The sequence below is a fragment of the Cupriavidus taiwanensis genome, from assembly GCF_900249755.1.
Taxonomy (GTDB): Bacteria; Pseudomonadota; Gammaproteobacteria; order Burkholderiales; family Burkholderiaceae; genus Cupriavidus; species Cupriavidus taiwanensis_D.
On the sequence record NZ_LT976853.1, the window covers coordinates 1,644,575 to 1,701,117 of the forward strand.

Here is a 56,543-nt window from a genome sequence, read left to right on the forward strand (position 1 = left end):
GGCGGCAACTGTCAGAGCAGCTTGCCGGGGTTCATGATCCCGGCGGGATCGAACACCGCCTTGATCTCGCGCATCAGCCGCAGTTCCAGCGGATCCTTCACCGCCAGGAAGGCATGGCGCTTGAGCTGGCCGATGCCATGCTCGGCGCTGATGCTGCCGCCGTAGCGCATCACCTCGTCCAGCACCGCATCGGTCACGGCATCGCCCTGCGTGGCTGCCCAGTCTTTGGCTGCGCCGGCCGGACGCGACAGGTTGTAGTGCAGGTTGCCGTCGCCGAAGTGTCCGAACACAAAGGGCCGGATCGCCGCATCGAGCGCGCGCAGCCGCGCTGCCATCGATTCCATGAAAGCCGGGATCTGCTCGATCGGCAGCGACACGTCGTGCTTGAGGTGCGGACCGTCGGCGCGCTGCGCTTCGGAGATTTCCTCGCGCAGCTTCCACAGCGCCTGCAGTTGTGCCAGCGACGCGGAGACCGCGGCATCGAGGCAAAGCTCGCGCTCCAGCGCCTCGCCGATGACGCGTTCCAGCAGTGCGTTCAGCGCCGCCTCATCGGTGGTATCGGCCAGCTCCACCAGCACATAGGCCGGATAGCGCTGCGCGAACGGTTCCTGCACGCCTTCCGCATGCGCGAGCACCAGGTCCAGGCAATCGCCGGTAAAGAATTCGAAGGCCTGCAAACGTGCGCCGCATTGCTCGAACAGCAGTTCATAGAGCGCCAGCGACTGCGCCGGCGATGCCACCGCCGCCAGCACCACGCTGCGCGTATCGGTGCGTGGGAACAGGCGCAGCGCCGCCGCGGTGATCACGCCGAGCGTGCCTTCGGAGCCGATCAGCAGCTGCTTCAGGTCGTAGCCGGTATTGTCCTTGCGCAGCGTGCGCAGCCCGTGGAAGACCTCGCCGTTGGGCAGCACGGCCTCGACCCCCAGCACCAGCTCGCGCGTCATGCCATAGCGCACCACATTGACGCCGCCGGCATTGGTGGCCAGGTTGCCGCCGATCTGGCACGAGTCTTCGGCCGCCAGCGACAGCGGCAGCAGGCGGTTGGCGTCCTGCGCCGCGCGGCGCAGGTTGCCCAGGATGCAGCCGGCCTCGGCCACCATGGTATTGGCGATGGTATCGAGCGAGCGCACCGCGTTCATGCGGTCCAGGCTCAGCACCACGTTCTGCGCGCGCGCGTCGGGCGTGGCGCCGCCGCACAGGCCGGTATTGCCGCCGCGCGGCACCACCGGCACCGCGGCCTGCTGGCACAGCGCCAGCGCGCGCGCCACCTCGTCGACGGTACGGGGCCGCAGCACCGCCTGCGCCTGGCCGCGGTAGATGCCGCGCCAGTCGGACAGCCACGGCGCGATATCGTCGGGGTGGGTCAGCGCGGTGTCGGGGCCGAGGGCTTCGGTGAGCCGCTGGGCAAAGGATCCGTTTTGCATGGTGGTGGTGTGGTCTCAGGAAAGGGATGCGGCGCTGGCGGCGCCAGTTACCGTCTCGGGGTCGGCGCGCGCGCGCAGCGACAGTCCGAGGCGGCGCGCGGCGCTTTGCAGGTGCGCCACCGCGGCCGCTCGCGCCGCGCCGGCATCGCCGCGGCGGATGGCGGCGACGATGGCCTCGTGTTCGGCGTGCACGGTTTCGGCCAGCCCCGGCTGGCGCAGCGTATTGGCGCGCGCCGTGGCGACGGCCTGGTGCAGCTGCAGGTTCAGGTACTGCAGCAACTGGCGGTAGTACGGGTTGTGCGTGGCGGCGGCGATGCCGATATGGAAGGCCGCATCGAGATCGGCGGCCGGCTGCGGGTCGTAGAGCCGGGCTTGCAGGCGCTGCAGCAGTGCCGTCAGCGCGGCGACGTCGTCATCGGTGCGGCGCACCGCGGCCAGCGCCGCGGCGGCGCCTTCCAGGTCGATGCGCAGGTCGTACAGGTCGGCCAGCTCGCCGGTATCGAGTCCGGGCTCGCGCGGCAGCTGGAAGCCGGATGCGCCGGTGCGCGAGCGCACCGTGCAGCCCACCCCCTGGCGCGATTCGACAAAGCCCTGCGAGCGCAGGTGTTCGGTGACTTCGCGGATCACGGCGGCGCTGACGCCGTATTGCTCGGCCAGTTGCCGGCCGGTCGGCAGGCGGCTGCCAACGGGGTAGGCGCCGCTTTCGATTTCGGCGCGCAGCTGGCGCGTGACTTGTTCGGTCAGGGTGACGGTGCGGGTTCGCATGGCCGTCGATTATAAGGTTTGCTGGTTATCTGAAAACAAAGGGTAAACCCTTGATTTCAGACTTTGCCTATTCCCAAGGAAAAACGCGCGGACTGCCTTGCCGGCAGCCCACGCGTTTTGCGGCAAATGCCTGAGGGCTTCAGGCCGCGGCTTCGGTCACATAGCCCATGCCGCGCGAGATCTGCAGGGCCGTGTCCTTCAGGTTCTGCAGCCAGCTGTCCTGCAACCGGTCAGCCGGTGCCGACAGCGACAAGCCCGCCACCAGCCGGCGCGAGTCGTCGTAGATGCCGGCGGCGATGCAGCGCACGCCGAGTTCCAGCTCTTCGTTGTCGCGGGCATAGCCGTTGGTGCGGACCCAGTTGAGTTCGCGCTCCAGCTTGGCCAGGTCGGTGATCGAGGTGCGGGTGTGGCCGGCCAGCCCGGTGCGGGTGGCGTAGTTGCGCACACGTGCCGACTCGTCCGCGGCCAGGAACAGCTTGCCCACCGAGGTCAGGTGCAGCGGGGCGCGGCCGCCGATGGCGCGCACCACCTGCATGCCCGAGCGTTCGCTGTAGGCGCGCTCGATATAGACGATTTCATCGCCCTGGCGCACCGACAGGTTGACGGTCTGGCCGGTGACACGGTGCAGCGCGCGCATCGGCGCCAGCGCCGCGTCGCGCACCGACAGGCGCGCCTTGACCAGGTTGCCCAGCTCCAGCAGCCGCATGCCGAGCCGGTAGCTGCCCGGGTCGGAGCGGTCGACAAAGCGGCAGGCGACCATATCGTTGAGGATGCGGTGCGCGGTGGAAGGATGCAGGCCGGTGGCCAGCGACAGCTCTTTCAGGCTGACCGGGTCGGCGTGCTGGGCGAGGGCGTCCAGCAGGGTCATCATGCGCTCGATGACCTGGATGGACGTCTTGCCGGGTGACTTGTCTGCGTCGGACATGGTGGAAAAAAGAGAAATGTTGCCTTGCGGCATTTTTAAGCGTCTGCCTGATTCTATCTCGCATCGTGAAAATTTCAATAGGTGAAATGACATTACGGTAAGAAAGCGCCAATGATGTTGCGGACCCAGGTGCCGTGCATGCCACGGCATTCACCACTCCGATGAACGCTTTGTGCGCCACCCGCGGCGCCGAACGCGCATAATTGCGGGGTTTCAGGGTCTGGGAGAAGTCAACAATGCGAGTCGGTCTGTTCCACACCTGCCTGGTGGACCTGATGCGCCCGGAGATCGGTTTTTCGGTGCTCAAGCTGCTGGAAGCCGCCGGCTACGAGGTCATGGTGCCCGAGGCGCAGACCTGCTGCGGCCAGCCGGCCTACAACTCGGGCGAGCGTGCGGTGTCGCGCGACCTCGCCGAGAAATTCCTGCGCGAGTTCGAGATGTTCGACTACATCGTGGTGCCGTCGGGCAGTTGCGGCGGCATGATCCGGCACCACTACGCCGATCTGCTGCGCGACGACCCGGAGCTGAACGGCCGCTACGAGCGCCTGCGCGAACGCGTGTTCGAGCTGACCGAGTTCCTGGCCAACGTGGCCCGGATCGAAACCCTGCCGTCGACGTTCACGGGCCAGGTCACGTACCACGATTCCTGCTCCGGCCTGCGCGAACTGGGCGTCAAGCAGCAGCCGCGTGCGTTGCTGTCGCGCCTGCCGGGCGTGCAGCTGACCGAGATGAAGGACTGCGAGGCCTGCTGCGGTTTCGGCGGCACGTTCTCGGTCAAGTACGGCAATATCTCCACGGCCATCGTCGACGAGAAGTGCGCCAACATCCAGGCCACCGGCGCCGATGCCGTGGTGCTGGGCGACCTGGGCTGCATGCTCAATATCGAAGGCCGCCTGCGCCGCACCGGCGACCACCGCACCCGCGTGCTGCATATTGCGCAGGTCCTGGCAGGCGACGCCTGACCGCGCCGACACCATCAGGAATTCGCCACGATGCAAGTCCACAGCATGGAATTCAAGGCGCGCGCCGGGCAGAAGCTGGCCGACCAGCGCCTGCAGCAGAACCTGAAGAAGCTTTCGACCAAATTCGTCACGGCGCGCGCCGACGCGATCCGCGATATCGATTTCGACGCCACGCGCGAGGCCCTGAAAGAGCGCCGCAACCGCGCACTGGAAAACCTCGACGTCTGGCTCGCCACCTTTGAAGAGAACGCGACCCGGCGCGGCGCCACCGTGCTGTTCGCCGAAACCACCGCCGACGCCGCGCGGCTGGTGGCAGACATCGCGCGCAAGCACGACGTGAAGAAGGTCATCAAGAGCAAGTCGATGGTGACCGAGGAAATGCGCCTGAACCAGGTGCTGGGCGAGATGGGCGTGCAGAGCATCGAGACCGACCTGGGCGAGTACATCCTGCAGATCAATGACTCGGAACCGCCGTCGCACATCATTGCGCCGGTGGTGCACAAGGACAAGGACGAGATCGCCGACCTGTTCGCCAGGGTCCACCACAAGCCGCGCCTGACCGAGATCCCGGAGATGACGCGCGAGGCGCGCGAAGTGCTGCGCCCCGAATTCCTCAGCGCCGACATGGGCGTGACCGGCGGCAACTTCATCATCGCCGAGACCGGGTCGGTGGCGGTGGTCACCAACGAAGGCAACGAAGGCATGTGCACGGTGATGCCGCGCGTGCACGTGGCCGTGACCGGCATCGAGAAGGTGCTGCCGACGCTGGAAGACCTGGCCACGGTGATGCGCCTGCTGCCGCGCTCGGCCACCGGACAGGCGATCTCCAACTACTTCTCGCTGCTGACCGGACCGCGCGCCGAAGGCGAGCGCGACGGCCCCGAGCATATGTATTTCGTGCTGGTCGATGGCGGCCGCTCGGGCCTGATCGGCGGGGAGTTCCAGGAGATGCTGCGCTGTATCCGCTGCGGCGCCTGCATGAACCACTGCCCGGTCTACCAGAAGATCGGCGGCCATGCCTATGGCTGGGTCTACCCAGGGCCGATGGGCAGCGTGCTGACGCCCAGCTACGTCGGCCTGGCCAACGCCATCGACCTGCCGCAGGCGGCCACCATGTGCGGCGAATGCAATCGCGTGTGCCCGGCGTCGATCCCGTTGTCCGACCTGCTGCGCAAGCTGCGCGAGAAGCAGATGGAACGCGGCCTGCGGCCGTGGCAGGAACGCTTTGCGCTGAAGGCGTGGGGCTATGTCGCCAGGCGTCCCGAACTCTACGCGGTGGCCGCCCGCATCGGCGCCTGGCTGCTGGGCCGCATGGGCGGCAGCAACCGGCTGATCGCCAGCCTGCCGCTGGCGGGCAAGGGCTGGACCGAAACGCGCGACATGCCGGCCCCGTCGGGCCGGACCTTCCGCGAACTCTACAAGGAAAGGAGGGCGCGTTCATGAGCGCAGCCAATACGGATACGCTGGCGCGCATGCGCGCCGCACTGGACCAGCACGTCGCCGGATCGATGCCGGCGCAGGAACTCGTGCGCGCATGGCGCGATGCCGGCAGCGGGCTGACGCTGCCGGCCGTCTATGGCCAGGCGATGGAGGAACTGCTGCGCAGGCTCGAGATGTCGGCGGTCTTTGCGCAGGACAGCTGTTCGTTCTCGAGCAGCGCGGTGACGGACCAGCTGGCGCGGTGGCTGGACAAGGCGGCCACGGCCTGACGCGTTGCATGCCGCTGGTCTGCTTCTCTTTCCCACTTATGGAAGAGGAGAGCAAGCAGGAGGCCCTTGACGCTCGTGACGCTGCAAAAAAACAGGGAGCCGAAGCTCCCCGTCTTTTTACACTAGCTCACCCCAGCAACAGCGCATCATCATCCAGCTGTTCATGCCGCGTCTGCTCAAACATCTTCAGCAGGTCGGGCACGTCCAGTCCCTTGCGCTTGTCGCCCGACACATCCAGCACCACCTGCCCCTGGTGCAGCATCACCGTGCGCTGGCCGTAGTCCAGCGCCTGGCGCATGCTGTGCGTGACCATCATCGTGGTCAGCTTGCTTTCCTCGACGATGCGCGCGGTCAGTTCCAGCACGAACGCGGCGGTCTTCGGGTCCAGCGCGGCGGTGTGTTCGTCCAGCAGCAGGATGCGCGACGGCTGCAGCGAGGCCATCAGCAGGCTCACCGCCTGGCGCTGGCCGCCGGAGAGCAGGCCGATGCGGTCGGTGAGGCGGTTTTCCAGGCCCAGGTTGAGCAGTCGCAGCTTGTCGCGGAACAGCTCGCGCGAGGCGCGGTTCAGTGCCGGGCGGAAGCCGCGGCGGCTGCCGCGGGCCATTGCCAGGGCCATGTTTTCCTCGATGGTCAGCGCTTCGCAGGTGCCGGCCATGGGGTCCTGGAACACGCGCGCCACCAGATGGGCGCGGTCCCAGGCGGGCTTGCGCGTGACGTCGGTGTCATCGATGGTGATGCGGCCCGAGTCGACCATCTGGTCGCCGCTGATCGCATTCAGGAAGGTCGACTTGCCGGCGCCGTTGGAGCCGATCACGGCGACGAACTGGCCGCTCGGGATTTCCAGGCTGAGGCCGCGCAGCGCGCGGGTCTCGATCGGGGTGCCCGGGTTGAAGGTGAGCTTCAGGTCTTGTGCGCGCAGCATCTCAGGCACCTCCGTTCTTGCGGGCAAAGAGCTTCTTGCGCGTGGCCGGCAGCACCAGCGCGATCGTCACCAGCGCGGCGGTGACCAGGTTCAGGTCCTGTGCCTTGAGGCCGATGAAGTCGCTGTTCAGTGCCAGCGCAATGAAGAAGCGGTACAGGATGGCGCCCAGCACCACCGCCAGCGTGGTCCAGATCAGCCGGCGTGCCGGCAGGATGGTTTCGCCGATGATCACCGCGGCCAGGCCGATGACGATGGTGCCGATGCCCATCGAGATATCGGAGCCGCCCTGGGTCTGCGCGAACAGCGCGCCGGCCAGTGCCACCAGCGCGTTGGACAGCGCCATGCCGGCCAGCGTGGCGCGGCCGGTGGCGATGCCCTGGGCGCGGGCCATGCGCGGGTTGGCGCCGGTGGCGCGCATCGCCAGTCCCAGCTGCGAGCTGAAGAACCAGTCCAGGCCCACCTTGGCGACCACCACCACCACGAACAGCACCAGCGGGCGCAGCACGTAGTCGGGCAGCCACTCCGGCTGCAGCACGGTGAACAGCGTCGGCTCGGTGATCAGCGGCACGTTGGGGCGGCCCATGATGCGCAGGTTGATCGAGTACAGCGCGATCATCATCAGGATACTGGCGAGCAGGTCCATGATCTTGAGGCGCACGTTGAGCCAGCCGGTGATCCAGCCGGCCAGCGCGCCGGCGGCGATGGCCACCACGGTCGCCAGGAACGGGTCCTGGCCGGCGGCGATCAGCGTCGCGGCGACGGCGCCGCCCAGCGGGAAACTGCCGTCAACGGTCAGGTCGGGGAAGTTGAGGATGCGGAAGGAAATCAGCACCCCGAGCGCTACCAGGCTGAAGATCAGGCCGATCTCCAGGGCGCCCAGAAGGGAAAAGAGGGACATGGGGGAATCCTGTTGCAGGGGCTGGCGGCTGCCTTGGCGCCGCCTTCGGGGCGGGTGGGCCGGCACGCCCGGGTGGGGCTGCCGGCCGACTCGCCCGGTTCTGTCCCGCCAGGCCGGATAGGCCCGACGGAGCACCCGCCGCGTTGCGGCGGCAGGGGGCAGTGCTTGGCTCTGGCTTACTTGATGACGGTCTTGGCTTCCTTGACCAGCTCCGGCGACAGCGTCACGCCTTGCTTGGCGGCGGCGCCGGTGTTGACGAACAGTTCCAGGTTGTCGCTGGTCTGCGAGGCGATCGCGCCCGGCTTCTCGCCCTTCAGGATGCGCACCACCACCTTGCCGGTCTGGTGGCCCAGGTCGCCGTAGTTGACGCCCAGAGCGGCGACGGCGCCGCGCTTGACGCTGTCGGTATCGGCCGCGACCAGCGGGATCTTCGATTCGTTGGCCACCTTGACCAGGGCCTCGTACGCCGACACCACGTTGTTGTCGGTGTTGGTGTAGATCACGTCGACCTTGCCGATCAGGCTCTTGGCGGCCGGGCCGATGTCGACGGTGCGCGGCGCGGCGGCTTCCTTGAGCGTCAGGCCTTCCTTGGCCAGCAGCGCGGACAGTTCCTTGACCACCACCACCGAGTTGGCCTCGCCCGGGTTGTAGACCATGCCCACGGTCTTGGCCTTGGGCACCACGCGCTTGATCAGCGCCACCTGCTTGTCCAGCGGCAGCTTGTCCGACACGCCGGTAACGTTGGTGCCCGACGCCGACCAGCTCTTGACCAGTTGCGCGGCGACCGGATCGGTCACGCCCGAGTACACCACCGGCACCGTCTTGGTGGCCGCGACCACGGCCTGCGCCGACGGCGTGGCGATGGCGACGATGGCGTTGGGGTTGTCGCCGACGAACTTGCGGGCGATCTGCGCCGCGGTGCCGGTGTTGCCCTGGGCGCTCTGGTATTCCCACTTCAGGCTCTTGTCGGCGTCATAGCCGGCTGCCTTCAGTTCTGCGCGCACGCCGTCGCGGATGGCGTCCAGCGCGGGATGGTCGACGATCGACAGCACCTTGACGGTCTGGGCCTGCACGGCGCCGCCGTACAGCAGTGCCAGCGCCACGGCGCCGCCCAGGATGGATTTGGATGCTGCGAGACCCTTGGTGGATTTCATTATGTGTGCTCCCCCGAAACTCGGTTCTGGATTGGATACGGCCGCGGATGGTTCGGTCCGCCGTCCTGGCCCGTGCGCCGGCTGGCGCACAGTGCCGGTCCGGGCGGGCGCGGCGGCTTCCTGCGGCGGGAGGGAGCGTGCGCGGACGCGTCGGATGCGACAGCGATAAGCCTGCGAGGATACCACTTCCCGCGCACGAAATGGACAGTCATCATGCGGAAGTGGGGCATCCGATGCTGTCAGATGCCCGCTATCGGCCATCGGGGCGCATTTTATTGCGCGCGAACCGGGATTTGCTTGTGGATTACCCCGATTGCGGAGGCCGTATCTTCATGCCATTGCGCGCTGCCGGGACGTCGAGGGTTTCCTCCACCCGGCCGGCGCGCTGGCAGTGTCAGCCGCGCAGCGCCGCGGCGCACTCGCGCACCAGCGCCGGGCCGCGGTAGATCAGGCCGCTGTAGACCTGCACCAGGCTCGCGCCGGCGTCGATCTTTGCGCGCGCGTCGGTGCCGCCGAAGATGCCGCCCACGCCGATGATCGGCACCGCGTCGCCGACCACGCCGCGCAACGCGCGCACCACGCGGGTCGACGCTTCGAACACCGGGCGCCCCGACAGGCCGCCGGCTTCGTCGGCATGCGGCAGGCCCTTGACGGCATCGCGCGAGATGGTGGTGTTGGTGGCGATCACGCCGTCGATCCGGTGGCGCACCAGCGCGTCGCCGATATTGCCGATCTGGTCGGCGTCGAGGTCCGGCGCGATCTTCAGCGCCAGCGGCACATAGCGCTTGTGCTGGTCGGCCAGGCGCTGCTGCGCGTCCTTCAGCGACGACAACAGGCTGTCGAGCTCGCTCGCGCCCTGCAGCTGGCGCAGGTTCTTGGTGTTGGGCGACGAGATATTCACCGTCACGTAGCTGGCGTGCGGATAGACCCGCTCCAGGCAGTACAGGTAGTCGTCGTTGGCGCGCTCGATCGGGGTATCGGCGTTCTTGCCGATATTCAGCCCCAGCACGCCGCCCTCGGCCTTCCAGCGCGAGGCCTGCACATTGGCGACGAAGGCATCGACGCCGCCGTTGTTGAAGCCCATGCGGTTGATCAGCGCATCGGCCTGCGGCAGGCGAAACATGCGCGGGCGCGGGTTGCCCGGCTGCGCGCGCGGCGTGACCGTGCCCACCTCGATAAAGCCGAAGCCGAGCGCGGCCAGGCCGTCGATATAGGCGCCGTCCTTGTCCAGCCCCGCGGCCAGGCCGACCGGGTTGGGAAAGCGCACCCCCATGACCGTGCGCGGATCGTCGGCGATGCGGTTGCCGATGCAGCCGCCCAGGCCCATGCGGTGGGCGCGCAGCAGGTTGTTCAGCGTGAAATGGTGGGCGTCCTCGGCATCCATCGAGAACAGGGCGGGGCGAAACAGGGGGTAGAGCGCGTTGAGCACGTGGGCAGGCGGCCGGCGGGGCGGCGCGGAAGTCGGGACCAGGGCGGGATTGTAGCGGCTGGCCCGCTTGCCTGGGGCCGGACCGGGCTAGGCCTGCGTGGCCGGCGGCACCGGCGCGGCGGCTGCCGTGGCTTCAGCGGCTTCGGCCGCCTCGGCTGCCACGTCCTCGAACGCATGCCAGTGGTTGCCGGTCAGCACCTGCAGCGGCCGGAAGCGCGCCTTGTACGCCATCTTGCGGCTGTCGGCGATCCAGTAGCCCAGGTACAGGTGCGGCAGGCCCAGCGCATGGGTCTGGCGAATCTGCCACAGGATGTTGTAGGTGCCGTAGCTGGCGTTGCGCTCGAGCGGGTCGTAGAAGGTGTAGACCGACGACAGCCCGTCGTCGAGCACGTCGATCATGCTGACCATGCGCAGCCGCCCGGCCTCGGGCGAGCCAGGCGGATCGCGGAATTCGACCAGGCGCGAGTTGACGCGGCTCTGCAGCAGGAACTGCTCGTACTGGTCGCGGCTGTCCTGGTCCATGCCGCCGCCGGCGTGGCGCAGCGACTGGTACAGCAGGTACAGCGAATAGTGCTCTTCGACGTAGGTCAGCGGCGCCACCAGCGCCTGCAGGTGCTGGTGGCGGTTCCACGCGCGGCGCTGCGAGCGGTCCGGCGTGAACTGGTCGACCAGCACGCGGCACGGCGTGCAGGCGTGGCAGTCGTCGCAATACGGCCGGTAGGTGAAGATGCCGCTGCGGCGAAAGCCCGCGCGCACCAGGCGCGAATAGACGTCGGCATTGATCAGGTGCGCCGGCGTGGCCACCTGGGAGCGCGCCATGCGGCCGTCGAGATAGCTGCAAGCGTAGGGCGCCGTGGCATAGAACTGCAGCGCGGACAGCGGTAGTTCCTTCAGCTTGCTCATGACTCAGGGGGCTCCGGGGCGGGACGGCTCGGTCGCGTGGGCAACGTGGAGGGTAGCGTCGGCACCCGTGCCAGGATTCAGCCTGCCGGCGCGGCGGGTGTCCCGGCCCAGCGCTCCAGCACCGATTTGTCGAACCGCCACGGACTGATCGCCGGCTGCGCCGTTGCCGCGCGCACATGGGCCACGAATTCGGCGCGGGGGATGGGGCGCGCACCCAGCGAGGCCAGGTGGTCGGTTTCCTGCTGGCAGTCTATCATCGCCACGCCGTGGTTGCCGAGGAACGCGCACAGCGCCGCCAGCGCAATCTTCGACGCGTCGGTGCGGTGCGCGAACATGGATTCGCCGAAGAACATCCGCCCCAGCGCCACGCCATACAGGCCGCCGACGCGCTCGCCGCGGTACCAGCTTTCGACGGAATGCGCCAGGCCGTTGCGGTGCAGCGTGCCGTACGCGGCGATGATGGCGTCGGTGATCCAGGTGCCGTCCTGGCCTTCGCGCGGCGCGGTCGCGCAGGCGCGCATCACGGCCAGGAAATCATGGTCGACGCGGATTTCCCAGTCGGCATCGCGCAGCACGCGCCGCAGGGTCTTGCGCAGGTTGGCCGAAACGCGCAGCGCCGGCGGCGGCAGCACCATGCGCGGATCGGTGCTCCACCACAGCACCGGCTGGCCGCTCGAATACCACGGGAAGATGCCCTGGCGATACGCCAGCAGCAGCCGCTGCGGCGACAGCTCGCGGCTGGCGGCAAGCAGCCCGGGCGCATCGGAATCAGCGCCGAGCGCGTGCTCGACCGGGGGAAACGGATCTTGCGGGTCCAGCCAGGCAATCATGCGGGCTGCGCCGGAGGGCGGTGCGCGGCGGGCCCGCCGCTCAGGGCGTGACCGTGGCCCGGCTGGTCAGCGGGCGCATGGGCTTGTCGATGTCCAGGCTGTGCAGCCGGAAGCTGCCGTCCCGCAGCCGGCCGGCGGCGCGGTCGGCAAAGAAGCAGCGCAGGGTATGGATCACGGTGGGGAAGGCCAGTTCGTCCCAGGGCACGTCGGACTCTTCTACCAGCTTCACTTCCAGGCTTTCCTCGCCGGGCGCGATGTCGAGGTCGTCGAGCGTGGCGAGATAGAACAGGTGCACCTGGTGCACATGCGGCACGTTCAGGATCGAGAACAGTTCGCCCACCTGCACGCGCGCGCCGGCTTCTTCCAGCGTTTCGCGCGAGGCCGCCTGGGCGGTGGTCTCGCCGATCTCCATGAAGCCCGCCGGCAGCGTCCAGAAGCCGTAGCGGGGCTCGATCGCGCGCTTGCACAGCAGGATCTTGTCTTCCCAGACCGGGATCGTGCCGACAACGTTGCGGGGATTGACGTAGTGGATGGTGCCGCAGTTGTCGCAAACACTGCGCGGGCGGTTGTCGCCGTCAGGCACGCGCAACACGACCGCATGACCACAGTTCGAGCAGAATTTCATGAGGGGCGTCCGGGAGAATGGCGAAAGTGTATCACCCTCGCGGAGCGCGCCGGCGGGCGGTGGGAGCGGTGGTGCACCATCGTCCGGCGTACCCGGACGGCACAAAACAAAAAACCCGCCAAGGGCGGGTTTGTCTGCATCAACGGCGTCACAGATTCGCATCTGTGCGGTTGGTTGCGGGGGCAGGACTTGAACCTGCGACCTTCGGGTTATGAGCCCGACGAGCTGCCAACTGCTCCACCCCGCGTCCGTCGAAGAAAAGATTATATGGCATCTGGTTGCGCAATGCAACACCTGTTTAACAAAACCTGCCAGCGTTGCGCATTGCCGCCTGCCATAACGATTAGATCGCCGCGGCGGGGCATAGGTTCAGCCCGGTTCGGAGGTATCGCTTGTGCGCTGCCACAGCGCGGCCTCGAACTCGAAGCTGTCGCGCTGCTGCAGGTCGTCGCGCTGCCAGATCACGCGGTCGCGGCGCACGGTCAGCATCCAGGTGGTGGTGGCGAGCGGGGTGGGGTGCGAGAACGCGCGTGGCGTCAGCACCGCGCCGCAGGGGCCATGCTGCGGATCGCGCACGGACGTGTAGCGAATCATGCCGAGCCCGGCTTCGCGCGCGATGCGGCCGAAGGCCTGGCAAGGCTCGTGGTGGTCGGGGTCGGTCCAGGCGGCGCGGTCGCGGTCGAACGGCGGCTGGTCCAGCGCCACGCCGGAGGTCTCGACGCGCACTTCGAACAGCGTCTGCGCGCGCGCGTCGATGCGTGGCAGCGCCGGGCTGTCGTTGAGGAAGCGCCAGCGCCAGTAGCCCAGTTCGGCACAGGCGGTGCGGATCTCGTTGGCGCCATAGAACACGCCCGGGTCCTGGCTGGCGCGAAAGCGCGAGCCCCATGGCGAGGGCGGGTAGCGGAACGGGGTGAACAGCAGGTAGTGCAGATGGCGCGCCTCGACCGGCACGGCGGGCTTGCCGGCGTCGAGCACGGCCTCCAGCACGGCCTGTTCTTCGAGGCTGTCGACCAGCGGCATGGTCGAGACCACATGCTGGGCTTCCACCGCCCGCCACAGCGTGAGCGCGAACTGCCGGCGCTCAGATGCGACCGCGGGTGGCGTCCAGGTAGTGAACGACACGGACCAGGCCTTCGGTTGTACGGATCAGTTCGAGCGGCTTGCCGCCCAGCGCGAGGTTGTCGTGGGTCAGCCATAGCCGGGCCTGGTCGCCGTGGCCCAGGATGGCGTCGAGCGAGCGGAACAGGCGCACGAACAAGACGCCGAACTCCCACTCCTTGCGGTGCGCGTCGAGCACATAGCCGCCCGACGCCATGCGCGAGACCGACGCCGTGCTGATGCCCAGCACGCTTGCCACCATGGCCTGGCTGATGCCCAGGAAGCCGGCGGCGCGCATGACCGCCTTGGTCAGCGTGGTGCCGGGGTCGGGGCCGCCGGCGGGATCGGTTTCCGGAATCCGCCTCGATTGCATCGCCTATGCTCCTGTTTCTTCAGAAAGATTATAGGCGATGTATTTCAGAAGGGAAGGGGCGGCTCAAGGATTCGAGCCTGGACGCGGCTAATAGGTTTCGATATGCAGCCGTCCTTCGGCCTTCATGGTGGTTTCCAGCGCCTTCCAGTTAAGACCGGCGCTGGCGCAGACCGTTTCAAATGCGGCCAGCACGCCTTCCTCCATCCCTTTCAGGCCGCAGATATAGACATGGCCGTTGGCGTCGCCCAGCAGCGCGGCGACGCTGTCCGCGGCATCGCGGATCGCGTCCTGGACATAGCGGCGCGGCGTGTCCGGGTCGCGCGAGAAGGCGAAGTGGATATCGAGGAAATCCCCGGGCAGCTTCAGCAGCGGGCCGAAGTAGGGCAGTTCCCTGGCATTGCGCGCGCCGAAGAACAGCATCCGGCGCCCGCTGAAGTGCGCCAGGTTGCGGCGCATGCGCTCGGTCATGGCGCGCATCGGTGCCGAGCCGGTGCCGGTGCAGATCATCATCACGCTGGCCTCGGCGTGGTTCGGCATCAGGAAGGTCGAGCCGAACGGGCCCACCACCTGCACCGTGTCGCCCTTGGCGAGGTCGCACAGGTAGTTGGATGCCACCCCACGCACCGGCTTGCCGTCGTGGTCCTGCTCGACCCGCTTCACCGTCAGCGCGAGGTTGTTGTACCCCGGGCGCTCGCCGTCGCGCGGGCTGGCGACCGAATACATGCGGATGTAGTGGGGCTTCCCCGCCGCGTCCGTGCCGGGCGGGACGATACCGATCGACTGGCCTTCCAGGATCGGGAAGAAGTGGGTGCCGAGGTCCAGCACGATATGGTGGATATCGCTGGACGCGTCCGCGGCGGTGAGCCGGTAGTTGCCGGCCACGGTGGCGCTCACCGGCGCGCGCACGCCATGCAGGTTCACATAGGGATGGGCGGCTGACCACGGCGCGCGCGGCGAGGTATGGCGGCTGGTTTCGACGGACTGGATCGCGGCGTCGCCCGCCGCGGCCGTGCCGGCGCCGGCGGTGGCCGGCGCGGTGTCGTCCGCGCTGTCCAGCTCCGGCAGCGGCACCTCGGCCGGCAGCTCATCCCACAGCAGCTGCGCCTCGATCGGGTAGGCCTGGCCGCGCAACATCGTGCGCCAGTTGTCGATGGCGCCGGTCGGGCACGGCGACAGGCAGGCATTGCAGCCGTTGCACACGTCGGCGCGGACCACGTAGTTGCGGTCGTCATGGGTGATGGCGTCGATCGGGCAGGTGTCTTCGCAGGTGTTGCAGCGAATGCAGATTTCCGGATCGATCAGGTGCTGCTTGATGATGTCGGGGGCGCCCATGGCGTTGTCGGTTTCAGTTGAAGCGCACGTATTCAAAGTCCATCGGCTGGCGGTTGATGCCCACCGCTGGCGGCGCGATCCAGTTGGCATACTTGCCCGGCTCCACCACGCGGCCCATCAGCGACGCAACAAAGGCGCGGTCTTCGTCGGTGGCCAGCCACTCGCGTTCGTTGGCCTTCCATTCGGCTTCGGAAATCAGCTGGCCCTCAGGCGAGACGTGCACATTGGCCAGCGTGCCGATCCTGCGGTGGAAGGCCTTGTGCGGCACGGTCAGCCGGAACGCGATGCCGGCCTTCTCGATGACCTTGTTCCAGCGCGCCACGCCGCCCATGCTGTCCTTGATGTAGTCGTCGCGCAGCACTTCATTGAGCGCGTTGAGCATCGGCACCTCGCGCTCGCCGAGGCGGCCGTCGCGCACTTCCGGCACGCGGTAGACCTCGCCCTTCAGCATATGGTCGTCGGCGCGCTTGCCTTCCTCGAAGCGGCCCTTCAGGCCCGCGCTGTAGAAGGTGGCCGCGTTCGACGACTGGTCGGCGCCGAACAGGTCGATGGTGACGCTGTAGTGGAAGTTCAGGTAGCGCTGGATGGTCGGCAGGTCGATCACGCCGGTGGCGCGCACCTCGGCCGGGTCTTCGATGCCGCGCTCGCGCATGACCTCGCAGGTGCGCTGGATCACGCGCGACACGCCCGATTCACCCACGAACATGTGGTGCGCTTCCTCGGTCAGCATGAAGCGCGTGGTGCGCGCCAGCGGATCGAAGCCCGACTCGGCCAGCGCGCACAGCTGGAACTTGCCGTCGCGGTCGGTGAAGTAGGTGAACATGAAGAACGACAGCCAGTCCGGCGTGCGCTCGTTGAAGGCGCCGAGGATGCGCGGGTTGTCCTGGTCGCCGGAGCGGCGCTCCAGCAGTGCCTCGGCTTCCTCGCGGCCGTCGCGGCCGAAATAGCGGTGCAGCAGGTACACCATCGCCCACAGGTGGCGGCCTTCTTCCACGTTGACCTGGAACAGGTTGCGCAGGTCGTACAGGCTGGGGGCGGTCAGCCCCAGGTGGCGCTGCTGCTCGACCGAGGCGGGTTCGGTGTCGCCCTGGGTCACGATGATGCGGCGCAGGTTGGCGCGATGCTCGCCCGGCACCTCCTGCCACGCGGCCTCGCCCTTGTGCTCGCCGAAGTGGATGCGGCGCTCGGGGTCGGCCGGCTGCAAGAAGATGCCCCATCGATAGTCGGGCATCCTGACGTGGTCGAAGTGCGCCCAGCCCGAGGGATCGACCGACACCGCGGTGCGCAGGTAGACCTCGAAGCCGTGCGAGCCGTCGGGCCCCATGTCGCGCCACCAGTCGAGGAACGCCGGTTGCCAGTGTTCCAGCGCGCGCTGCAGCGCGCGGTCGTCGGACAGGTTGACGTTGTTGGGGATCTTCTGGCTGTAGTCGATGCTCACGGCTTTGTCTCCTGTGTCTTGCGGGCGCGCTAGATGCGGTCCCAGTCGAAGCGGGCCTTGTTGCCGCTGCCGAAGACCTTGAGCGCGCCGTTTTCGCCGACGGCGTTGGGGCGCTGGAAGATCCAGTTCTGCCAGGCGGTCAGCCGGCCGAAGATGCGGGTCTCCATGGTCTCGGCGCCGCCGAAGCGCAGGTTGGCTTCCATCCCGGTCAGCGCATCCGGCGACAGGCTGGCGCGCTCTTCCAGCGCGATGCGGATCTCGTCTTCCCAGTCGATATCGTCCGGCGCCGCGGTGATCAGGCCGAGCGAATCGGCGCTGAGCGCGTCCAGCGGCGCGCCGATGTGCTCGCGCACCGGGCCCAGCGCGGCCTCGTCGCCATAGAAGCGCGCCGCCAGCCGGGTCTGGCCGTTGGGCATGGGGTAGGCGCCGAAGTTGAGCGGCGAGACGAACACGCGCGGCGCGTCGTCCGGTGCGTCGGGCAGGTGCAGCATGTAGCTGCGGTCGGCGGCCAGCGCCAGTTCCAGCAGCGTGCCGGCAAAGCAGGAATCGGGCTCGATCAGCGCGATCAGGCTGCGCGACGACACGTCCAGCCGCGCCAGCGTGCGGCGCAGCATGCCCACGGTCTCGCGCACGAACCAGTGGCCGGCGTGCGCCTGCAGCAGCGCGTCGGCCGCCATCACCGCGGCCGGGTCGCCATCGGTCTTCAGCACCCAGATGCCGATGTCGAGATGGTTGGTGCGCAGCGTCAGGATGGCATCGTCGAGTTCGCGCGCCATCTTCAGCGGCCACCATTGCGCGCCCGCGGCTACCACGCCGGCAAGATCGGCGGGCTGATGCTTGTCCGGGCCGAACACGGTCAGCGTGGCCTTGCGCGCGCCGGCATCGAGGTGCACGCGCACGGTCTCGTAGCGATAGCCGTCCGCCTCCACCGCGCGCGACAGCGGCGTCAGCGTGATGCCGTGGTGGCCCTGCGGGCGATCGCTGGTGGCCGCCAGCGCGGCCGCGCGCTCGGCCACGTATTCGGCGAAGCGCGCCGGCTTGACCACCTCGTCGACCAGCTTCCAGTCCTTGGCGCGCTGGCCGCGCACGCCTTCGGTGGTGGTGCAGAAGATGTCGGCATGGTCGCGGCGCACGCGGCGCTTGTCGGTCACGCGGGTGAGGCCGCCGGTGCCGGGCAGCACGCCCAGCAGCGGCACCTCGGGCAGGCTCACCGCCGACGAGCGGTCGTCGACCAGCACGATCTCGTCGCACGCCAGCGCCAGCTCATAGCCGCCGCCGGCAGTGGTGCCGTTGCAGGCGGCGATGAACTTCAGCCCCGAGTGCCGGCTGGCGTCCTCGATGGCATTGCGGGTCTCGTTGGTGAACTTGCAGAAGTTGACCTTCCACGCATGCGACGACTGCCCCAGCATGAAGATATTGGCGCCGGAGCAGAAGATGCGCTCGCGCGCGCTGGTGAGCACCACGGTGCGGACCTCCGGATGCTCGAAGCGGATGCGCTGCAGCGCGTCGTGCAGCTCGATGTCGACGCCGAGGTCGTAGGAATTGAGCTTCAGCGCATAGCCCGGACGCAGGCCGCCTTCCTCATCGACATCCATCGCCAGCGTGGCGATGGGGCCGTTGAAGCTCAGCTTCCAGTGGCGGTACTGGTCGGGATGGCGCTCGAACGTGACCGGCGCGGGCGCGTCTGCCTGGCCGGGGTGTTGCGGGGCGATTGCCGGCGTGGACATGGCTGTCTCCTGAGTGCACTATCGTGCCTTGCGGCTTTTGATGAAATATAGTGCATGGAGACGGGCGGCGCAACGTCTTTGTCGGCCGCGGTGTCCGGCTCAGGCGTCGGCCGCCGTTCCGGCTCAGGCGCCGGCGGCCTGCAGCCGGGCGCGCAGTTGCTGCAGCGAGGTCGCGGCGTCCTGGCCGCTGGTGTCGATGGAGAGGTCGGCGCGGTCATACAGCGGCGCGCGCGCCTCCAGGATGCGGCGCAGGTCGGCCATGGCCTCGCGGTTGCCTTCCATCGGCCGCATGTCGCCCTGGGCCACCACGCGCGCCATGTGCTCTTCGGGCGAGGTGCGGACCCATATGGTGTAGCACTGGGCCAGCAGCAGGTTGAAGGTGGCGGGTTCCGAGACCAGGCTGCCGGGCGTGGCCAGCACCATGCGGTCGTGTTCGCGCAGGGTCCGCTCGAGCGCGCGCATTTCATAGCGGCGATAGGCGGCCTGCCCGTACAGCGAATGGATTTCGGACAGGCTGGCGCCCGCTTCCTGCTCGATCACGGCATTCAGCTCGACGAAGGGCACGTCGCGCACTGCCGCGAGCGCGCGCCCCAGCGTCGATTTGCCGGCGCCGCGCAGGCCGATCAGCGCGATGCGCCGGTGGCGCGCATCGCCGGCCGGTTCCGGTGCCAGCGCGTGGCGGCAGGCTTCGCGCACGCGCGCCAGGTCGCCGGCGGGCAGTTGCGCCAGCCACTGCACCATCTGCGCGAACTCGGACGCCTGCTGGCCGTTGAGCGTGTCCACTTCCGCCAGCACCACCGGCAGCGGCACGTCGAGTGCGCGCGCCACCTGCCGCAGCAGCAGCACCGAGGCATTGCCGGTGCCGGTTTCCAGGTTGGCAAGATAACGTTCGGAGACCGCCGCGCCGCGCGCCAGGTCCTTGCGCGACATGCCGCGCGAGGCGCGCAGCGAGCGGATGCGCTCGCCCAGTTGCGTCAGGTAGGGGTCGCGTTCGGCGTTGGCAGCGGGCGCGGCAGGTGTATCAGCCTCGGCGGCGCTGGCGGCGGGCAGCGGAGCGGAATCGCGGCGCATGGTGTCGGTCGGGTTGGATGCGGCCAAAGCAGGCCACGGGCGAAAGCAGGGGCGCATTATACGGCGAGCGGTGTCGGGCCAAGTGGTGCGGGAGGCGGCTGCGACCGCGAACCCTGTCCTATAGTGCATTCCCTTGGTTGCATAATAGTTGATGTGAAATAAAATGCATCAACAAGCGGCTCCCGGCTGCAGCATCGCCGGCCCCCGACAACAGCGACTGGCCTGGCGCCGTCGCGGCCAGCCGGCCAGCGGCGGCCGCGGTGCGCGACGCCAAGGAGTGCAGACATGACGCCCCCGAACCCCGCCGCGGCCGCGGACGGCACCGCCAGTGCCATTGCGGTGCTGCCGTCCCGCTATAACGCCGCCGACGACCTGTTGTCGCGCAACCTCGCGGCGGGCCGTGGCGGCAAGACCGCGTATCGCGACGACACCGCCGCGCTGAGCTACGCCGAACTCGACGACCGTGCCCGCCGCTTTGCCGGCGCGCTGCGCGCGGCCGGCCTGCGCCAGGAAGAGCGCTTGCTGCTGTGCGCGCTCGACACGGTCGATTTTCCGGTGGTGTTCCTCGGCTGCCTGCTGGCGGGGGTGGTGCCGGTGGCGGTCAATACGCTGCTGACCGCGGACGACTACGCCTACATGCTGGGCCACAGCGGCGCCCGCGCGGTGGTGGTGTCCGAGCCGCTGCTGCCGGTGATGCAGGCCGCGATCGGCCAGAGCGGGCTGTCCCCGACCGTGATCCAGGCCGCGCCGCATGCCGGCGCCGCGCCGTCGTGCAGCGTCGGCGCGATGCTGGCGCGCACGCGCGCACCGGCGCCTGCGGCCGGCACCGGGCCCGACGACATGGCGTTCTGGCTGTACTCGTCCGGCTCCACCGGCCGGCCCAAGGGCACCGTGCATACCCACGCCAACCTGTTCCATACCGCCGACCTCTATGCGCGGCAAGTGCTGGGCATCCGCGAGGGCGACGTGGTGTTCTCCGCCGCCAAGCTGTACTTTGCCTACGGGCTGGGCAACGCGCTGACCTTCCCGATGTCGGTCGGCGCGACCACCGTGCTGATGGCCGAGCGCCCCACGCCCGCTGCCGTATTCAAGCGCCTGCGCGAACAGAAGCCGACGGTGTTCTGCGGCGTGCCGACGCTGTTCGCCGGCATGCTGGCCGCCCCCGACCTGCCGCCGCGCGCGGAAGTGGCGTTGCGCGTGTGCACCTCCGCCGGCGAGGCGCTGCCGCGCGATATCGGCGAACGCTTCCTGGCGCACTTCGGCTGCGACATCCTCGACGGCATCGGCTCCACCGAGATGCTGCATATCTTCCTGTCGAACCGGCCGGGCGCGGTGCGCTACGGCACCACCGGCGTGCCGGTCCCCGGCTACGACATCAAGCTGCTCGACGAGCAGGGCCAGCCGTGCGCCGCCGGCGAGATCGGCGAGCTCTACATCAAGGGCCCGAGCGCCGCGCTGATGTACTGGTGCAACCGCGACAAGAGCCGCGAGACCTTTGTCGGCGACTGGACGCGCAGCGGCGACAAGTACCTGCGCGATGCGGACGGCTACTACACCTATGCCGGCCGCAGCGACGACATGCTGAAGGTAGGGGGCATCTATGTGTCGCCGTTCGAGGTCGAGGCCGCGCTGGCCCAGCATCCGGCCGTGCTGGAAGCGGCGGTGATCGGCGTGACCGATGCCGACGAACTGGTCAAGCCCAAGGCCTTCGTGGTGCTGCGCCCCGGCCAGCCATGGCACGACGGCATGGCGGCGGAGCTGCAGGCCTTTGTCAAGTCGCGGCTGGCACCGTACAAATACCCGCGCCAGATCGAATGCGTGCCCGAATTGCCCAAGACCGCGACCGGCAAGATCCAGCGCTTCCGGCTGCGCCAGCGCGAGCAGGCCGCGCGCGGCTGAATCGTCCTTCCTGAACCGATGCAACCAGACAAGGTGTCCATGCCCAGCAGCCTGGTCGAGATCCCGTTCGACAACCGCCGTATCCAGATCGAATACCAGTGGCTGCGCCCGCAGCGCGCGCAGCGGCCGCTGGTGGTGTTCCTGCACGAGGGCCTTGGCTCGGTCAGCATGTGGCGCGACTTTCCGCTGGCCTTTTGCGAGGCCGGCGATTACCGCGGGCTGGTGTTCTCGCGCTACGGCTATGGCCGCTCCACGCCGCGCCCGCACGATGAGAAGTGGCGCCCTGATTTCATGCACCGGCAGGCGCGCGAGGCACTGCCGGCGCTGTTCGAAGCGCTCGGCATCGGCCCCGGCCGCGCGCACGGCGCGCCCTGGCTGCTTGGCCATAGCGACGGCGGCTCGATCGCGCTGATCCACGCCGCGAGCTTTCCGCGCGACGTGGCCGGCATCACCGTGCTGGCGCCGCATATCGTGGTCGAAGACCTGTCGGTGCGCAGCATCGCGGCGACGCGCCAGGCCTACCTGGAAACCGACCTGCGCGAGCGGCTGGCGCGCCACCACGCGGACGTCGATTCGGCGTTCTGGGGCTGGAACGATATCTGGCTCGACCCGGAATTCCGCCACTGGGACCTGCGCCCGCTGCTGTCCGGCCTGCAATGCCCGGTGCTGGCGGTGCAGGGCGAGGACGACGAGTACGGCACCATGGCGCAGATCGAGGGTATCCATCGATATGCCCCCCAGACCACCTTGCTTAAACTCGCGCGATGCGGACATTCGCCCCATCGCGACCAAAAAGATCCGTTGACGATGGCCGCGGTTCGGCATATAAACGCATATACTTCAAACCTAAAATAATTCGGCTTCCCGCCGCTTGCGCAGGGGTTCCCGGTGCCAGATGTGCCGGCGGCCCGTGGCAAGGGCAGGGGTGACCGGCAACGGTCCAGCGAGCCATCCGGCTTGACCACCAGGAGACACCATGCGTCGCTTCCCCTCGCGCAGGCTTGCGCCTGCCTGCCTTGCCGTCGCCACCGTCTTTGCCATGGCGGGCGCGTCCGCGCAGCCCGCTGCGCCCGCGGCCGGTGCCCCCGCCGGCGGCAAGATCAAGGTCGGTTTCATGCTGCCGTACACCGGCACCTATGCCGCGCTGGGCAACGCCATCGAGAACGGCTTCCGCATGTACGTGCAGCAGCAGGGCGGCAAGCTGGCCGGGCGCGAGATCGAGTACTTCAAGGTCGACGACGAATCCGATCCGGCCAAGGCGCCGGAGAATGCCACCAAGCTGGTCAAGCGCGACCAGGTCGACGTGGTGGTCGGCACGGTGCATTCCGGCGTGCAGATGGGCATCGTCAAGGTGGCCAAGGAAAACAACACGCTGCTGATCATTCCCAATGCCGGCGTCGACGAAGCCACCGGGCCGCTATGCGGGCCCAATATCTTCCGCACCTCGTTCTCGAACTGGCAGCCGGGCTATGCGATGGGCCAGGTGCTGGGCGAGCGCGGCCTGAAGAAGGTGGTGACGCTGACCTGGAAGTACGCCGCCGGCGAGCAGTCGGTCAAGGGCTTCAAGGAGGCGTTCGAGGCCAAGGGCGGCAAGGTGGTGAAGGAGCTGAGCCTGCCGTTCCCCAATGTCGAGTTCCAGGCGCTGATCACCGAAGTGGCATCGCTCAAGCCCGACGCCGTGTTCGTGTTCTTTGCCGGCGGCGGCGCGGTCAAGTTCGTCAAGGACTGGGCCGCGGCCGGGCTGAAGGACAAGATCCCGCTGTACGGATCGGGCTTCCTGACCGACGGCACGCTCGACGCGCAGGGCAACGCCGCGCAGGGGCTGGAGACCACGCTGCACTACGCCGACGGCCTGACCAACGCGCGCGACAAGAACTTCCGCCTGGACTACGCCAAGACCTACAAGCTGCAGCCGGACGTGTACGCGGTGCAGGGCTACGACGCCGCCCAGCTGCTGGCCGCCGGCGCCACCGCGGTGAAGGGCGACATGACGCGCAAGGCCGAGCTCTACAAGGCCATGGGCGGCGCCAGGATCGACAGCCCGCGCGGGACCTTCACGCTGTCCAGGGCGCACAACCCGGTGCAGGATTTCTACCTGCGCAAGGTCGACGGGCGCGAGAACAAGGTCAGCGCGGTGGCGGTGAAGGCGCTGGCCGATCCGGCGCGCGGGTGCAAGCTTTAACCGCGTCAATACCCGCGTGTTTGCTCCCCTCTCCCGCTCGCGGGAGAGGGGCAGGGGGTGAGGGCAGGCGCGTCAAAGGCTGAGGCCGCAGGTTTAAAGAACCATCGGCCCCGCCTGGTGTGGTTCCTCGCTAGCCCACCGCTCACCCCAACCCTCTCCCGATGAGGGGAGGGGAGAACACCTTGCATAGGCAAGTCCGGGCGGCTTGGGCGCACCCAACACCGTCATCCTGTCGTAGTCTGCAGAAGTGCCCGCATGGACATCGTCTCCTTCCTCATCCAGTGCCTGAACAGCGTCCAGTACGGCCTGCTGCTGTTCCTGGTCGCCAGCGGCCTGACGCTGATCTTCGGCATCATGGGCGTGATCAACCTGGCCCACGGCAGCTTCTACATGCTGGGCGCCTACCTGGCGTTCACGCTGGCCGGCCTGACCGGCAACCTGTTCATCGCCATTCCGCTCGGCATCGTGCTGGCGGTGGCGTTCGGCTACGTGCTCGAGTGGGCCTTCTTCAGCTACCTGTATGAGCGCGACCACCTGCAGCAGGTGCTGATGACCTATGGCCTGATCCTGGTGTTCGAAGAGCTGCGCAGCATCCTGGTCGGCGACGACGTGCACGGCGTGCAGGTGCCGGCGCTGCTCGACGGTGCGCTGCCGATCGGCAACGACATGACGTATCCGGTGTACCGGCTGTTTATCTCGGCCATCTGCCTGGTGGTGGCGCTGGCGATGTACTACGTGATCCGCCGCACGCGGCTGGGCATGATGATCCGCGCCGGCGCCACCAACCGCGAGATGGTGCAGTCGCTCGGCATCAATATCACGGTGCTGTACCGCTTCGTGTTTGCGCTGGGCGTGGCGCTGGCGGTGCTGGCCGGCATGATCGCCGCGCCGGTGTCGTCGGTCTATCCGGGCATGGGCGCGCAGGTGCTGATCGTCTGCTTCGTGGTGGTGGTGATCGGCGGCATCGGCTCGGTCAAGGGCGCGCTGGTGGCATCGCTGCTGCTGGGTTTTGTCGATACCTTCGGCAAGGTGTTCTGGCAGGAGGCGGCCGGCGTGCTGATCTACCTGCTGATGGCGGTGATCCTGCTGTGGAAGCCGCAGGGGCTGTTCAAGGCGGGCTGATATGAATCCGACGACATTGCCGGCGCGCCGGCACGCTGCGCGCAACGCCACGCTGGCCACCGCGCTGGGCTGGGTGGTGGCGTTCGCGGTGCTGGCCGGGCTGCCGCTGCTGCTGACCGCGGACAGCCACAAGTTCTATATCGAGCTGCTCAGCAAGGTGATGATCATGGCGATCTTCGCGCTGTCGCTGCAGCTGCTGATCGGCTACACCGGGCTGGTCAGCCTGGGCCATGCCGCCTACTTCGCCATGGCGGCCTATGCCACGGCGATGCTGGCGCCGCAGAGCGGCCCCGGCAACGGCTGGGTGCTGCTGGCCGGCGCGCTGGCGGCATCGGCCGCGCTGGCGCTGTTGGTGGGCGCGCTGGTGCTGCGCACGCGCGGCGTGTATTTCATCATGGTGACGCTGGCGTTCGCGCAGATGGTGTACTTCGTGTTCCATGACACCAAGGTCGCCGGCGGCAGCGACGGCACCTATATCTACTTCCGCCCGGAATTCCCCGTGCCCGGCGAGCACCTGCTGACGGTGAACGACCCCATGCACTTCTACTGGCTGGTGTGGCTGGGGCTGGCGGCGACGGTGGCGGTGCTGATGCTGGTGCTGCGCTCGCGCTTCGGCCACGCGCTGGTCGGCATCCGCCACAACGAGCAGCGCATGCGCGCGGCCGGCTATGCCACCTACCGCTACCAGCTTGGCGCCTTCGTCGCGGGCGGGCTGCTGGCGGGGCTGGCGGGGTTCCTGTATGCGATCCAGTTCGGCTTCGTCAATCCGGAGATCGCGTCGTGGCACCAGTCGGGCAACGCCATGCTGATGGTGATCCTCGGCGGCGTCGGCAGCCTGGCCGGCGCGGTGCTGGGCGCGTTTTCGTTCGTGCTGCTGGCGGAGTGGTTCAGTACCCTGACCAAGCACTGGCAACTGCTGATGGGCGGCTTCATCATCGTCGCGGTGGCGCTGCTGCCGCGCGGGCTGGTCAGCCTGCCGTCGGTGCTGCGGCACGGGCGCCGGCGCCGCAACGGCGATGCCGGTCCGGGCACGGACGAGGCCGCCAGCGCGGAGCGCCGCAGCCATACGGAGGCCGCATGAGCACGCCCGCCAACACCATCCTCGAGGCGCAGCAGCTGACCCGGCGCTTCGGCGGCCTGACCGCCGTGGCCAGCGTCGACCTGACGCTGGCGCTGCATGAGATCCACGCCGTGATCGGCACCAACGGCGCGGGCAAGTCGACCCTGATCAATATGCTGTCCGGCGAATTGCCGCCATCGTCCGGCCGCCTGCGCCTGAAGGGCGAGGACGTGACCGGCTGGTCGCAGCCCCGGCTGGCGCGCCACGGGGTAGGGCGCAGCTACCAGCGCAACAACATCTTCCTGCCGCTGACGGTGCGCGAGAACTGCCGGCTGGCGGCGCAGTCGCGCGCGCAGCGCGCCTGGCGCCTGTGGGAAAGCGCCCAGGGCTGCCGCACCAGCGCGACGCTGGCCGACGAGGCCATGGAGCGCGCCGGGCTGGAGCACCTGGCCGGGCGGCGCGCCAGCGACCTCGCGCACGGGCAGAAGCGCCAGCTGGAGGTGGCGATGTGCCTGGCGACGCAGCCGGTCGCGCTGCTGCTGGACGAGCCGCTGGCGGGCATGGGCGCGGAAGAATCGGCGCGCATGCTGGCGTTGCTGCGCGGCCTGCGCGAAGGCCATGCCATCCTGCTGGTCGAGCATGACATGGACGCGGTGTTCTCGGTCGCCGACCGCATCACCGTGATGGTCAACGGCGCCGTGATCGCCACCGGCAGCCCCGACGCGATCCGCACCAACCACGAAGTCCAGGTGGCCTACCTGGGCGAGGAAGAGGACGAGGCCGCATGAACCTGCCGAACCCTGCAGCGGCGCCCGCCACGCCGATGATCGAGGCCACCGGCATCAACGCCTGGTATGGCTCGAGCCACGTGCTGCGCGATATCGACTTCACCGTGGGCGTGGGCGAGACGGTCGGGCTGCTGGGTCGCAACGGCATGGGCAAGAGCACGCTGTTGCGCACGCTGCTGGGCCACGTGCGCCAGCGCCAGGGCCGGATCCTGGTGGCCGGCCGCGACGTGTCGCGCGCGCAGCCGTTCGAGGTGGCGCGGCTGGGGGTGGCCTACGTGCCCGAGGGGCGCGGCATCTTCCCCAGCCTGTCGGTGCGCGAAAACCTGCTGATGGCCGCGCGCAAGGGCTGCAACGGCCGCAGCGACTGGGACGAGGCGCGCGTGCTCGACCTGTTCCCGCGCCTGAAGGAACGCCTGTCCCATGGCGGCCAGCAGCTGTCCGGCGGCGAGCAGCAGATGCTGTCGATCGGCCGCGCGCTGATGACCAATCCCGACTGCCTGGTGCTGGACGAAGCCACCGAGGGACTGGCGCCGCGCATCGTGCGCGAGATCTGGTCGGTGATCGCCACCGTGCGCGCCACCGGCATCGCCTCGGTCGTGGTTGACCGCAATTTCCGCTCGGTGCTGGCGCACGCCGATCGTGCGGTGGTGCTGGAAAAGGGGCGGGTGGTGCTGTCCGGTCCCGCGTCGGACCTGGCCGGGAAGCCCGAAGCGCTGGACCGCTACCTTGGCGTCTGATTCATAGAAAGTGCCGAATGCGGCGCTATTGTTGCCGTGCCGCAACGGCACTTGCGGGCGCAAGATATCGCGGTTTTGCTCCGGCGGGGCTTGACCATCCGCCACTTCCCTCCCATTCTTGCGAAGTCACGAAAGCGGCATCCCTTTTTGCCGCAGTGGTCGATAGTCGACAGTTCAACTAGAATTGCGCGCGTTTGTGCAATGCAATAAGAACCGAACCAGCACCGCAACCAGCACCGGCCCCGGGCGCAGCCAACTGTCGCGCCGGCCTGGCCCGGCCCGCTGCAGAGCCAACAAACCTGCCCGCGCTCCGGTCGAGCAGACCCAATTTCATGACCCAATCCACCACCAGCCACTATTTTGTCGAGAGCCCCACTACGCGCGCCCTGGTGCTCGGCGCGGTAGGCGTCGTCTTCGGCGACATCGGCACCAGCCCGCTCTACGCCCTCAAGGAATGCTTCAGCAAGGAGCACGGCATCGCCTTCAGCCCTGACGCCGTGCTGGGCGTGATCTCCATGCTGTTCTGGGCCATGATCATCGTGGTCTCGATCAAGTACGTGGTGTTCGTGATGCGGGCCGACAACGACGGCGAGGGCGGGGTGCTGGCGCTGATGGCGCTGGTGCTGCGCACCGTGGCGCCGCGCTCGGGCAAGGCCAGGGTGCTGATGATGCTGGGCATCTTCGGCGCCTGCATGTTCTACGGCGACGCGGTGATCACGCCGGCGATCTCGGTGCTGTCGGCGGTGGAGGGGCTGGAGATCGCCGCGCCGCAGCTGTCGCAATTCGTGATACCGATCACGCTGGTGATCCTGGCGGCGCTGTTTCTGATCCAGCGCCACGGCACCGCGGCGGTGGGCAAGCTGTTCGGGCCGGTGATGACGGCGTGGTTCCTGGCACTGGGCGCATTGGGCATCTACAACCTGGTGCAGGCGCCGGAGATCCTGAAGGCGGTGAATCCCTACTACGGCATCACCTTCCTGGTCGAGCACGCGCTGCAGGCGTTCATCGTGCTGGGCTCGGTGTTCCTGGTGCTGACCGGGGCCGAGGCGCTGTATGTCGACATGGGCCACTTCGGCGCGCGCCCGATCCGCATCGGCTGGTTCATCCTGGTGATGCCGTGCCTGATGCTGAACTACTTTGGCCAGGGCGCGATGCTGCTGAACAATCCGGCCGGCGCCGAAAACCCGTTCTACCTGATGGTGCCCGAGCTGCTGCTGATCCCGATGGTGCTGCTGGCCACCTGCGCCACCGTGATCGCCTCGCAGGCGGTGATCTCGGGCGCGTACTCGCTGACCAGCCAGGCGATCCAGCTGGGCTTCCTGCCGCGCATGCGGGTGCGCTACACCTCGGCGGCGGAGATCGGCCAGATCTACCTGCCGGTGGTCAACTGGCTGCTGCTGGTGCTGGTGTTCGCCGTCGTGATCTCGTTCAAGAAGTCCGAGAACCTGGCCGCCGCCTATGGCATTGCCGTGACCACCACCATGGTCATCACCACCATCCTGGCGACGGTGTGCATGCGCAATGTCTGGAAATGGAACCCCGCGCTGGTCGCGGTGCTGGGCGCGGCCTTCCTGGTGGTGGATCTGTCTTTCTTCGCCGCCAACCTGCTCAAGGTCGCCGAGGGCGGCTGGTTCCCGCTGCTTCTGGGCGGCAGTGCGTTCTTCCTGCTGATGACGTGGTACAGCGGCCGCAAGCTGCTGCGCGCGCGCAGCCTGGAAGACGGCATCCCGCTCGAGCCGTTCATCGCCGGCCTGCTGGCGCACCCGCCGCACCGGGTCGAGGGCACCGCGGTGTTCCTGACCGGCAACACCGATTCGGTGCCGGTATCGCTGCTGCACAACCTGAAGCACAACCGCGTGCTGCATGAGCGCGTGGTGTTCCTGAACTTCATCACGCGCGACGTGCCGTACGTCGACGACGACCATCGCCTGAGCTGCAAGGATCTGGGCGGCGGCGTGTTTATCCTGAAGTCCGAGTACGGCTTCAAGGAAACGCCGGACGTGCAGAAGGTGCTGGACCTGGCCGATCGCAAGCTGGACATGCATTTCGAACTGATGGAGACCTCGTTCTTCATCGCGCGCGAATCGGTGATCCCGTCCAAGCTGCCGGGCATGCCGATGTGGCGCGAAAGCCTGTTCGCGTGGATGCACCAGAACGGCGCCAAACCGTCGGACTTCTTCCAGATCCCGGCCAACCGGGTCGTCGAACTGGGCACCAAGGTCGAGATCTGAGCGCGCGGGCACCCGCCGCCCGCTCTGCCACCGCCAGCCCCCGGGCCTGCGCCGCCAGGCGCCCCGGGGGCTTTTCATTTGACTGCGCCCGGGCCGCGACACCAGGCGGGGCACAGGTCCCGGGAAACGGACCACCAAGCGGCCCGAACCGGGACCGTGGCCTCATGCGGCCAGCCGGCCCGGCTCCGACAATACGTTCCTCAGCTTGTCTTCGCCCCGCGCCTGGCGGCAGTTCCCTCATCGGCGCGGCGGCATCCAGACTGCCCCAGCACACCCCCGGGACCCGGGAGCCCGGCGCTATGCCGCTGCCTTGATGGGAGGGCAGCCGGCCCGCGCCAGGCCATGGCTTGCACGGCACGGGCGATCCCGTGCAGCCGCGCTGTCTTGTCGTCGATCGCCTGAATGACGGAACTGCCCGGGCAGACCTGCCTGCGGCAACCGCAGTTGGAGATTGCAATGCATAGGAATCTTGCCCAGACCCTCGTTGCCGCTGCCGTAATCGCCGCGGGCTTCAGCCAGCCGGCCCACGCCGGCGCCTATGGCGAAGCCCTGGCCGCCGCCGTGCCGCGCCACACTGCCCAGCGCGACACTTTTACCGAGGGCGCGCGCAGTCCGGCCGCAGAGACTGCGCTGCTGCCCGTGGTGGCGCGCGGCAATCTTTCCGTGTGCCGTGTCCGGGGCTTCGACGCGGGCCAGGACGGCATGCGCAAGCCGGATCCTTATACCGACGGCGCGCGCACGGGCCGCTTCGATGTCTTCACCGAGGGCGCCCGTACCGGCACTCGCGACCCCTATGCCGACGGCGCGCGCAGCGATGCCCGCGGCAGCGGGGAATGCCTGTCCTGATGCCACGGCGGCGCTTTTGCGCCGCCCATCCTTTGCCTAAGCTAGGGGAGTCACGCGGCGCGCCCGCATGGCAGCCGCGGCCCGCGGCTGCCGACCGGCAGTTCCAGCCCGCGCGGCCCCGACATGCCGATGTTCAAGCAGCAGATCCACCTGTGCACCAGCCGCGATGGCGTGCGGCTGGCCTACGCCATCACCGGCAGCGGCGCGCCACTGGTCAAGGCGGCCAACTGGATGAGCCATCTCGAGTTCGACGTCGGCAGCCCCGTGTGGAGCCACATGATCACGGCGCTGTCCGACACGCATACGCTGATCCGCTATGACGAGCGCGGCTGCGGCCTCTCCGACCGCGACATCGAGGACTTGTCCTTCGACGCCTGGCTGCGCGATCTGGAAACCATCGTCGACGCCACCGGCGTGGACCATTTCCCGCTGCTGGGTATCTCGCAGGGCGCATCGATCGCCGTGGCCTACGCGGTCGCGCATCCGCACCGGGTCAGCCACCTCGTGCTGCACGGCGGCTACGCGCGCGGGCGCCTGAAGCGCGACCACCTTAGCCAGCGCCTGCTGGAGGAGGCCGAGCTGATGAACAAGCTGGCCGAACTCGGCTGGGGCCAGGAGAACCCCGCCTTCCGCCAGTTTTTCACGACCCAGTTCATTCCCGGCGGCACCGCCGAGCAGCATGCCTGGTTCAACGAACTGGAGCGGGTGTCGACGTCTCCGCTGAATGCCGCGCGCTTCATGCGCGTGTTCAACGACATCGACGTGGTGGCGCTGCTGCCGCGCGTGTCGTGCCCGACGCTGGTGCTGCACGCGGTGCGCGATGCGCGCGTGCCGTTCGATGAGGGCCGCCTGATCGCCAGCGAGATTCCCGGCGCGCGCTTCGTGCCGCTGGAAAGCGGCAACCACCTGCTGCTGGAAACCGAGCCCGCCTGGCGCCGCTGGCTGGAAGAGGTGCGTGCGTTCCTGCCGTCGGCGCAGCCGGCGCGCTCCCCCGGATTCACCGCGTTCACCGCGCTCACGCGCCGCGAGCGCGATATCGTCGAGCTGATCGCGCAGGGGCGCGACAACGCCCAGATCGCGGCCCATCTGGACCTGTGCGAGAAGACCGTGCGCAACCATATCACCAGCATTTTCGCCAAGCTCGAAGTGGAAAACCGCGGGCAGGCCATCGTGCTGGCGCGCAAGGCCGGCTTCGATCGCGCCGGTGCCTGAGCCCCGGCAAGGGCCGGCACGGACCGGCACACTCACCCCTTGAAATCCTCCGCGCCGGGCACTAATTAAGGATTGCCCAGCCGCTGCAGCAACGTGCTGTGGGCTTCCCGGCTACCGGCGCCATTGGCGCCACCGGTGCCGGGAACCAAGGCGTCCGTGCGCCTCCCCGCTGCACAGAAGGAGGATCCAACCATGAGTGACTTCATTTTCGGGACTGATCTGTTCAGTGAATTCGACCGGATGCAACGGCAGATGGCCGGCCTGTTCGGCGGCTTTCCGTCGAGCCTGCGCTCCGGGCGTTTCGGTGCGTTTCCGCCGCTCAATATCGGCACCACCGACGACTCCATCGAGATCGTGGTGTTTGCCCCGGGCCTGAAGGCGGAGCAGTTCGATGTCTCGGTCGACAAGGGCCTGCTGACCATCAGCGGCGAACGCGCCGCGACCCAGCCCGAGGGCGAGGCCGAAGCGCGGCCCTACGCGCAGGAGCGCTTTGCCGGCAGCTTCCGCCGTGTGATCGAGTTGCCGCAGGCGGCCGACCCCGACAAGGTGCAGGCGCGCTATGCCAACGGCTGCCTGTCGATCAGCGTCGGCAAGCGCGAGGCGTCGCGCCCGCGTGCCATCACCGTCAGTTAATGTGAGGAGGTAGCCATGAACGATTCGAACCAGGTCGTCCAGCGCGACCAGAACCAAACGGGCGGGCAGGGCGGCGCCGTGGCACAGCGCCGCGAGGACGCGCCGGCGATGACGCTGATCCCCGCCGTCGACATCTTCGAGACCGCCGCCGGCGTCACGCTGTGGGCGGACCTGCCGGGGGTGCCGCGCGACAAGCTCGAGGTCAACGTCCACGACAGCAGCCTGCGCATCGAGGGCGAGGCGGTGCTGCCGATGCCGGCCGGCCTGCGCGTGCAGCATGCCGAGGTGCGGCAGCCGCGTTATGCGCGTACGTTTACGCTCAGCCCGGATCTCGACGCGTCGGGGATCGAAGCCAACCTGCAGGATGGCGTGCTCAAGCTGACCATCCCGCGCAGGGAAGAGGCGCGGCCACGCCGGATCGAGGTGTCGGCGGGCTAAGGCTGAGGCTAAGGCTGCGGGTGTGCTCCCCTCTCCCGCTTGCGGGAGAGGGGCTTGGGGGTGAGGGCAGGCGCTGGCATACCGACCCGCGTCGCTTCGTCGATACGCCTGGCCCTCACCCCGGCCCTCTCCCGCAAGCGGGAGAGGGAGTACCCAGGCGCCAAATCAATGCCAGCAGGCTTCGGCACGTGCCTTGAGCTTGCCCTCAGCCCTGGTTGACCAGCACGCGCGCATCGCTGACATGCCCGCGGTACGCCTCGAAGATCCGGCGCAGCGACGCCTCCATCCCTATCCTCGGCTCCCACTCCAGCTCTTCGATGGTGTTGTCGATCTTCGGCACGCGGTGCTGCACGTCCTGGTAGCCCTTGCCGTAGAACTCGCCCGACGAGGTCTCGACGATGCGGGTGTGGCGCGCCTGCTGCGCGTATTCCGGGTAGTCGGCGGCCATCTCCAGCATCATCTCCGCCAGCTCGCGCACCGAGTGGATATTGCCCGGGTTGCCGATGTTGTAGATCTTGCCGCTGGCCACGCCGCCCGGATTCTCGATGATGCGCATCAGCGCGCTGATGCCGTCGGCGATGTCGGCGAAGGCCCGCTGCTGCGCGCCGCCGTCGACCAGCCGGATCGGCTCGCCGCGCACGATATGGCCGAGGAACTGCGTGACCACCCGCGACGAGCCTTCCTTCGATTCGAAGATCGAGTCCAGCCCCGCGCCGATCCAGTTGAACGGGCGGAACAGCGTGTAGTTCAACCCTTGCTCCATGCCGTAGGCGTGGATCACGCGGTCCATCAGCTGCTTGGAGCAGGCGTAGATCCAGCGCGGCTTGTTGATCGGGCCGTAGACCAGCGGCGACGCGTCGGGGTCGAATTCCCCGTCGCCGCACATGCCGTAGACCTCGGAGGTCGACGGGAACACCAGGTGCTTGCGGTACTTGACCGCGGCGCGCACGATCGGCAGGTTGGCCTCGAAGTCCAGCTCGAACACGCGCAGCGGCTGGCGCACGTAGGTGGCGGGGGTGGCGATGGCGACCAGCGGCAGCACCACGTCGCACTTGCGGATGTTGTACTCGATCCACTCCTTGTTGATGGTGATGTCACCCTCAAAGAAGTGCATGCGCGGGTGGTCGACGAGGTCGCCCAGGCGGTCCGTGTTCATGTCCATGCCGTAGACCTCCCACGGCGTGGTTTCCAGGATGCGGCGCGTCAGGTGGTGGCCGATGAAGCCGTTGACGCCAAGGATCAGTACTTTCTTCACTTGCATGCGTTAGGGAATGGCAGGGGAGTCGGGAACGCGCCGGCGCGCCTGAAGCTCGCCGGCGAAGGGAAAGTTGGACACCGCGACGCGGCGCCAGTCGTGTGCGATGACATGCATCGGCACGCGCGCGCCCAGTTCGGCAAACGCTTGCGGCGATAGCAGCGCGACCGCGCGCGGGCCATGCTGCCACGCGTCGACGAAGGCATCGATGGTCGGCAGCCACTTGCGCGGCTCCTGCGCGGCGCCGAAGGCCAGTTCGTCGGCCTGCGCCACCATGGTCAGCGGATGGCGCAGGTAGAACGGCAGCGTATGGTCGAGCATGCCGACACCGTACAGCGGCATGCCGGGGCGCAGCACGCGCTCGATCGGCGCGGCCAGGTCGATGCCGGAGGCGGAACGGCCGATGGCTTCGTGGCCGAGCAGCGCGATGGAAAACGCCAGCAGCATGCCGAAGGCATAGCCCGTGACACTGGCCATGCGGCCCTGGCGCCGAAGCAGCCACAACGCCGCGGCGGCACTTGCCATCACCAGCGCGAAGGCCAGTGCCGCCCATATCGCATAGCCGCGGTACAGCGCATTGGGCGTATTGTTGGCATCCAGGGTGGCCACCACCGGGCTGGCCAGCAGGCCGATGGCGCCGACCACCAGCATGGCGCGCAATTGCCGGGTCCAGGCACGCGAGCTGGCCTGCGTCAGTGCCACGCCGGCCAGCATGCCGAGCGCGGGAAATATCGGCACGATGTAGCCCGGCAGCTTCGAGCCCGACAGGCTGAAAAACCCGAAGATCGACACCGCCCACAAGGCCGCCATCAGCGCGGGCTGGAACGGCGGGCGGGTGCCGGTTGCGTGCGCCACGCCGGCGCGCTGCGTGACCGCGCGGACCATGCCCGGCAGCAACCCCAGCCACGGCAGGAAGCCTCCGACCAGCAGCGGCACGAAGTACCAAGGCGCGCCGGTGCGCGCGTGCACGGTCGAGGTATAGCGCTGCCAGTGCTCATGGACAAAGAAGAAGCGCAGGAATTCCGGGTTGCGCCGCGCCACCAGCCAGTACCACGGCACCGCCACCAGCAGCATCAGCGCGATCCCGGCCGGCGCATGCAGTCGCCGCCACAGGGCCAGGTCGCGCGTCGCGGCGGTGTAGAGCACCAGCACCAGTCCCGGCAGCGCCACGCCGACCAGCCCCTTGGTCAGCACCGCGACGCCCATCGCGGCCCAGCACGCCAGCATCCAGCGGCGGCGCGCGGCCGCTGTCGCCGCCGGATGCTGCGCCAGCAGCAGGCTCGCCAGTACGCAGGCCATGGCGCCGGACAGCGTCATGTCGAGCGTGTTGAAATGCGCGGCGACGTTCCACATCGGCGCGCTGGCCAGCACCAGCCCGGCCATCAGCCCGGCCCGCGCGCCGAACCAGCGTGCCGCCGCCAGCATCGACATCCCTGTCCCCACCGCGCCAGCCAGCGCCACGCATAGCCGCGCCTGCCAGTCGCCGATGCCGAACAGCGTGTACGCGACCGCCGTCATCCACATGTGGAAAGGTGGTTTCTCGAAGTACTTCAGGCCGTCGTAGCGGATCGTGACCCAGTCGCCGCTGCTCAGCATCTCGCGCGCGATCTCGGCATAGCGGCCTTCGTCGGGGCCCAGCAGGTGGCGCACGCCGAGCGTGCCGAACCATAGCAGCGCAAAGCCGATCGCGACCAGCGACAGCGTCAGCGCCGGAACGCCGGCCACGCGCGCGGCGTGCCAGGGCGCGGCCGGCTGCGCGAGGCCAAGCGCGGGCTCGGCGGCAAGGCGATCGGAACGGTGCGGCATGCGGGAGAGGCTCGGTGGGCGGAACAATGTGGCGCGGCAGGCGGCGATGGGCCGGCGCGGGCTGGCCCGGCCATGTCCACGCCGGCGAGGCGCGCCGCGTTGTAAGGGCAGGCGCCTGAAAAGTCATCGCAGAATAATCCGCGAACCTTAATGGCACATTAAGCCGGCGCGCGCACAATGCGGTGATACCTCCGCGCCACTCGAGAACATGAAACTCCTTATCGTTGAAGACGACCCGATGCTGGGCGACGGCCTGCGGCGCGGCCTGCAGCTGCTCGACTACGCGGTCGACTGGTTCCGCAATGGCACGGAAGCCGACCACGCACTCGGCCTGGCCCACTACGATGCCGTGGTGCTGGACCTGGGCCTGCCGGGCGAAGACGGCATGACGCTGCTGGCGCGCTGGCGCGCGCGCGGCAGCCGCATCCCGGTGATCGTGCTGACCGCGCGCGACGCCATCGACAGCCGCATCGGCGGGCTCGATGCCGGCGCCGACGACTACCTGGTCAAGCCGGTCGCGCTCGATGAACTGGCCGCGCGGCTGCGCGCGGTCACGCGCCGCGCGGCGGGAATGTCCGCGCCGGTGTGGCAGCACGGCGCGCTGGCGTTCCACCCGGCGGCGCGCCAGGCGTACTGGCACGGCAAGCCGGTCGAACTGACCAGCCGCGAAGCCATGCTGCTGGAGCTGCTGCTGGCGCACCCCAACCGGCTGCTGACGCGCGAGGTGCTGCGCGACAAGCTCTATGACTGGCAGGGCGGGACCGAGAGCAACGCGCTCGAGGTCCACATCCACCACCTGCGCCGCAAGATCCATCCCAAGATCGTGCGCACCTTCCGCGGCGCCGGCTACACGCTGGGCGCGGCCGAGGATTGCACATGACGCTGCAGCGCAGGCTGGTGCTGGCGGTGCTGGTTGCCGCGCCGGTGGTATGGCTGCTGACCATCGGCATGACCTACGTGCGCGCCCGGCACGAGATCAACGAACTCTACGACACCGACATGGTGCGCATGGCGCTGCAGATGCAGTCGGTGGTGCCGCTGGTCGACATCGCCGCCGGCATGTCGCGCGCGCGCGTGCCGCGGCTCGACCAGGGCGACCTGGGCGACGCCGGACTGGGCGACCTGGCCATCGCCGCGTGGCTGCCCGACGGCAAGCCGCTGCATATCGATCCCGACGGCGACAAGCTGCCGCGCGCCGAGGGCGTCAAGGGCTTTACCGACGTCACGCTCGGGCGCCAGCGCTGGCGGCTCTATTACCTCGACGATGACGACACCGGCTGGCGCGTGTGCGTGGGCCAGCAACTGGGCGAGCGCAACGAGCTGATCCTGTCCTACATCGCCGCGCAGGTGTTGCCGTGGGCCGTGGGCCTGCCGCTGCTGATCGGCCTGCTGATCTGGTTCATGCGCCGCGCCATGGCGCCGGTGCGGACGTTGTCCACGGATATCGAAGCGCGCGCTCCTGACGATCCCCGTCCGCTCAGCCTCGCTGCCGTGCCCGGCGAACTGGTGCCGCTGGTGCACGCGATGAACCGCCTGCTGGCGCGCGTCTCCGATTCGATCGAGCATGAGCGGCGCCTGACGGCCGATGCCGCGCACGAGATGCGCACGCCGCTGGCCGCGCTCAAGGCGCAGTGGGAGATCGCCGAGCGCTCGCCCGACCATGACGAGCGCGCGCTGGCGCGGGCCAATGTCGCGGCCGGCATCGACCGGATCAGTCGGCTGGTGTCGCAGTTGCTGACGCTGAGCCGGCTCGAGGACGCCGCCGCGCTGCCGGCGCGCCAGCCGGTCAACTGGGTGCCGGTGGCACAGCAGGCGCTGTCAGACTGCCTGGCGCTGGCGCAGCAGAAGCAGGTCGACGTGGAACTGGCGTGGCCGCCGCCCGGCCAGGCGCCCTTGCCGGTCGCGGGCGACCCCGCGCTGCTGTCGCTGCTGCTGCGCAACCTGCTCGACAACGCGATCCGCTACAGCCCGCCGGGCGCGCTGGTGCGGGTCGATTTCCGGCCCGACGGCATCACCGTGCGCGACCAGGGTCCTGGGGTCGCGCCGGAGCTGCTGGCGCGGCTCGGCGACCGTTTCTTCCGTGGCGGCGCCGGGCAGCGCGAACAGGGCCACGGCCTGGGCATTTCCATCGCGCGGCGCGTGGCGCGGCTGCATGGGCTGGAGATGGTGTTTGCGAACGGGGCAGACCGGGCCAACGGGACCGACGATGGCGCGGACACCGGTACCGGCAACGGCCTGGCCGTGCGCATCTTCCACGGCGGCTGAAAAGACAACGCCCCGCACGGTTTCCCGTGCGGGGCGTGGTGCCTGGGCAGTTGCGCTCAGCGCTTGAGCTTGGCGAACGCCGCGGCCATGGCGCCGGCCGGCTCCGGCTCGCGGCGGCCGCCATTGAAGCCCTTGCCGCCGCCATTGCGCTGGCCGCCACGGTCGCCACCACCGGCGCGCGGCGCGGCCTGGCCGGGCTCGTCATCGAGCCGCATCGACAGGCCGATGCGGTTGCGCTTGACGTCCACCTCCATCACCTTGACCTTGACGATCTGGCCGGCCTTGACCACTTCGTGCGCGTCCTTGACGAACTTGTTCGACAGCGCCGAGATATGGACCAGGCCGTCCTGGTGCACGCCGATATCGACAAAGGCGCCGAACGCCGCCACGTTGGTGACCACGCCTTCGAGCACCATGCCGGGCTGCAGGTCCTTCACGTCCTCGACGCCCTCCTGGAAGGTCGCGGTCTTGAACTCCGGACGCGGGTCGCGGCCCGGCTTTTCCAGTTCGGACAGGATGTCGCGCACGGTGGGCAGGCCGAACGACTCGTCGGTGAATGTTTCCGGCGACAGGCCGCGCAGCGCCTCGCGGTTGCCCATCACATCGCGCAGCCCCTTCTTGACGTGGTCCAGGATGCGCTGCACCACCGGGTACGCTTCCGGGTGCACCGACGAGCGGTCGAGCGGGTTGTCGCCGTCATTGATGCGCAGGAAGCCGGCGGCCTGCTCGAAGGTCTTGTCGCCCAGGCGCGGCACCTGCTTCAGCGCATTCCGGTTGGAGAAGGCGCCGTTGGCGTCGCGGAACTCGACGATATTGCGCGCCAGCACCGAGTTCAGCCCCGACACACGCGCCAGCAGCGGCGCCGAGGCGGTGTTGACGTCGACGCCCACGGCGTTGACGCAATCTTCGACCACCGCGTCGAGCGCGCGCGCCAGTTCGCGCTGGTTGACATCGTGCTGGTACTGGCCCACGCCGATCGACTTGGGATCGATCTTGACCAGCTCGGCCAGCGGATCCTGCAGCCGCCGCGCGATCGACACCGCGCCGCGCAGCGACACATCCAGGTCCGGGAATTCCTTGGCGGCCAGCTCGGAGGCCGAGTAGACCGACGCGCCGGCTTCGCTGACCACGATCTTGGTCAGCTTCAGCTCGGGCATCTGCTTCATCAGGTCCTGCACCAGCTTGTCGGTCTCGCGGCTGGCGGTGCCGTTGCCGATCGATACCAGTGCCACATTGTGTTGTTTTGCCAGCCGTGCCAGCGTGGCGAGCGAGCCGTTCCAGTCGCGGCGCGGCTCGTGCGGGTAGATGGTGGCGGTGTCCAGCAGCTTGCCGGTGCTGTCGACCACGGCGATCTTGCAGCCGGTGCGGATGCCGGGGTCGACGCCCATCACTGACTTGGGACCGGCGGGCGCGGCCAGCAGCAGCTCATGCAGGTTGCGGCCGAACACCTTGATGGCCTCGCTCTCGGCGGTTTCGCGCAGCTGCGTCAGCAGTTCGGTCTCCAGGTGCGGCTGCACCTTGACGCGCCAGCACCAGCGGCACACGTCGCCCAGCCACTTGTCGGCGGGGCGGCCCAGCTGCTGGATGCCGACATGGCGCGCGATCATGCCTTCGCACGGGTGCGGCACCATCGCGTCCTGTTCTTCGCCCAGGCCCAGCTTGACCATCAGCACGCCGGCATTGCGGCCGCGGAACAGCGCCAGTGCGCGATGCGACGGCACCGTGCGGATGGTTTCGCTGTAGGCGTAATAGTCGCGGAACTTCTCTTCCTCGGCGGTTTCCTTGCCCTCCATCACGGTGGAAGACACCACGCCGTTGGTCCACAGGTGCTCGCGCAGCTTGCCCAGCAGCTCGGCGGTCTCGCCGAACTGCTCGGACAGGATGTCGCGGGCGCCGTCCAGCGCGGCCTTCACATCGGGCACGCCGCCTTCGGCAGTGGGATTGCCGTTGACGTACTTCGCGGCCTCGGTTTGCGGGTCGAGCGTGGGATCGGCCAGCAGCGCCAGCGCCAGCGGCTCCAGCCCGCATTCGCGCGCGATCTGGGCGCGGGTGCGGCGCTTGGGCTTGTAGGGCAGGTAGAGGTCTTCCAGCGCCTGCTTGGTTTCGGCGGCTTCGATCGCGGCCTGCAGCTCGGGCGTGAGCTTGCCTTGCTCTTCGATCGACGCCAGGATCGCGGCGCGGCGGTCTTCCATGTCGCGCAGGTACAGCAGCCGCTCTTCCAGGTTGCGCAGCTGCGTGTCGTCGAGGTTGCCGGTCACTTCCTTGCGGTAGCGGGCGATGAAGGGGACGGTGGCGCCTTCATCGAGCAGCGCCACGGCCGCGGCCACCTGGCGGGGCTGCACGGACAGTTCGGCCGCGATGAGCGAGACGATCTTTTGCGAGACGGATGCGGGCAGGTTGGACATCGTGGAACGCAGCGTGAGACGCGGTCAGTCGAAAGCGGGGCATTTTGCCACAAGCGCGCGGGCGTCCGGCGGGCGCGGCGGCCTGGCTGCCGCGGGAGGCGTTGCGCGCACGTGCGCGGGGGCTGGCGGGCAGGCCGCGGTACGGCCCGGATGCTAGAATCCGGACATGATCGTCAAGTCCCGCCCGGCCGCCGCCAAGGCCATCCTCCCGGCCATGCCAATCTTCGCCAACGTGCCCGAATCTTTCCTGATCCGCCGCGGCGCCCTGGCCGCCGTGGCCGTGGCGGCCTGCGCCGTGCTGATGCCGCTGCGCGCGGCGCAGGCGCAGGCGTCGGCGCCCGCCGCCAGTGCTGCACCCGCTGCCGCACGCGACTTTGCCGCCGAGCGCAAGGCCATCGGCGATTCGCGCGCATGGACCAACTACCGCTTTGCCGCCGCCGAGCGCGAGTGCTACAGCAAGTTCTTCGTCACCCACTGCATCAACAACGCCAAGGAAATCCAGCGCGAAGAGCTGCAGGTGCTGCGCAAGCGCGAGCTGGAAGTGGGCGAGGCCGAGCGCGCCCACCGCGCCGCCGAGCGCGACCGCGAACAGGCCCTGCGCCGCGCCGAGTTCGAGGCCAGCCAGCCGCAGCGTGCCGCCAGCGAGCAGTCCAGCCGCGAGGCGTTCGAGAAAAAGCAGCAGGAACAGCAGCTGCGCGACGCCCAGCGCCAGGCCGATGCCCCGCAGCGCGCCGCCAACGCCCAGGCCTATGAAAAGAAGCAATCCGACTTCGATGCGCGCATGCAGGAGGCGCAGCAGAAGGGCGCGGAACAGGCCCGCCAGCGCGAGGAGAACGTGAAGGCATACGAAGCCAAGCAGCGCGACCTCGAACAGCGCCAGAAGGCGCTGGAAGAGCGGCGCGCCAAGGCCCGGGAGCAGCAACAGGCCCCGGCGTCGGCGCCGCGTCCGTTCGGCTTCTGAGCCCCGGCACGGTGATGGCAGCGGAGGCATAGATGGACAGCAACCTGAACACCCTGGAACGGCGCATCATGGAGTTGCAGATCGAGCACCGCGATCTCGACTTCCTGATCGACCGGCTGGCCGGCGATGCGGTCCATGACGAACTGCAGCTGCGCCGGCTGAAGAAGCGCCGGCTCAAGCTGAAGGACGCCATCACGCTGCTGCAGCTGCAGCTCGAACCCGACGTGCCGGCCTGAGCGCCCCTGGCGCTTCTTTCCCGGGCCCCGCCGATCGCCGCCGGCCTGACTGGCGGCTCATACAACATTCCCCCTCACTTGTCCGATCTTCCCGATTCCCCCGAGTTGTCCCTGGACGACGCCCCCGACGCCACCGACGCTACCGATGCCGCGGCGCCCGCCCATGCCGCGCAGGCAGACGCTGGCGCCAGCCGCGGCGCCGAGCTGGCCACCATCTTCGCCGACACCGGCACGCTGGCGCAGGCCATTCCCGGCTACCGGCCGCGCGCGTCGCAGCACAAGATGGCCGAGGCCGTCGCCGACGCGATCGCGCAGAATGATTCCGTCATCGTCGAGGCGGGCACCGGCACCGGCAAGACCTACGCCTACCTGGTGCCGGCCATGCTGTGGGGCGGCAAGGTAATCCTGTCGACCGGCACCAAGAACCTGCAGGACCAGCTGTTCCTGCGCGACATCCCCACCGTGCGCCACGCGCTCAACGTGCCGGTCTCGGTGGCGCTGCTCAAGGGGCGCGCCAATTACGTCTGCCACTATCACCTGGAGCGCGCGCAGGCCGGCGGCCGCCTGGCCTCGCGCCAGGATGCGGCGTGGCTGCGCGAGATCGGGCGCTTTATCAAGGAAACCGCCACCGGCGACAAGGCCGAGCTGGCGTCGGTGCCGGAGAACGCGCCCGTGTGGCAGATGGTGACCTCCACGCGCGACAACTGCCTCGGCTCGGAATGCCCGCATTACAAGGACTGCTTCGTGATGCGCGCGCGCAAGGAAGCGCAGCAGGCCGACGTGGTGGTGGTCAACCACCACCTGTTCTTTGCCGATGTGGTGCTGCGCGACACCGGCATGGCCGAGCTGCTGCCAACGGCCAACACCGTGATCTTCGACGAAGCGCACCAGCTGCCCGAGACCGCCACGCTGTTCTTCGGCGAGACCCTGTCGACCAGCCAGTTGCTGGAGATCGCGCGCGATACCGTGGCCGAGGGGCTGTCGCACGCGCGCGATGCGGTCGACTGGGTGGCGCTGGCCGCGCCGCTGGAACGCGCCACGCGCGACCTGCGCCTGGCCTTCAACAAGGACAACGCGCGCCTGGCGCTGGGACAGATCGAGGCCGACCGCCGCATCGCCGAGCCCTTCAACGAGACCCTCGATGCGCTCGACGCGGCGCTGTCGGACTTCGTCGAAATGCTCGAAAGCCAGGCCGAGCGCGCCGAATCGCTGCAGCAATGCCACCGCCGCGCGCTCGAGTTGGCCAACAAGCTGGCCGCCTGGCGCACCGATGCGGCGGCCGCGCCGGCACCGCAAGCGGCGGGCGAGGGGAAGGACGAGGCTGAGGCCGCGCCCGCCCCGTCCACCGGCCCGGAGACCGTGCGCTGGGTCGAGGTGTTCTCGCACACCGTGCAGCTGCACCGCACGCCGCTGTCGATCGCGCCGATCTTCACGCGCCAGCGCGACGGCCAGCCGCGCGCGTGGGTCTTCACCTCGGCGACGCTGTCGGTGAAGGGCAATTTCACCCACTACGCCGCGCAGCTGGGGCTAGACAAGGACCGCTCGCTGACGCTGCCCAGCCCGTTCGATTACGCCAAGCAGGGCCTGCTGTACGTGCCGCGCGACATGCCCGCGCCACAGTCGCCGCAGTTCACCGATGCCGTGGTGGAGGCGGCGCTGCCGCTGATCGAGGCGGCCGGCGGGCGCACCTTCCTGCTGTGCACCACGCTGCGCGCCGTGCAGCGGGCCTCGGACCTGCTCTACGATGCCTTTGCCGAGCGCGGCCTGAATCTGCCGCTGCTGGTGCAGGGCCAGGCCAGCCGCACCGAGCTGCTGGACCGCTTCCGCGAGCTGGGCAATGCGGTGCTGGTCGGCAGCCAGAGCTTCTGGGAAGGCGTCGACGTGCGCGGCGAGGCGCTGTCGCTGGTGATCATCGACAAGCTGCCGTTCGCGCCGCCCGACGATCCGGTGCTGGCCGCGCGCATGGAAGTGCTGCAGAAAAAGGGGCTGAGCCCGTTTGCCGTGCACCAGCTGCCGCATGCGGTGATCACGCTCAAGCAGGGCGCGGGGCGGCTGATCCGCTCGGAATCGGACCGCGGCGTGCTGGCGATCTTCGACACGCGCCTGGTGGAGAAACCCTACGGGCGCCAGATCTGGCAGAGCCTGCCGCCGTTCACGCGCACGCGCGAGGCGGCCACGGTGGTGCGCTTCCTGGAGTCGCTGCGCGGCCCGGACAAGGCGCCCGCCGATACCGCCGATACCGCCGAGGGCGACGCCGGGGATCCGGCCGTCGACTGATCACTGCGAACCGCAGGCAAAGAAAAACGGGACGGTCATCCGACACGTCCCGTTTTTTTCATGCCCGCTGCAAGGCCGGCGTCAGAACACTTCCCACCAGGACTTGTCCTTGCGGCGTGCGCCGTACTTGATGAAGTCGCTCTCCGGGAAGTTCTTCTCCATCACGCGCGCGGTGTCGTCGCGCAGGTCTTTCATGCCCATCGCGTCGTACGAGCGGATCATGATGTACAGCGCTTCTTCGTTGGCCGGTGCGCCGTCGTAGTCCTTCAGCGACTGCTGGGCGCGATTGACGGCGGCCAGGTAGGCGCCGCGCCGGAAGTAGTAGCGCGCGGCATGCACTTCATGCTGGGCCAGCGAGTTGACGATGTACTGCATGCGCAGCGTGGCGTCGGGCGTGTACTTGCTTTCCGGGTAGCGCGTGATCAGCGTATGGAAGGCGTCGTAGGCGGCGCGCGCGGCCTTGGGGTCGCGCTCGCTCAGGTCCTGCCCGGAGAAGCGGCCGAGCCAGCCGAGGTTGTCGTTGAAGTTGATCAGCCCCTTCAGGTAGTAGGCGTAATCGATGTTGGGGTGGTTCGGGTGCAGCTGGATGAAGCGGTCCACCGCTGCCAGCGCCGCCGCGGTTTCGCCATCCTTGTAGTTGGCGTAGGCGGTGTCGATCTGCGCCTGCTGCGCATAGCGGCCGAACGGATAGCGGCCTTCGAGCTTTTCATACAGCTTGACGGCGCGGGTGTAGTCGCCGCCATCCAGGGCATCCTTGGCTTCCGAATATAATTTGTTGGCCGACCAGCCAGCGGTCTCGTCGGGCTGGTCCGCGAGCAGGCCGCATGCAGACAGCATGACGCAGCCGCCTGCGAGCAGAACCGCTCCTATTGTCGTGCGCCAGCGCGCGCGTTTCATGCTCTGCAATTGCATGGGCAATCGTATCCCGGATGAAGAAAAATAGCGTCAAGCATTATAGCCCAAGCCCCCAGCCCAACCCGGAAGCCGGAGATGGCGTGGGAGGACTGCCACCCGAACGGGTGCGCGCCGCCGCGGCAGTGGCCGATTTCGAGGCCGGCGCGGAGGAATTCGACGAGGCGGCCGAGGCCTCGCCCGTCGGTGCCGAGCCGGCCGTGACCCTGTCGCTGGAGGTCGACAGCGCCGCGCATGGGGAGCGTCTCGATAAATTGCTGGCGCGTCACTTCAGCGAGTTTTCGCGCAGCCGCCTGCAGCAATGGATCGAAAGCGGCGCGGTGCGCGTCGACGGCCAGGTGCGCCGTCCGCGCGATGCGGTGCAGATGGGCAACCGCATCGAGATCCAGCCGCAGGCCGCTCCCGAATCATCGGCCTTCGCGCCGGAAGACGTGCCGCTGGACGTGGTCTACGAAGACGACACCCTGCTGGTGATCGACAAGCCCGCCGGGCTGGTGGTGCATCCGGCTGCCGGCAACTGGAGCGGCACCGTGCTCAACGGCCTGCTGCACCGCTACCCGGGCGCCGCGTCGCTGCCGCGCGCGGGCATCGTGCACCGGCTCGACAAGGAAACCTCGGGGCTGATGGTGGTGGCGCGCACGCTGACCGCGCAGACCGACCTGGTGCGGCAGCTGCAGGCGCGCACCGTCAAGCGCACGTATATCGCGCTGGTGTGGGGCCGCACCTATGACGAAGGCACCATCGACGCGCCGATCGGCCGCGATCCGCGCGAGCGCACGCGCATGGCGGTCGTGCATACCGCCAGCGGCAAGCCGTCGCGCACGCATTTCCGCACGCTGGCCACGGTGCCGCTGGGGCGGGGCTTCGTGTCGATGGTGATGTGCAAGCTCGAGACCGGCCGCACCCACCAGATCCGCGTGCATTTCGAATCGATCGGCCATCCGCTGGTGGGCGATCCGGTTTACTTCCGTGCCACCCAGCGCGGCCAGCGTCCCGCGATCCGCGTGCCGCTGCCGGTGCCCTACGCGCGCCAGGCGCTGCATGCGTACCAGCTCGGCCTGGTGCATCCGGCCACCGGCAAGCACATGTCATGGACCGCGCAGCCGCCCGCAGACCTGCAGGCGCTGATCGATGCGCTGGACTTTGAAAGCGCGCAGGCCGATGACGAGGACGAGGCCTGGGACGAAGTGTGGGAGGGCGGCGAAGCGCAATGGGAATACGCCGGCGAGGTTGACGACGACGATGACGATGACGACGGTGACGCCGATGCGCGCGGCGCCTGATCCCGCCTGGCTGGTCCCCGACTGGCCGGCGCCGGCGCGCGTGCGCGCGCTGTCGACCACGCGCCAGGGCGGGGTCAGCCAGGGGCCTTACGGGCTGGCCGGCGGCATGCCGGGCGGCCTGAACCTGGGCACCCACGTCGGCGATGATCCGGCCGACGTGGCGCGCAACCGCGCACGGCTGGCCGCATGCCTGCCGTCGATGCCGCAATGGCTGGAGCAGGTGCATGGCTGCGCGGTCGCCACCGCCGACCATGTCGCGGCAGCGAGCGGCAACGTGCCGCAGGCCGATGCCAGCCTGGCGATTGCGCCGGGCCACGTCTGCGCAGTGATGACGGCCGATTGCCTGCCGGTATTGCTGTGCGATGCGCAGGGGACGGTGGTGGGTGCCGCGCATGCGGGCTGGCGCGGCCTGTGCAACGGCGTGATCGAGGCCACGCTGGCACGGATGCAGGCAGCCGCCGGCGGCGCTGCGATGCGCTGGCTGGCCTGGCTGGGACCGGCGATCGGCCCCGATGCCTTCGAGGTGGGCGCCGAGGTGCGCGAAGCCTTTCTGGCGCAGGCACGTCCCGGCGAACAGGCCGCGGTTGCCGCGGCGTTCCGCGCCGGCGCCCCGGGCAAGTACCTTGCCGACATTTATGCGCTGGCGCGTACGCGGCTGGCGCGCGCGGGCTGCGTCGACATCCATGGCGGCGATGCCTGCACCGTGGCCGATGCCGACCGCTTCTACTCCTACCGGCGCGACGGCGTGACCGGGCGCATGGCCAGCCTGGTCTGGCTGGCCGACTGAGCGGCGCGGATTTACTTGTCCGTTAATCGTCCGGTTACTCGTCCGTTACTCGTCCGCGCGCTTTGCCGGCTCGCTGGCCGCGGCAGCCGTCGCCGCCCGTTCGGCTTCGGCCCTGCGCCGGCGCCGGCCGGGCGTGCCCATGATGTAGAGCACCAGCGCGACCGGCGCTACCCCATACATCAGGAAGGTGGCAACGCCCGCCACCACGTTGTGCTCGGTGATCGCCATCATCAGCGCCACGTAGAGCCAGCCTATGGCCACGATGTACATCAGAATTTCATCCTTCTCGACTATGCTCGGCGGCCTCGGCAGCTGCGTGCGTGGCATACCGTCCGGTAGGTCGGGCGGCGCGCGGCGCCGGGGCGGATATCCGCATTGACAGCGCGCGCGTTGCAAGGCAACAATGGCCTCGAATGTCTCGGAATCGCTGACGATTCCCAGGTTTTTCCGGCAAGCATAACGCATGGCGCTGGCGGTCGGGCACGCGTGCCCGATCGTATTCGCCGGGTAGGCCGCCGGATAATAGGGAGCCGCTATCGGAATGGATGCAAGCCCGGCCCGCGCGTTGTGCGGCGCGGGTTCCAGGCCAGTTCCAGGGCAGATGTGCCGGCTGACCCTCCCGCTTCGGGTAGGGCGGCAGCCGGGTCCATTCGGATAGCATCTCCCCATGCAAAGTGCCGGCCAGGGCAATGCCCCGGAGCCGGTTCGAATAGTGACGGCAGAGAGACAAACTGATCATGGCGACCGGCAAAGGTGCGGCAGCTTCCACGCAGGAAGGCAAGTCCCAACCACCCAAGTTCACGCCGGGGCCATTCGATCCAGCCACCTGGCTGGAATGGTCCCGCCAGTGGCAGGGCACTGAAGGCGACGGTCACGCGGCCGCATCCGGCATGATGGCCGGCATCCCGGGCCTCGATTCCTTGGCAGGCGTCAAGATCGCGCCGGCGCAGCTGGCCGATATCCAGCAGCGCTACATGAAGGACTTCGCCGCGCTGTGGCAGGCGCTGGCCGAGGGCAAGCCCGACGGCACCGGCCCGCTGCACGACCGCCGTTTTGCCGGCGACGCCTGGCGCAACAACGTGCCGTACCGTTATGCCGCCGCCTTCTACCTGCTCAACGCACGCGCACTGACCGAGCTTGCCGACGCCGTCGAGGCCGACGCCAAGACCCGCCAGCGCATCCGCTTTGCGATCTCGCAGTGGGTCGATGCGATGTCGCCCGCCAACTTCCTCGCCACCAATCCAGAAGCGCAGCGCCTGCTGATCGAATCGGGCGGCGAATCGCTGCGTGCCGGCGTGCGCAACATGATGGAAGACCTGACGCGCGGCAAGATTTCTCAAACCGACGAGACCGCTTTCGAAGTGGGCCGCAATGTCGCGGTGACCGAAGGCGCGGTGGTCTACGAGAACGAGTACTTCCAGCTGCTGCAGTACAAGCCGCTGACCGCCAAGGTCCATGCGCGCCCGCTGCTGATGGTGCCGCCCTGCATCAACAAGTACTACATCCTCGACCTGCAGCCGGAAAGCTCGCTGGTGCGGCATACGGTGGAGCAGGGCCATACGGTATTCCTGGTGTCGTGGCGCAACCCTGACGCCAGCATGGCGTCGCGCACCTGGGACGACTACATCGAGCACGCCGCCATCCGCGCCATCGAAGTCGCGCGCGACATCAGCGGCCAGGACCAGATCAACGTGCTCGGCTTCTGCGTCGGCGGCACCATCATTTCCACCGCGCTCGCGGTGCTGGCCGCACGCGGGCAGCATCCCGCGGCCAGCCTGACGCTGCTGACCACGCTGCTGGACTTTACCGACACCGGCATCCTCGATGTCTTCGTCGACGAGGGCCACGTGCAGTTGCGCGAAGCCACGCTGGGCGGCGGTGCCGGTGCGCCGTGCGCGCTGCTGCGCGGGCTGGAGCTGGCGAACACGTTCTCGTTCCTGCGCCCGAACGACCTGGTGTGGAACTACGTGGTCGACAACTACCTGAAGGGCAATACCCCGGTGCCGTTCGACCTGCTGTTCTGGAACGGCGACGCGACCAACCTGCCGGGCCCGTGGTACTGCTGGTACCTGCGCCACACCTACCTGCAGAACGACCTGAAGGTGCCCGGCAAGCTCACCGTATGCAATGTGCCGGTGGACCTGGGCAGCATCGACGTGCCGACCTATCTCTACGGCTCGCGCGAGGACCATATCGTGCCGTGGACCGCGGCCTATGCCTCGACCGCGCTGCTGAAGAACCAGCTGCGCTTCGTGCTGGGCGCGTCCGGCCATATCGCCGGCGTGATCAATCCGCCGGCGAAGAAAAAGCGCAGCCACTGGACCAACGACGCCTTGCCGGCGTCGCCGCAGCAATGGCTGGCCGGCGCCACCGAACACCCCGGCAGCTGGTGGCCGGACTGGTCGGCATGGCTGGCCAGCCATGCCGGCGCCAGGCGCGCCGCGCCAGCCGAGTACGGCAACGCGCGCTACCCTGCGATCGAACCCGCGCCTGGGCGATACGTCAAAGCCAAGGCCTGATGCCCGCGCGCCCGCCGGCGTGCGCCCCGCGCGGGCGCCGGCGGGCTTGCGGGTCCCCGTTTCCATTGAGTGAGAGGACTACACCATGACTGACGTTGTCATCGTATCCGCGGCCCGTACCGCGGTTGGCAAATTTGGCGGCTCGCTGGCGAAGATTCCGGCGCCGGAACTGGGTGCCGTGGTCATCAAGGCCGCGCTCGAGCGTGCCGGCATCCAGCCGGACCAGGTCAGCGAAGTGATCATGGGCCAGGTGCTGACCGCCGGCTCGGGCCAGAACCCGGCGCGCCAGGCGTCGATCAAGGCCGGGCTGCCGGCCATGGTGCCGGCCATGACCATCAACAAGGTGTGCGGCTCGGGCCTGAAGGCGGTGATGCTGGCCGCCAACGCCATCATGGCGGGCGAGGCCGAGATCGTCGTGGCCGGCGGCCAGGAGAACATGAGCGCCGCGCCGCACGTGCTGCCGGGCTCGCGCGACGGCTTCCGCATGGGCGATGCCAAGCTGGTCGACACCATGATCGTCGACGGCCTGTGGGACGTGTACAACCAGTACCACATGGGCATCACCGCCGAGAACGTGGCCAAGGAGTACGGCATCACGCGTGAAGCGCAGGACGAATTCGCGGTGGGCTCGCAGAACAAGGCTGAAGCCGCGCAGAAGGCCGGCAAGTTCGATGAAGAAATCGTGCCGGTGCTGATCCCGCAGCGCAAGGGCGACCCGGTGGCGTTCAAGACCGACGAATTCGTGCGCCATGGCGCCACGCTGGACAGCATGGCCGGCCTCAAGCCCGCCTTCGACAAGGCCGGCACGGTGACCGCGGCCAACGCTTCGGGCCTGAACGACGGCGCCGCCGCGGTGGTGGTGATGTCGGCCGCCAAGGCCAAGGAGCTGGGCCTGACCCCGCTGGCCACCATCAAGAGCTACGCCAACGCCGGCGTGGACCCGAAGGTGATGGGCATGGGCCCGGTGCCGGCTTCCAAGCGCGCGCTGTCGCGCGCGGGCTGGACGCCGCAGGACCTGGACCTGATGGAAATCAACGAAGCCTTCGCCGCGCAGGCGCTGGCCGTGCACCAGCAGATGGGCTGGGATACCTCCAAGGTCAACGTCAACGGTGGCGCCATCGCCATCGGCCATCCGATCGGCGCGTCGGGCTGCCGTATCCTGGTGACGCTGCTGCATGAAATGAAGCGCCGCGATGCCCGCAAGGGCCTGGCGTCGCTGTGCATCGGCGGCGGCATGGGCGTGGCGCTGGCGGTCGAGCGCAGCTAAGAAGGTGTGTGCCGGGCGCGCGCATGGCGCGCTCCCGGCGGCAAATAACGAAAAGCCAATCAAGGAGTGGACATGACTCAGCGCATTGCGTATGTGACCGGCGGCATGGGTGGCATCGGCACCGCCATTTGCCAGCGGCTGGCCAAGGATGGCTTTCGCGTGGTGGCCGGCTGCGGCCCCAACTCGCCGCGCCGTGAGAAGTGGCTGGAGCAGCAGAAGGCCCTGGGCTTCGACTTCGTCGCCTCGGAAGGCAACGTCGCCGACTGGGACTCGACCAAGGCGGCCTTCGACAAGGTCAAGGCCGAGGTCGGCGAGGTCGATGTGCTGATCAACAATGCCGGCATCACGCGCGACGTGGTGTTCCGCAAGATGACCCGCGCCGACTGGGATGCGGTGATCGACACCAACCTGACCTCGCTGTTCAACGTCACCAAGCAGGTGATCGACGGCATGGCCGACCGCGGCTGGGGCCGCATCGTCAATATCTCGTCGGTGAACGGGCAGAAGGGCCAGTTCGGCCAGACCAACTACTCCACCGCCAAGGCCGGGCTGCACGGCTTTACCATGGCGCTGGCGCAGGAAGTGGCAACCAAGGGCGTAACGGTGAACACGGTGTCGCCGGGCTATATCGCCACCGACATGGTCAAGGCCATCCGCCAGGACGTGCTCGACAAGATCGTCGCCACGATCCCGGTGAAGCGCCTGGGCGAGCCGGAAGAGATCGCCTCGATCTGCGCCTGGCTGGCTTCGGACGAGTCCGGCTTCTCGACCGGCGCGGACTTCTCGCTCAACGGCGGCCTGCACATGGGCTGACCTGCCGGCCCCGCGCCGGCGGCCGCGTTTTGCGGTGCAGCCAGCGCGGCGCACAAGCGGCAAATGCTGTGTTTCGCCGCCGCTTGCGCCACGGATTTCGCGGGCCGCCATGGCCCGCGAATCATTTCCAGGGGTGCGGCATTGGCATTGCGGCGCGCTGGTGTACCGGGTTTTCCTTAAGGCTCGTCGCTTTTCTTAGTGCTTTGTTGGGCATAGAATCAGGGCAGCGGCGCAGCCGGCACCATAGTCGTGCAGCATAGCCCTCGCGGGGGCGAGATGGCGGGCCGCGGCGCGCAGCCATGCGCGAACAGCCGCAAGACGGCCGGTACGATAACAGCAGATGGCGCGGGCGGTACCGATTTGCGCACTGCACCCCATGCGGTGCAGCAGCGCGCAATCAGCGACGACACAAGGACAGAGCACCGATGGCCACGACCAAAAAAGGCGCAGAGCGACTGATCAAAAAGTATCCCAATCGCAGGCTCTACGATACCCAGACCAGCACCTACATCACCCTGGCCGACGTCAAGCAGCTGGTGATGGACACCGAGGACTTCAAGGTCGTCGACGCCAAGTCCGGTGACGAACTGACGCGCAGCATCCTGCTGCAGATCATCCTCGAAGAAGAGACCGGCGGCGTGCCGATGTTCTCCAGCGCCATGCTGTCGCAGATCATCCGCTTCTACGGCCATGCCATGCAGGGCATGATGGGCACCTACCTGGAAAAGAACATCCAGGCCTTCATCGATATCCAGAACAAGCTGGCCGAGAACTCCAAGGGCCTGTATTCCGGCGAGGCGTTCAGCCCCGACATGTGGTCGCAGTTCATGAACATGCAGGGTCCGATGATGCAGGGCATGATGAGCAACTACATCGAGCAGAGCAAGAACCTGTTCGTGCAGATGCAGGAGCAGATGCAGAACCAGGCCAAGAACATGTTCGGCACGTTCCCGTTCAACCAGCCGGACAAGAAGTAACGCAGGCAGCGGCGGGCCAAGGCGCCCGCCGCGCAACAGCACCCGCGCCGGCGCTCAGCCGGCACTCGCATGCAGGCGGATGCCAAGCGCCCGCATCACCTTCCAGATCGTCCCGAATTCCGGATTGCCTTCGCCAGACAGCGAACGGTAAAGGCTTTCGCGCGACAGGCCGGTTTCTCGGGCCAGCTGCGTCATGCCGCGGGCGCGGGCGACGACGCCGAGCGCGTAGGCAATGAAGCGATCGTCGTCGCCAGCTTCGGCCAGGCAGGCGTTCAGGTAGGCAGCGATGTCCTGCTGGTTGCGCAGTTGCGCCGCCGAGTCCCACCGGCGGGTTGGTTCTTGCATCACTCACTCCGGATTCAGGCTCGTCATCGAGGTGGCATCCCCCCGTCGGTCAGTAGCGTGCTGGGTTCGCTACAGCCGCGGAATCACCGATCCCCGAAAAACCGCCCCCTGCCAAAGCAGGTAGAATGCGCGCTTCGCCCCATCCGGGGCCCATGTATCGCATCTCTTCAGCGGCGGCTCAGTTTGGGACTCGCCTGATTGCCCGGCGTCCCATGTCCTGCTTTCTCCAACCTTCCTATTCGGTGCCGCTGCCCGCGGCGCGGTGCGTGCCATGAGCCGGCTGTTCCTGGCCCCGATGGAAGGGCTTGCCGACTATGTGCTGCGCGACGTGCTGACCGATGCCGGAGGCTACGACGGCTGCGTGTCGGAATTCGTGCGGGTGACGGGCTCGCTGCTGCCGGCGCGGGTCTATGAGCGCGACACGCCCGAGATCCAGTCCGGCGGTTATACCCGCAGCGGCACGCCGATGGTGATCCAGCTGCTGGGCAGCGATCCCGAGTGGCTGGCGCGCAATGCCGCCTATGCCGCGACCTTGTCGCCGCATGGCATCGACCTGAACTTCGGCTGCCCCGCCAAGGTCGTCAACCGCCATGGCGGCGGCGCGATGCTGCTGACCAATCCGGCGCTGCTGAACCGGATCGTCGCGGCCGTGCGCGCCGCGGTGCCGGCCGGGATTCCGGTGACCGCCAAGATGCGGCTGGGCGTGTCGGATACCGCGCTGGCGATCGACTGCGCCACCGCGCTGGCCGAAGGCGGCGCGGCGTCGCTGGTGGTGCATGCGCGCACGCGCGACCACGGCTACCGGCCACCCGCGCACTGGGACTGGATCGCGCGCATTGCGGCGGCCGTCGACGTACCGGTGATTGCGAATGGCGACGTCTGGACCGTCGCGGACTGGGCGCGCTGCCGCGAGGTCAGCGGCTGCGATGACGTCATGATCGGGCGCGGCGCCGTCTCGGACCCGTTCCTGGCGTTGCGCATTCGCGGCCAGATGCCTGCCGCGCCGTCTGACGAAGAATGGCCGCTGGTGCTGCGCCAGATCGCGACGTACCTGGAAAAGCTGCATGCCCGCATCGCCTCCTGCCACGAGCACGGACGCGTCAAGCTCTGGCTCAGCTATCTCAAGCGCACCTGGCCGCAGGCGGGCGAACTGCATGATGCGATCCGGCGCATGCAGGACTCGCAAGAGATCGCGCGGGTCCTGCAAGGCTTGCCGGGGCTAGCGGCTGCGGCGGTGTGACGCGGGCGTTACCACAGCGCCTGCCCGGATGTCGGTAGTCAGGCGCCGGGAAATCCCGGCAAACGGGTAAAATGCGCGATTCGCTGTTCCGCCCGGCGGCCTGTTCCCTCTAGAACGGGCGGGTTGCCGTGCCTGCCCCACATTCGGATTCCAACGTGAAAAACCCCTCAGAAGCAACGAACCAGAAAGACCAAAGTCCGCGTGTGGGCTTCGTTTCCCTTGGCTGTCCGAAAGCGCTGGTCGACTCCGAGCAGATCATCACGCAGCTGCGCGCCGAGGGCTACGCCATCAGCGGCACCTACGACGGCGCCGACCTGGTGGTGGTCAATACCTGCGGCTTTATCGACGAAGCCGTGCAGGAAAGCCTGGACGCGATCGGCGAAGCGCTGACCGAGAACGGCAAGGTCATCGTTACCGGCTGCCTGGGCGCGAAGAAGGACGCGGCGGGGCAAGACATCGTGTCGTCGGTGCATCCCAAGGTGCTGGCCGTGACCGGACCGCACGCGCTGGGCGAGGTGATGCAGGCGGTGCACACGCACCTGCCCAAGCCGCACGACCCGTTCACCGACCTGGTGCCGGCCGCCGGCATCAAGCTGACGCCCAAGCATTACGCCTACCTGAAGATTTCCGAGGGCTGCAACCACCGCTGCTCGTTCTGCATCATCCCGTCGATGCGCGGCGACCTGGTCTCGCGCCCGGTGGCCGAGGTCATGCTGGAGGCGGAGAACCTGTTCAAGGCGGGCGTCAAGGAACTGCTGGTGATCTCGCAGGACACCAGCGCCTACGGCGTCGACGTCAAGTACCGCACCGGCTTCTGGAATGGCCGCCCGCTCAAGACCCGCATGACCGAGCTGGTGGCGGCGCTGGGCGAGCTGGCCGCGCAGTACGGCGCCTGGGTGCGCCTGCACTATGTCTATCCGTACCCGCATGTGGACGAGATCATCCCCCTGATGAACAACGGCCATGTGCTGCCGTACCTGGACGTGCCGCTGCAGCACGCCCACCCGGACGTGCTCAAGCGCATGAAGCGCCCGGCCAACGCGGAAAAGACCATGGACCGCATCCGCGCCTGGCGCGAGATCTGCCCGGAACTGACCATCCGCAGCACCTTTATCGCCGGCTTCCCGGGCGAGACCGAAGCCGAGTTCCAGACGCTGCTGGACTTCATTGCCGAGGCCGAACTGGACCGCGTCGGCTGCTTCGCCTACTCGCCGGTCGAGGGCGCCACCGCCAACGACCTGCCGGGCGCGCTGCCCGACGAAGTGCGCGAGGAGCGCCGCGCCCGCTTCATGGAAGTGGCCGAGGCCGTGTCCGCGCGCCGGCTGCAGCGCAAGGTCGGCCAGACCCTGCGCGTGCTGGTCGACGAGGTCAACCAGGACGGCGGCATCGGCCGTTCGTCGGCGGATGCGCCGGAAATCGACGGCCTGGTCTATATCGCGCCGGCGCAGCGCACCTCGCAGCGCTATCGCGCCGGGGACTTCGTCGACGTGCGCATCACCGGTGCCGACGGCCACGACCTGTGGGGCGAGGTCTGAGCTAGTCCCGCCGGACGATGCCGGGCAGGGCGCCATTAGGTAAAAGTACGATCGTTCGTTTCGGCTGCGGCACCGCTATACTGTGCGGTGCAACATAACCCACATGGAGACAGTCATGACGCGTGAAGTCGTAGTAGTGAGCGGTGTCCGTACCGCGATCGGGACCTTTGGCGGCAGCCTGAAGGACGTGGCGCCGGCCGAGCTGGGCGCGCTGGTGGTGCGCGAGGCGCTGGCGCGTGCGCAGGTGTCGGGCGACGACGTCGGCCATGTGGTGTTCGGCAACGTGATCCAGACCGAACCGCGCGACATGTACCTGGGCCGCGTCGCGGCCGTCAACGGCGGCGTGTCGGTCAACGCGCCGGCGCTGACCGTCAACCGGCTGTGCGGATCGGGCCTGCAGGCCATCGTCAGCGCCGCGCAGACCATCCTGCTGGGCGATGCCGACGTCGCCATCGGCGGCGGTGCCGAAAGCATGAGCCGCGCCCCGTACCTGGCCCCCGCGGCACGCTGGGGCGCGCGCATGGGCGATGCCGGCCTGGTCGACATGATGCTGGGCGCGCTGCACGACCCGTTCCACCGCATCCACATGGGCGTGACCGCCGAGAACGTCGCCAAAGAATACGAGATCTCGCGCGCGCAGCAGGACGAGGCCGCGCTGGAATCGCACCGCCGCGCCTCGGCCGCGATCAAGGCCGGCTACTTCAAGGACCAGATCGTCCCGGTGGTGACCAAGGGCCGCAAGGGCGAGGTCACCTTCGACACCGACGAGCATGTGCGCCATGACGCCACCATGGACGACATGACCAAGCTCAAGCCGGTCTTCGTCAAGGAAAACGGCACCGTCACCGCCGGCAACGCCTCGGGCCTGAACGACGCCGCCGCCGCGGTGGTGATGATGGAGCGCGCCGAGGCCGAGCGCCGCGGCCT

General features: G+C 68.3%; 51 protein-coding genes and 1 tRNA gene (1 of these 52 cut by a window edge). 29 read left to right on the forward strand and 23 right to left on the reverse strand.

All coding sequences use genetic code 11. The annotated features are described in order from the left end of the window. Positions 1-11 precede the first annotated feature (11 nt). The 3 genes from CBM2594_RS07560 to CBM2594_RS07570 all read right to left on the reverse strand — a co-directional run bounded on the left by CBM2594_RS07560 (position 12) and on the right by CBM2594_RS07570 (position 3,114). On the reverse strand, positions 12-1,424 hold the full coding sequence (locus tag CBM2594_RS07560) for an FAD-binding oxidoreductase (RefSeq protein ID WP_116356287.1): 1,413 nt from the start codon (positions 1,422-1,424) through the stop codon (positions 12-14). Between the two features lie 15 nt (positions 1,425-1,439). Continuing rightward, a complete protein-coding gene (locus tag CBM2594_RS07565; protein WP_116356288.1) occupies positions 1,440-2,189 on the reverse strand; it encodes a FadR/GntR family transcriptional regulator in 750 nt (249 codons plus the stop codon). A gap of 139 nt (positions 2,190-2,328) precedes the next feature. Then, positions 2,329-3,114 (reverse strand): IclR family transcriptional regulator, encoded by a 786-nt coding sequence (locus tag CBM2594_RS07570; RefSeq protein WP_012352591.1) that lies wholly within the window; start codon positions 3,112-3,114, stop codon positions 2,329-2,331. A gap of 236 nt (positions 3,115-3,350) precedes the next feature. Between CBM2594_RS07570 and CBM2594_RS07575 the strand changes: the two genes are divergently transcribed. From CBM2594_RS07575 to CBM2594_RS07585, 3 genes are read left to right on the forward strand one after another with little or no spacing between them, the layout of a single operon-like run. Then, positions 3,351-4,076 (forward strand): (Fe-S)-binding protein, encoded by a 726-nt coding sequence (locus CBM2594_RS07575; protein WP_116356289.1) that lies wholly within the window; start codon positions 3,351-3,353, stop codon positions 4,074-4,076. Positions 4,077-4,106: 30 nt separating this feature from the next. Then, on the forward strand, positions 4,107-5,519 hold the full coding sequence (locus CBM2594_RS07580) for a LutB/LldF family L-lactate oxidation iron-sulfur protein (RefSeq protein WP_116356290.1): 1,413 nt from the start codon (positions 4,107-4,109) through the stop codon (positions 5,517-5,519). Next, positions 5,516-5,785, forward strand: coding sequence for a hypothetical protein (locus CBM2594_RS07585; RefSeq protein ID WP_116356291.1), 270 nt, complete (start codon positions 5,516-5,518; stop codon positions 5,783-5,785). Before CBM2594_RS07580 ends, CBM2594_RS07585 begins: the two co-directional genes overlap by 4 nt. A gap of 127 nt (positions 5,786-5,912) precedes the next feature. On the opposite strand, the gene CBM2594_RS07590 is transcribed toward CBM2594_RS07585, so the two are convergent. The 14 genes from CBM2594_RS07590 to CBM2594_RS07655 form a co-directional block, all read right to left on the reverse strand. Further along, positions 5,913-6,707 carry an ABC transporter ATP-binding protein gene (locus CBM2594_RS07590; protein WP_116356292.1) on the reverse strand — a complete coding sequence of 265 codons (795 nt, stop codon included), beginning with the start codon at positions 6,705-6,707 and terminating at the stop codon, positions 5,913-5,915. Between the two features lies 1 nt (position 6,708). Then, positions 6,709-7,605: an ABC transporter permease gene (locus tag CBM2594_RS07595; protein WP_115706673.1), complete on the reverse strand. Its 897-nt coding sequence runs from the start codon at positions 7,603-7,605 to the stop codon at positions 6,709-6,711. 176 nt (positions 7,606-7,781) lie between these two features. Further along, positions 7,782-8,759 (reverse strand): ABC transporter substrate-binding protein, encoded by a 978-nt coding sequence (locus CBM2594_RS07600; RefSeq protein ID WP_092313453.1) that lies wholly within the window; start codon positions 8,757-8,759, stop codon positions 7,782-7,784. A gap of 394 nt (positions 8,760-9,153) precedes the next feature. After that, positions 9,154-10,188, reverse strand: coding sequence for a quinone-dependent dihydroorotate dehydrogenase (locus tag CBM2594_RS07605; RefSeq protein ID WP_116356293.1), 1,035 nt, complete (start codon positions 10,186-10,188; stop codon positions 9,154-9,156). Positions 10,189-10,275: 87 nt separating this feature from the next. Then, positions 10,276-11,091, reverse strand: coding sequence for an arginyltransferase (locus tag CBM2594_RS07610; protein WP_116356294.1), 816 nt, complete (start codon positions 11,089-11,091; stop codon positions 10,276-10,278). Positions 11,092-11,168: 77 nt separating this feature from the next. Then, a complete protein-coding gene (aat, locus tag CBM2594_RS07615) occupies positions 11,169-11,921 on the reverse strand; it encodes a leucyl/phenylalanyl-tRNA--protein transferase (RefSeq protein ID WP_116356295.1) in 753 nt (250 codons plus the stop codon). Positions 11,922-11,961: 40 nt separating this feature from the next. Then, a complete protein-coding gene (locus CBM2594_RS07620; protein WP_116356296.1) occupies positions 11,962-12,546 on the reverse strand; it encodes an NUDIX hydrolase in 585 nt (194 codons plus the stop codon). 171 nt (positions 12,547-12,717) lie between these two features. After that, positions 12,718-12,793, reverse strand: a tRNA-Met gene (locus CBM2594_RS07625). Between the two features lie 122 nt (positions 12,794-12,915). Further along, a complete protein-coding gene (locus CBM2594_RS07630) occupies positions 12,916-13,668 on the reverse strand; it encodes an RES family NAD+ phosphorylase (protein ID WP_116356297.1) in 753 nt (250 codons plus the stop codon). After that, positions 13,628-14,017 carry an MbcA/ParS/Xre antitoxin family protein gene (locus tag CBM2594_RS07635; protein ID WP_018004354.1) on the reverse strand — a complete coding sequence of 130 codons (390 nt, stop codon included), beginning with the start codon at positions 14,015-14,017 and terminating at the stop codon, positions 13,628-13,630. Before CBM2594_RS07635 ends, CBM2594_RS07630 begins: the two co-directional genes overlap by 41 nt. An 87-nt stretch (positions 14,018-14,104) precedes the next feature. Continuing rightward, the gene (boxA, locus tag CBM2594_RS07640) at positions 14,105-15,349 is read right to left on the reverse strand and encodes a benzoyl-CoA 2,3-epoxidase subunit BoxA (RefSeq protein WP_116356298.1); all 1,245 of its coding nucleotides are present in this window, start codon (positions 15,347-15,349) and stop codon (positions 14,105-14,107) included. 13 nt (positions 15,350-15,362) lie between these two features. Beyond that, positions 15,363-16,787 carry a benzoyl-CoA 2,3-epoxidase subunit BoxB gene (gene boxB / locus CBM2594_RS07645; RefSeq protein ID WP_116356299.1) on the reverse strand — a complete coding sequence of 475 codons (1,425 nt, stop codon included), beginning with the start codon at positions 16,785-16,787 and terminating at the stop codon, positions 15,363-15,365. A 29-nt stretch (positions 16,788-16,816) separates the two neighbouring features. Then, entirely contained in the window at positions 16,817-18,514 is a 1,698-nt protein-coding gene (boxC, locus tag CBM2594_RS07650) for a 2,3-epoxybenzoyl-CoA dihydrolase (protein WP_116356300.1), read from the reverse strand. A 123-nt stretch (positions 18,515-18,637) separates the two neighbouring features. Then, entirely contained in the window at positions 18,638-19,585 is a 948-nt protein-coding gene (locus tag CBM2594_RS07655) for a helix-turn-helix transcriptional regulator (RefSeq protein WP_116357730.1), read from the reverse strand. Between the two features lie 285 nt (positions 19,586-19,870). On the opposite strand from CBM2594_RS07655, the gene CBM2594_RS07660 reads away from it, so the two are divergent. From CBM2594_RS07660 to CBM2594_RS07715, 12 genes are all read left to right on the forward strand, one after another. Continuing rightward, positions 19,871-21,484, forward strand: a complete 1,614-nt coding sequence (locus CBM2594_RS07660) for a benzoate-CoA ligase family protein (protein ID WP_116356301.1) — start codon at positions 19,871-19,873, stop codon at positions 21,482-21,484. Between the two features lie 39 nt (positions 21,485-21,523). Continuing rightward, the gene (locus CBM2594_RS07665; RefSeq protein WP_232346576.1) at positions 21,524-22,339 is read left to right on the forward strand and encodes an alpha/beta fold hydrolase; all 816 of its coding nucleotides are present in this window, start codon (positions 21,524-21,526) and stop codon (positions 22,337-22,339) included. 121 nt (positions 22,340-22,460) lie between these two features. Next, complete coding sequence (locus CBM2594_RS07670) at positions 22,461-23,666, forward strand: ABC transporter substrate-binding protein (RefSeq protein WP_116356303.1); 1,206 nt, start codon at positions 22,461-22,463, stop codon at positions 23,664-23,666. Positions 23,667-23,921: 255 nt separating this feature from the next. Further along, positions 23,922-24,788, forward strand: coding sequence for a branched-chain amino acid ABC transporter permease (locus tag CBM2594_RS07675; RefSeq protein WP_025582061.1), 867 nt, complete (start codon positions 23,922-23,924; stop codon positions 24,786-24,788). A 1-nt stretch (position 24,789) separates the two neighbouring features. Further along, positions 24,790-25,869 (forward strand): branched-chain amino acid ABC transporter permease, encoded by a 1,080-nt coding sequence (locus CBM2594_RS07680; protein ID WP_116356304.1) that lies wholly within the window; start codon positions 24,790-24,792, stop codon positions 25,867-25,869. Continuing rightward, complete coding sequence (locus CBM2594_RS07685; RefSeq protein WP_116356305.1) at positions 25,866-26,636, forward strand: ABC transporter ATP-binding protein; 771 nt, start codon at positions 25,866-25,868, stop codon at positions 26,634-26,636. Before CBM2594_RS07680 ends, CBM2594_RS07685 begins: the two co-directional genes overlap by 4 nt. Further along, on the forward strand, positions 26,633-27,373 hold the full coding sequence (locus CBM2594_RS07690) for an ABC transporter ATP-binding protein (RefSeq protein WP_116356306.1): 741 nt from the start codon (positions 26,633-26,635) through the stop codon (positions 27,371-27,373). The genes CBM2594_RS07685 and CBM2594_RS07690 overlap by 4 nt, the downstream gene beginning before the upstream one ends. Before the next feature lie 332 nt (positions 27,374-27,705). Beyond that, positions 27,706-29,604, forward strand: coding sequence for a potassium transporter Kup (locus CBM2594_RS07695; RefSeq protein WP_116356307.1), 1,899 nt, complete (start codon positions 27,706-27,708; stop codon positions 29,602-29,604). Positions 29,605-30,060: 456 nt separating this feature from the next. After that, positions 30,061-30,450 (forward strand): hypothetical protein, encoded by a 390-nt coding sequence (locus CBM2594_RS07700; protein WP_116356308.1) that lies wholly within the window; start codon positions 30,061-30,063, stop codon positions 30,448-30,450. A gap of 123 nt (positions 30,451-30,573) precedes the next feature. Then, on the forward strand, positions 30,574-31,662 hold the full coding sequence (locus CBM2594_RS07705) for an alpha/beta fold hydrolase (RefSeq protein ID WP_116356309.1): 1,089 nt from the start codon (positions 30,574-30,576) through the stop codon (positions 31,660-31,662). A gap of 192 nt (positions 31,663-31,854) precedes the next feature. Further along, the gene (locus CBM2594_RS07710; protein ID WP_116356310.1) at positions 31,855-32,295 is read left to right on the forward strand and encodes an Hsp20/alpha crystallin family protein; all 441 of its coding nucleotides are present in this window, start codon (positions 31,855-31,857) and stop codon (positions 32,293-32,295) included. A gap of 15 nt (positions 32,296-32,310) precedes the next feature. Continuing rightward, a complete protein-coding gene (locus tag CBM2594_RS07715; protein ID WP_116356311.1) occupies positions 32,311-32,733 on the forward strand; it encodes an Hsp20/alpha crystallin family protein in 423 nt (140 codons plus the stop codon). A gap of 205 nt (positions 32,734-32,938) precedes the next feature. On the opposite strand, the gene CBM2594_RS07720 is transcribed toward CBM2594_RS07715, so the two are convergent. Next, entirely contained in the window at positions 32,939-33,994 is a 1,056-nt protein-coding gene (locus tag CBM2594_RS07720; RefSeq protein WP_116356312.1) for a bifunctional UDP-4-keto-pentose/UDP-xylose synthase, read from the reverse strand. A gap of 3 nt (positions 33,995-33,997) precedes the next feature. Continuing rightward, complete coding sequence (locus CBM2594_RS07725) at positions 33,998-35,794, reverse strand: ArnT family glycosyltransferase (protein WP_116356313.1); 1,797 nt, start codon at positions 35,792-35,794, stop codon at positions 33,998-34,000. Positions 35,795-36,002: 208 nt separating this feature from the next. Between CBM2594_RS07725 and CBM2594_RS07730 the strand changes: the two genes are divergently transcribed. Both CBM2594_RS07730 and CBM2594_RS07735 read left to right on the forward strand, forming a co-directional pair. After that, a complete protein-coding gene (locus CBM2594_RS07730; protein WP_116356314.1) occupies positions 36,003-36,674 on the forward strand; it encodes a response regulator in 672 nt (223 codons plus the stop codon). After that, a complete protein-coding gene (locus CBM2594_RS07735; protein ID WP_116356315.1) occupies positions 36,671-38,059 on the forward strand; it encodes an ATP-binding protein in 1,389 nt (462 codons plus the stop codon). Before CBM2594_RS07730 ends, CBM2594_RS07735 begins: the two co-directional genes overlap by 4 nt. A 56-nt stretch (positions 38,060-38,115) precedes the next feature. On the opposite strand, the gene CBM2594_RS07740 is transcribed toward CBM2594_RS07735, so the two are convergent. Continuing rightward, complete coding sequence (locus tag CBM2594_RS07740; protein WP_116356316.1) at positions 38,116-40,464, reverse strand: Tex family protein; 2,349 nt, start codon at positions 40,462-40,464, stop codon at positions 38,116-38,118. Between the two features lie 166 nt (positions 40,465-40,630). Between CBM2594_RS07740 and CBM2594_RS07745 the strand changes: the two genes are divergently transcribed. The 3 genes from CBM2594_RS07745 (at position 40,631) to CBM2594_RS07755 (ending at position 43,938) form a co-directional block, all read left to right on the forward strand. Further along, complete coding sequence (locus CBM2594_RS07745) at positions 40,631-41,425, forward strand: hypothetical protein (protein WP_116356317.1); 795 nt, start codon at positions 40,631-40,633, stop codon at positions 41,423-41,425. 32 nt (positions 41,426-41,457) lie between these two features. Further along, positions 41,458-41,661 (forward strand): DUF465 domain-containing protein, encoded by a 204-nt coding sequence (locus CBM2594_RS07750; RefSeq protein ID WP_114135277.1) that lies wholly within the window; start codon positions 41,458-41,460, stop codon positions 41,659-41,661. 78 nt (positions 41,662-41,739) lie between these two features. Continuing rightward, the gene (locus CBM2594_RS07755; protein WP_116356318.1) at positions 41,740-43,938 is read left to right on the forward strand and encodes an ATP-dependent DNA helicase; all 2,199 of its coding nucleotides are present in this window, start codon (positions 41,740-41,742) and stop codon (positions 43,936-43,938) included. An 81-nt stretch (positions 43,939-44,019) separates the two neighbouring features. Here the strand turns inward: CBM2594_RS07755 and CBM2594_RS07760 are convergent, their stop codons facing one another. After that, entirely contained in the window at positions 44,020-44,850 is an 831-nt protein-coding gene (locus tag CBM2594_RS07760; protein WP_012352628.1) for an outer membrane protein assembly factor BamD, read from the reverse strand. A gap of 17 nt (positions 44,851-44,867) precedes the next feature. Between CBM2594_RS07760 and CBM2594_RS07765 the strand changes: the two genes are divergently transcribed. Both CBM2594_RS07765 and pgeF read left to right on the forward strand, forming a co-directional pair. Continuing rightward, the gene (locus CBM2594_RS07765; RefSeq protein WP_116356319.1) at positions 44,868-46,133 is read left to right on the forward strand and encodes an RluA family pseudouridine synthase; all 1,266 of its coding nucleotides are present in this window, start codon (positions 44,868-44,870) and stop codon (positions 46,131-46,133) included. Further along, on the forward strand, positions 46,117-46,920 hold the full coding sequence (pgeF, locus tag CBM2594_RS07770) for a peptidoglycan editing factor PgeF (protein WP_116357731.1): 804 nt from the start codon (positions 46,117-46,119) through the stop codon (positions 46,918-46,920). The genes CBM2594_RS07765 and pgeF overlap by 17 nt, the downstream gene beginning before the upstream one ends. Positions 46,921-46,965: 45 nt before the next feature. On the opposite strand, the gene CBM2594_RS07775 is transcribed toward pgeF, so the two are convergent. Further along, the gene (locus CBM2594_RS07775; RefSeq protein WP_116356320.1) at positions 46,966-47,190 is read right to left on the reverse strand and encodes a hypothetical protein; all 225 of its coding nucleotides are present in this window, start codon (positions 47,188-47,190) and stop codon (positions 46,966-46,968) included. Between the two features lie 467 nt (positions 47,191-47,657). Between CBM2594_RS07775 and phaC the strand changes: the two genes are divergently transcribed. The 4 genes from phaC to phaR all read left to right on the forward strand — a co-directional run bounded on the left by phaC (position 47,658) and on the right by phaR (position 52,496). Beyond that, a complete protein-coding gene (gene phaC, locus CBM2594_RS07780) occupies positions 47,658-49,439 on the forward strand; it encodes a class I poly(R)-hydroxyalkanoic acid synthase (protein ID WP_116356321.1) in 1,782 nt (593 codons plus the stop codon). An 85-nt stretch (positions 49,440-49,524) separates the two neighbouring features. Beyond that, the gene (locus CBM2594_RS07785) at positions 49,525-50,706 is read left to right on the forward strand and encodes an acetyl-CoA C-acetyltransferase (protein ID WP_116356322.1); all 1,182 of its coding nucleotides are present in this window, start codon (positions 49,525-49,527) and stop codon (positions 50,704-50,706) included. Positions 50,707-50,778: 72 nt separating this feature from the next. After that, entirely contained in the window at positions 50,779-51,519 is a 741-nt protein-coding gene (locus CBM2594_RS07790) for a 3-ketoacyl-ACP reductase (protein WP_116356323.1), read from the forward strand. Between the two features lie 425 nt (positions 51,520-51,944). Further along, a complete protein-coding gene (phaR, locus tag CBM2594_RS07795) occupies positions 51,945-52,496 on the forward strand; it encodes a polyhydroxyalkanoate synthesis repressor PhaR (RefSeq protein ID WP_116356324.1) in 552 nt (183 codons plus the stop codon). Positions 52,497-52,550: 54 nt separating this feature from the next. On the opposite strand, the gene CBM2594_RS07800 is transcribed toward phaR, so the two are convergent. After that, positions 52,551-52,841, reverse strand: a complete 291-nt coding sequence (locus tag CBM2594_RS07800; RefSeq protein ID WP_116356325.1) for an addiction module antidote protein — start codon at positions 52,839-52,841, stop codon at positions 52,551-52,553. Positions 52,842-53,112: 271 nt separating this feature from the next. Between CBM2594_RS07800 and CBM2594_RS07805 the strand changes: the two genes are divergently transcribed. The 3 genes from CBM2594_RS07805 to bktB all read left to right on the forward strand — a co-directional run. After that, positions 53,113-54,081, forward strand: a complete 969-nt coding sequence (locus CBM2594_RS07805) for a tRNA dihydrouridine synthase (RefSeq protein ID WP_116356326.1) — start codon at positions 53,113-53,115, stop codon at positions 54,079-54,081. A gap of 155 nt (positions 54,082-54,236) precedes the next feature. Beyond that, positions 54,237-55,616, forward strand: coding sequence for a 30S ribosomal protein S12 methylthiotransferase RimO (rimO, locus tag CBM2594_RS07810; protein WP_116356327.1), 1,380 nt, complete (start codon positions 54,237-54,239; stop codon positions 55,614-55,616). Between the two features lie 115 nt (positions 55,617-55,731). Beyond that, positions 55,732-56,543, forward strand: the 5' portion of a protein-coding gene (gene bktB, locus CBM2594_RS07815) for a beta-ketothiolase BktB (RefSeq protein ID WP_018004476.1). Its footprint extends 373 nt past the window's final position; 812 of the gene's 1,185 nt are visible here — the first part of the coding sequence; the start codon lies at positions 55,732-55,734; its stop codon lies off the right edge, out of view.

Coding starts and splice junctions, on each gene's coding strand:
- CBM2594_RS07610 (WP_116356294.1), bottom strand. CDS start 11,091: ATGAGCAAGCTGAAGGAACTACCGCTGTCCGCGCTGCAGTTCTATGCC.
- CBM2594_RS07580 (WP_116356290.1), top strand. CDS start 4,107: ATGCAAGTCCACAGCATGGAATTCAAGGCGCGCGCCGGGCAGAAGCTG.
- CBM2594_RS07750 (WP_114135277.1), top strand. CDS start 41,458: ATGGACAGCAACCTGAACACCCTGGAACGGCGCATCATGGAGTTGCAG.
- CBM2594_RS07575 (WP_116356289.1), top strand. CDS start 3,351: ATGCGAGTCGGTCTGTTCCACACCTGCCTGGTGGACCTGATGCGCCCG.
- CBM2594_RS07565 (WP_116356288.1), bottom strand. CDS start 2,189: ATGCGAACCCGCACCGTCACCCTGACCGAACAAGTCACGCGCCAGCTG.
- CBM2594_RS07725 (WP_116356313.1), bottom strand. CDS start 35,794: ATGCCGCACCGTTCCGATCGCCTTGCCGCCGAGCCCGCGCTTGGCCTC.
- phaC (WP_116356321.1), top strand. CDS start 47,658: ATGGCGACCGGCAAAGGTGCGGCAGCTTCCACGCAGGAAGGCAAGTCC.
- CBM2594_RS07595 (WP_115706673.1), bottom strand. CDS start 7,605: ATGTCCCTCTTTTCCCTTCTGGGCGCCCTGGAGATCGGCCTGATCTTC.
- CBM2594_RS07710 (WP_116356310.1), top strand. CDS start 31,855: ATGAGTGACTTCATTTTCGGGACTGATCTGTTCAGTGAATTCGACCGG.
- CBM2594_RS07590 (WP_116356292.1), bottom strand. CDS start 6,707: ATGCTGCGCGCACAAGACCTGAAGCTCACCTTCAACCCGGGCACCCCG.
- CBM2594_RS07760 (WP_012352628.1), bottom strand. CDS start 44,850: ATGCAATTGCAGAGCATGAAACGCGCGCGCTGGCGCACGACAATAGGA.
- CBM2594_RS07685 (WP_116356305.1), top strand. CDS start 25,866: ATGAGCACGCCCGCCAACACCATCCTCGAGGCGCAGCAGCTGACCCGG.
- CBM2594_RS07785 (WP_116356322.1), top strand. CDS start 49,525: ATGACTGACGTTGTCATCGTATCCGCGGCCCGTACCGCGGTTGGCAAA.
- CBM2594_RS07655 (WP_116357730.1), bottom strand. CDS start 19,585: ATGCGCCGCGATTCCGCTCCGCTGCCCGCCGCCAGCGCCGCCGAGGCT.
- boxC (WP_116356300.1), bottom strand. CDS start 18,514: ATGTCCACGCCGGCAATCGCCCCGCAACACCCCGGCCAGGCAGACGCG.
- boxA (WP_116356298.1), bottom strand. CDS start 15,349: ATGGGCGCCCCCGACATCATCAAGCAGCACCTGATCGATCCGGAAATC.
- CBM2594_RS07665 (WP_232346576.1), top strand. CDS start 21,524: ATGCCCAGCAGCCTGGTCGAGATCCCGTTCGACAACCGCCGTATCCAG.
- pgeF (WP_116357731.1), top strand. CDS start 46,117: ATGCGCGCGGCGCCTGATCCCGCCTGGCTGGTCCCCGACTGGCCGGCG.
- CBM2594_RS07695 (WP_116356307.1), top strand. CDS start 27,706: ATGACCCAATCCACCACCAGCCACTATTTTGTCGAGAGCCCCACTACG.
- CBM2594_RS07790 (WP_116356323.1), top strand. CDS start 50,779: ATGACTCAGCGCATTGCGTATGTGACCGGCGGCATGGGTGGCATCGGC.
- CBM2594_RS07570 (WP_012352591.1), bottom strand. CDS start 3,114: ATGTCCGACGCAGACAAGTCACCCGGCAAGACGTCCATCCAGGTCATC.
- CBM2594_RS07705 (WP_116356309.1), top strand. CDS start 30,574: ATGCCGATGTTCAAGCAGCAGATCCACCTGTGCACCAGCCGCGATGGC.
- CBM2594_RS07620 (WP_116356296.1), bottom strand. CDS start 12,546: ATGAAATTCTGCTCGAACTGTGGTCATGCGGTCGTGTTGCGCGTGCCT.
- CBM2594_RS07560 (WP_116356287.1), bottom strand. CDS start 1,424: ATGCAAAACGGATCCTTTGCCCAGCGGCTCACCGAAGCCCTCGGCCCC.
- CBM2594_RS07675 (WP_025582061.1), top strand. CDS start 23,922: ATGGACATCGTCTCCTTCCTCATCCAGTGCCTGAACAGCGTCCAGTAC.
- CBM2594_RS07720 (WP_116356312.1), bottom strand. CDS start 33,994: ATGCAAGTGAAGAAAGTACTGATCCTTGGCGTCAACGGCTTCATCGGC.
- CBM2594_RS07730 (WP_116356314.1), top strand. CDS start 36,003: ATGAAACTCCTTATCGTTGAAGACGACCCGATGCTGGGCGACGGCCTG.
- CBM2594_RS07585 (WP_116356291.1), top strand. CDS start 5,516: ATGAGCGCAGCCAATACGGATACGCTGGCGCGCATGCGCGCCGCACTG.
- CBM2594_RS07715 (WP_116356311.1), top strand. CDS start 32,311: ATGAACGATTCGAACCAGGTCGTCCAGCGCGACCAGAACCAAACGGGC.
- CBM2594_RS07745 (WP_116356317.1), top strand. CDS start 40,631: ATGATCGTCAAGTCCCGCCCGGCCGCCGCCAAGGCCATCCTCCCGGCC.
- CBM2594_RS07680 (WP_116356304.1), top strand. CDS start 24,790: ATGAATCCGACGACATTGCCGGCGCGCCGGCACGCTGCGCGCAACGCC.
- CBM2594_RS07670 (WP_116356303.1), top strand. CDS start 22,461: ATGCGTCGCTTCCCCTCGCGCAGGCTTGCGCCTGCCTGCCTTGCCGTC.
- CBM2594_RS07805 (WP_116356326.1), top strand. CDS start 53,113: ATGAGCCGGCTGTTCCTGGCCCCGATGGAAGGGCTTGCCGACTATGTG.
- CBM2594_RS07600 (WP_092313453.1), bottom strand. CDS start 8,759: ATGAAATCCACCAAGGGTCTCGCAGCATCCAAATCCATCCTGGGCGGC.
- phaR (WP_116356324.1), top strand. CDS start 51,945: ATGGCCACGACCAAAAAAGGCGCAGAGCGACTGATCAAAAAGTATCCC.
- CBM2594_RS07660 (WP_116356301.1), top strand. CDS start 19,871: ATGACGCCCCCGAACCCCGCCGCGGCCGCGGACGGCACCGCCAGTGCC.
- aat (WP_116356295.1), bottom strand. CDS start 11,921: ATGATTGCCTGGCTGGACCCGCAAGATCCGTTTCCCCCGGTCGAGCAC.
- CBM2594_RS07735 (WP_116356315.1), top strand. CDS start 36,671: ATGACGCTGCAGCGCAGGCTGGTGCTGGCGGTGCTGGTTGCCGCGCCG.
- CBM2594_RS07800 (WP_116356325.1), bottom strand. CDS start 52,841: ATGCAAGAACCAACCCGCCGGTGGGACTCGGCGGCGCAACTGCGCAAC.
- CBM2594_RS07700 (WP_116356308.1), top strand. CDS start 30,061: ATGCATAGGAATCTTGCCCAGACCCTCGTTGCCGCTGCCGTAATCGCC.
- CBM2594_RS07740 (WP_116356316.1), bottom strand. CDS start 40,464: ATGTCCAACCTGCCCGCATCCGTCTCGCAAAAGATCGTCTCGCTCATC.
- CBM2594_RS07635 (WP_018004354.1), bottom strand. CDS start 14,017: ATGCAATCGAGGCGGATTCCGGAAACCGATCCCGCCGGCGGCCCCGAC.
- CBM2594_RS07775 (WP_116356320.1), bottom strand. CDS start 47,190: ATGTACATCGTGGCCATAGGCTGGCTCTACGTGGCGCTGATGATGGCG.
- CBM2594_RS07765 (WP_116356319.1), top strand. CDS start 44,868: ATGAAGAAAAATAGCGTCAAGCATTATAGCCCAAGCCCCCAGCCCAAC.
- CBM2594_RS07690 (WP_116356306.1), top strand. CDS start 26,633: ATGAACCTGCCGAACCCTGCAGCGGCGCCCGCCACGCCGATGATCGAG.